This window comes from Massilia aurea (assembly GCF_024753205.1).
Classification (GTDB): Bacteria; Pseudomonadota; Gammaproteobacteria; order Burkholderiales; family Burkholderiaceae_D; genus Telluria; species Telluria aurea.
Map to the genome: position 1 here is coordinate 287,632 of NZ_JANUGZ010000003.1, position 57,253 is coordinate 344,884.

55 protein-coding genes (1 of these 55 cut by a window edge) are annotated in these 57,253 nt (G+C 64.4%); 23 read left to right on the forward strand and 32 right to left on the reverse strand.

The window, feature by feature from the left end:
* The 8 genes from NX775_RS11935 to rpsP form a co-directional block, all read right to left on the reverse strand.
* A protein-coding gene (locus NX775_RS11935; protein ID WP_258836213.1) for a M16 family metallopeptidase crosses the window boundary here: on the reverse strand, positions 1–15 show its beginning. The gene continues 2,778 nt to the left of window position 1, outside the view; only the first 15 of its 2,793 coding nucleotides appear in the window; it begins with the start codon at positions 13–15; its stop codon lies off the left edge, out of view.
* Between the two features lie 188 nt (positions 16–203).
* Positions 204–554, reverse strand: coding sequence for a DUF3579 domain-containing protein (locus tag NX775_RS11940; protein WP_258836214.1), 351 nt, complete (start codon positions 552–554; stop codon positions 204–206).
* A gap of 84 nt (positions 555–638) precedes the next feature.
* The gene (locus NX775_RS11945; RefSeq protein WP_258836215.1) at positions 639–1,598 is read right to left on the reverse strand and encodes a CobD/CbiB family protein; all 960 of its coding nucleotides are present in this window, start codon (positions 1,596–1,598) and stop codon (positions 639–641) included.
* Between the two features lie 91 nt (positions 1,599–1,689).
* Positions 1,690–2,355, reverse strand: a complete 666-nt coding sequence (locus tag NX775_RS11950) for a CoA pyrophosphatase (protein ID WP_258836216.1) — start codon at positions 2,353–2,355, stop codon at positions 1,690–1,692.
* Between the two features lie 91 nt (positions 2,356–2,446).
* Positions 2,447–2,839, reverse strand: a complete 393-nt coding sequence (gene rplS, locus NX775_RS11955) for a 50S ribosomal protein L19 (RefSeq protein ID WP_183553473.1) — start codon at positions 2,837–2,839, stop codon at positions 2,447–2,449.
* A gap of 135 nt (positions 2,840–2,974) precedes the next feature.
* A complete protein-coding gene (gene trmD / locus NX775_RS11960) occupies positions 2,975–3,736 on the reverse strand; it encodes a tRNA (guanosine(37)-N1)-methyltransferase TrmD (RefSeq protein WP_258836217.1) in 762 nt (253 codons plus the stop codon).
* 26 nt (positions 3,737–3,762) lie between these two features.
* Positions 3,763–4,329 (reverse strand): ribosome maturation factor RimM, encoded by a 567-nt coding sequence (gene rimM, locus NX775_RS11965; protein WP_183549942.1) that lies wholly within the window; start codon positions 4,327–4,329, stop codon positions 3,763–3,765.
* 25 nt (positions 4,330–4,354) lie between these two features.
* Positions 4,355–4,603 (reverse strand): 30S ribosomal protein S16, encoded by a 249-nt coding sequence (gene rpsP, locus NX775_RS11970; RefSeq protein WP_258836218.1) that lies wholly within the window; start codon positions 4,601–4,603, stop codon positions 4,355–4,357.
* Positions 4,604–4,851: 248 nt separating this feature from the next.
* Here rpsP and NX775_RS11975 point away from each other — a divergent pair, with 248 nt between their 5' ends.
* Positions 4,852–5,265: an NINE protein gene (locus tag NX775_RS11975; RefSeq protein ID WP_258836219.1), complete on the forward strand. Its 414-nt coding sequence runs from the start codon at positions 4,852–4,854 to the stop codon at positions 5,263–5,265.
* Between the two features lie 55 nt (positions 5,266–5,320).
* Here the strand turns inward: NX775_RS11975 and NX775_RS11980 are convergent, their stop codons facing one another.
* The 5 genes from NX775_RS11980 to NX775_RS12000 all read right to left on the reverse strand — a co-directional run bounded on the left by NX775_RS11980 (position 5,321) and on the right by NX775_RS12000 (position 10,074).
* Positions 5,321–7,111: an acyl-CoA dehydrogenase gene (locus NX775_RS11980; RefSeq protein ID WP_258836746.1), complete on the reverse strand. Its 1,791-nt coding sequence runs from the start codon at positions 7,109–7,111 to the stop codon at positions 5,321–5,323.
* A gap of 110 nt (positions 7,112–7,221) precedes the next feature.
* Positions 7,222–8,151, reverse strand: a complete 930-nt coding sequence (locus NX775_RS11985; RefSeq protein WP_258836220.1) for an electron transfer flavoprotein subunit alpha/FixB family protein — start codon at positions 8,149–8,151, stop codon at positions 7,222–7,224.
* Positions 8,152–8,185: 34 nt separating this feature from the next.
* Positions 8,186–8,935, reverse strand: coding sequence for an electron transfer flavoprotein subunit beta/FixA family protein (locus NX775_RS11990; protein ID WP_258836221.1), 750 nt, complete (start codon positions 8,933–8,935; stop codon positions 8,186–8,188).
* A 221-nt stretch (positions 8,936–9,156) separates the two neighbouring features.
* Positions 9,157–9,384, reverse strand: coding sequence for a sulfurtransferase TusA family protein (locus NX775_RS11995; protein ID WP_183553472.1), 228 nt, complete (start codon positions 9,382–9,384; stop codon positions 9,157–9,159).
* 363 nt (positions 9,385–9,747) lie between these two features.
* Positions 9,748–10,074 (reverse strand): putative quinol monooxygenase, encoded by a 327-nt coding sequence (locus NX775_RS12000; protein WP_258836222.1) that lies wholly within the window; start codon positions 10,072–10,074, stop codon positions 9,748–9,750.
* Between the two features lie 151 nt (positions 10,075–10,225).
* Here NX775_RS12000 and NX775_RS12005 point away from each other — a divergent pair, with 151 nt between their 5' ends.
* On the forward strand, positions 10,226–11,152 hold the full coding sequence (locus NX775_RS12005; protein ID WP_258836223.1) for a LysR family transcriptional regulator: 927 nt from the start codon (positions 10,226–10,228) through the stop codon (positions 11,150–11,152).
* Between the two features lie 42 nt (positions 11,153–11,194).
* Here NX775_RS12005 and alaS read toward each other — a convergent pair whose 3' ends face one another.
* The 4 genes from alaS to NX775_RS12025 all read right to left on the reverse strand — a co-directional run bounded on the left by alaS (position 11,195) and on the right by NX775_RS12025 (position 16,744).
* On the reverse strand, positions 11,195–13,804 hold the full coding sequence (alaS, locus tag NX775_RS12010) for an alanine--tRNA ligase (RefSeq protein WP_258836224.1): 2,610 nt from the start codon (positions 13,802–13,804) through the stop codon (positions 11,195–11,197).
* A gap of 72 nt (positions 13,805–13,876) precedes the next feature.
* Positions 13,877–15,532, reverse strand: a complete 1,656-nt coding sequence (locus NX775_RS12015; protein ID WP_258836225.1) for a flagellinolysin — start codon at positions 15,530–15,532, stop codon at positions 13,877–13,879.
* A 94-nt stretch (positions 15,533–15,626) separates the two neighbouring features.
* A complete protein-coding gene (ugpQ, locus tag NX775_RS12020; RefSeq protein ID WP_258836747.1) occupies positions 15,627–16,379 on the reverse strand; it encodes a glycerophosphodiester phosphodiesterase in 753 nt (250 codons plus the stop codon).
* 14 nt (positions 16,380–16,393) lie between these two features.
* Positions 16,394–16,744, reverse strand: a complete 351-nt coding sequence (locus tag NX775_RS12025) for a DUF1294 domain-containing protein (RefSeq protein WP_258836226.1) — start codon at positions 16,742–16,744, stop codon at positions 16,394–16,396.
* Positions 16,745–17,518: 774 nt separating this feature from the next.
* On the opposite strand from NX775_RS12025, the gene NX775_RS12030 reads away from it, so the two are divergent.
* The gene (locus NX775_RS12030) at positions 17,519–17,941 is read left to right on the forward strand and encodes a DUF3597 domain-containing protein (RefSeq protein WP_258836748.1); all 423 of its coding nucleotides are present in this window, start codon (positions 17,519–17,521) and stop codon (positions 17,939–17,941) included.
* Between the two features lie 60 nt (positions 17,942–18,001).
* Here NX775_RS12030 and NX775_RS12035 read toward each other — a convergent pair whose 3' ends face one another.
* Together NX775_RS12035 and trpS are read right to left on the reverse strand one after the other, a co-directional pair.
* Complete coding sequence (locus tag NX775_RS12035; protein ID WP_258836227.1) at positions 18,002–19,051, reverse strand: serine endopeptidase; 1,050 nt, start codon at positions 19,049–19,051, stop codon at positions 18,002–18,004.
* A 128-nt stretch (positions 19,052–19,179) separates the two neighbouring features.
* The gene (trpS, locus tag NX775_RS12040; RefSeq protein WP_258836228.1) at positions 19,180–20,241 is read right to left on the reverse strand and encodes a tryptophan--tRNA ligase; all 1,062 of its coding nucleotides are present in this window, start codon (positions 20,239–20,241) and stop codon (positions 19,180–19,182) included.
* 299 nt (positions 20,242–20,540) lie between these two features.
* Between trpS and NX775_RS12045 the strand changes: the two genes are divergently transcribed.
* From NX775_RS12045 to NX775_RS12055, 3 genes are read left to right on the forward strand one after another with little or no spacing between them, the layout of a single operon-like run.
* Entirely contained in the window at positions 20,541–22,868 is a 2,328-nt protein-coding gene (locus tag NX775_RS12045) for a family 1 glycosylhydrolase (RefSeq protein WP_258836229.1), read from the forward strand.
* A gap of 56 nt (positions 22,869–22,924) precedes the next feature.
* Positions 22,925–24,694, forward strand: coding sequence for a cation:proton antiporter domain-containing protein (locus NX775_RS12050; RefSeq protein WP_258836230.1), 1,770 nt, complete (start codon positions 22,925–22,927; stop codon positions 24,692–24,694).
* A gap of 33 nt (positions 24,695–24,727) precedes the next feature.
* Positions 24,728–25,984 carry a CaiB/BaiF CoA transferase family protein gene (locus tag NX775_RS12055; protein WP_258836231.1) on the forward strand — a complete coding sequence of 419 codons (1,257 nt, stop codon included), beginning with the start codon at positions 24,728–24,730 and terminating at the stop codon, positions 25,982–25,984.
* A gap of 46 nt (positions 25,985–26,030) precedes the next feature.
* Here NX775_RS12055 and NX775_RS12060 read toward each other — a convergent pair whose 3' ends face one another.
* Positions 26,031–26,234, reverse strand: coding sequence for a hypothetical protein (locus NX775_RS12060; protein WP_258836232.1), 204 nt, complete (start codon positions 26,232–26,234; stop codon positions 26,031–26,033).
* A gap of 270 nt (positions 26,235–26,504) precedes the next feature.
* Between NX775_RS12060 and NX775_RS12065 the strand changes: the two genes are divergently transcribed.
* Entirely contained in the window at positions 26,505–28,154 is a 1,650-nt protein-coding gene (locus tag NX775_RS12065; RefSeq protein WP_258836233.1) for a DUF4394 domain-containing protein, read from the forward strand.
* 72 nt (positions 28,155–28,226) lie between these two features.
* On the opposite strand, the gene NX775_RS12070 is transcribed toward NX775_RS12065, so the two are convergent.
* The 4 genes from NX775_RS12070 to NX775_RS12085 form a co-directional block, all read right to left on the reverse strand.
* Positions 28,227–28,922 carry an anti-sigma factor gene (locus NX775_RS12070; RefSeq protein WP_258836234.1) on the reverse strand — a complete coding sequence of 232 codons (696 nt, stop codon included), beginning with the start codon at positions 28,920–28,922 and terminating at the stop codon, positions 28,227–28,229.
* A complete protein-coding gene (locus NX775_RS12075; RefSeq protein ID WP_258836235.1) occupies positions 28,919–29,476 on the reverse strand; it encodes a sigma-70 family RNA polymerase sigma factor in 558 nt (185 codons plus the stop codon). The genes NX775_RS12070 and NX775_RS12075 overlap by 4 nt, the downstream gene beginning before the upstream one ends.
* Before the next feature lie 74 nt (positions 29,477–29,550).
* Positions 29,551–31,287 carry a response regulator gene (locus NX775_RS12080; RefSeq protein WP_258836236.1) on the reverse strand — a complete coding sequence of 579 codons (1,737 nt, stop codon included), beginning with the start codon at positions 31,285–31,287 and terminating at the stop codon, positions 29,551–29,553.
* Entirely contained in the window at positions 31,274–32,776 is a 1,503-nt protein-coding gene (locus NX775_RS12085) for an ATPase domain-containing protein (protein WP_258836237.1), read from the reverse strand. Before NX775_RS12085 ends, NX775_RS12080 begins: the two co-directional genes overlap by 14 nt.
* A gap of 452 nt (positions 32,777–33,228) precedes the next feature.
* Between NX775_RS12085 and infA the strand changes: the two genes are divergently transcribed.
* A complete protein-coding gene (gene infA, locus NX775_RS12090) occupies positions 33,229–33,495 on the forward strand; it encodes a translation initiation factor IF-1 (RefSeq protein ID WP_183549881.1) in 267 nt (88 codons plus the stop codon).
* A gap of 110 nt (positions 33,496–33,605) precedes the next feature.
* On the opposite strand, the gene NX775_RS12095 is transcribed toward infA, so the two are convergent.
* Genes NX775_RS12095 through NX775_RS12115 form a run of 5 tightly spaced genes read right to left on the reverse strand, consistent with a single transcriptional unit; the run spans position 33,606 to position 37,350 of the window.
* On the reverse strand, positions 33,606–34,814 hold the full coding sequence (locus NX775_RS12095) for an MFS transporter (protein WP_258836238.1): 1,209 nt from the start codon (positions 34,812–34,814) through the stop codon (positions 33,606–33,608).
* A 10-nt stretch (positions 34,815–34,824) separates the two neighbouring features.
* Positions 34,825–35,703 (reverse strand): hypothetical protein, encoded by an 879-nt coding sequence (locus NX775_RS12100; RefSeq protein WP_183549875.1) that lies wholly within the window; start codon positions 35,701–35,703, stop codon positions 34,825–34,827.
* A 14-nt stretch (positions 35,704–35,717) separates the two neighbouring features.
* Positions 35,718–36,509 (reverse strand): hypothetical protein, encoded by a 792-nt coding sequence (locus NX775_RS12105; RefSeq protein ID WP_183549872.1) that lies wholly within the window; start codon positions 36,507–36,509, stop codon positions 35,718–35,720.
* The gene (locus NX775_RS12110) at positions 36,499–37,008 is read right to left on the reverse strand and encodes a hypothetical protein (protein WP_258836239.1); all 510 of its coding nucleotides are present in this window, start codon (positions 37,006–37,008) and stop codon (positions 36,499–36,501) included. Before NX775_RS12110 ends, NX775_RS12105 begins: the two co-directional genes overlap by 11 nt.
* Positions 37,009–37,056: 48 nt before the next feature.
* A complete protein-coding gene (locus NX775_RS12115; protein WP_258836240.1) occupies positions 37,057–37,350 on the reverse strand; it encodes a DnaJ domain-containing protein in 294 nt (97 codons plus the stop codon).
* A gap of 199 nt (positions 37,351–37,549) precedes the next feature.
* On the opposite strand from NX775_RS12115, the gene NX775_RS12120 reads away from it, so the two are divergent.
* From NX775_RS12120 to NX775_RS12135, 4 genes are all read left to right on the forward strand, one after another.
* Positions 37,550–39,304 carry a glutamine--tRNA ligase/YqeY domain fusion protein gene (locus tag NX775_RS12120; protein ID WP_258836241.1) on the forward strand — a complete coding sequence of 585 codons (1,755 nt, stop codon included), beginning with the start codon at positions 37,550–37,552 and terminating at the stop codon, positions 39,302–39,304.
* A gap of 85 nt (positions 39,305–39,389) precedes the next feature.
* Entirely contained in the window at positions 39,390–41,576 is a 2,187-nt protein-coding gene (locus tag NX775_RS12125) for a metallophosphoesterase family protein (protein WP_258836242.1), read from the forward strand.
* Between the two features lie 194 nt (positions 41,577–41,770).
* Complete coding sequence (locus tag NX775_RS12130) at positions 41,771–43,669, forward strand: sensor histidine kinase (RefSeq protein ID WP_258836243.1); 1,899 nt, start codon at positions 41,771–41,773, stop codon at positions 43,667–43,669.
* 234 nt (positions 43,670–43,903) lie between these two features.
* Positions 43,904–44,500: a glycine-rich domain-containing protein gene (locus NX775_RS12135; RefSeq protein ID WP_258836244.1), complete on the forward strand. Its 597-nt coding sequence runs from the start codon at positions 43,904–43,906 to the stop codon at positions 44,498–44,500.
* 7 nt (positions 44,501–44,507) lie between these two features.
* Here NX775_RS12135 and NX775_RS12140 read toward each other — a convergent pair whose 3' ends face one another.
* Complete coding sequence (locus tag NX775_RS12140) at positions 44,508–45,389, reverse strand: NAD(P)H-binding protein (protein WP_258836749.1); 882 nt, start codon at positions 45,387–45,389, stop codon at positions 44,508–44,510.
* A 151-nt stretch (positions 45,390–45,540) separates the two neighbouring features.
* On the opposite strand from NX775_RS12140, the gene NX775_RS12145 reads away from it, so the two are divergent.
* The 3 genes from NX775_RS12145 (at position 45,541) to NX775_RS12155 (ending at position 48,320) form a co-directional block, all read left to right on the forward strand.
* Entirely contained in the window at positions 45,541–46,569 is a 1,029-nt protein-coding gene (locus tag NX775_RS12145) for a CDP-6-deoxy-delta-3,4-glucoseen reductase (protein WP_258836750.1), read from the forward strand.
* Positions 46,570–46,575: 6 nt separating this feature from the next.
* The gene (locus tag NX775_RS12150; RefSeq protein ID WP_258836245.1) at positions 46,576–47,832 is read left to right on the forward strand and encodes an MFS transporter; all 1,257 of its coding nucleotides are present in this window, start codon (positions 46,576–46,578) and stop codon (positions 47,830–47,832) included.
* Between the two features lie 95 nt (positions 47,833–47,927).
* Positions 47,928–48,320 (forward strand): HPF/RaiA family ribosome-associated protein, encoded by a 393-nt coding sequence (locus NX775_RS12155; protein ID WP_183549853.1) that lies wholly within the window; start codon positions 47,928–47,930, stop codon positions 48,318–48,320.
* A gap of 86 nt (positions 48,321–48,406) precedes the next feature.
* On the opposite strand, the gene NX775_RS12160 is transcribed toward NX775_RS12155, so the two are convergent.
* Complete coding sequence (locus NX775_RS12160; protein WP_258836246.1) at positions 48,407–49,219, reverse strand: helical backbone metal receptor; 813 nt, start codon at positions 49,217–49,219, stop codon at positions 48,407–48,409.
* Between the two features lie 126 nt (positions 49,220–49,345).
* On the opposite strand from NX775_RS12160, the gene NX775_RS12165 reads away from it, so the two are divergent.
* Positions 49,346–50,308, forward strand: a complete 963-nt coding sequence (locus NX775_RS12165; RefSeq protein WP_258836751.1) for a GGDEF domain-containing protein — start codon at positions 49,346–49,348, stop codon at positions 50,306–50,308.
* 107 nt (positions 50,309–50,415) lie between these two features.
* A complete protein-coding gene (gene sbcB, locus NX775_RS12170) occupies positions 50,416–51,864 on the forward strand; it encodes an exodeoxyribonuclease I (RefSeq protein WP_258836247.1) in 1,449 nt (482 codons plus the stop codon).
* 96 nt (positions 51,865–51,960) lie between these two features.
* Here sbcB and pyrF read toward each other — a convergent pair whose 3' ends face one another.
* On the reverse strand, positions 51,961–52,788 hold the full coding sequence (gene pyrF, locus NX775_RS12175; RefSeq protein ID WP_258836248.1) for an orotidine-5'-phosphate decarboxylase: 828 nt from the start codon (positions 52,786–52,788) through the stop codon (positions 51,961–51,963).
* 149 nt (positions 52,789–52,937) lie between these two features.
* Between pyrF and NX775_RS12180 the strand changes: the two genes are divergently transcribed.
* The 6 genes from NX775_RS12180 (at position 52,938) to NX775_RS12205 (ending at position 57,135) form a co-directional block, all read left to right on the forward strand.
* Positions 52,938–53,549: a LemA family protein gene (locus tag NX775_RS12180; RefSeq protein WP_258836249.1), complete on the forward strand. Its 612-nt coding sequence runs from the start codon at positions 52,938–52,940 to the stop codon at positions 53,547–53,549.
* A gap of 9 nt (positions 53,550–53,558) precedes the next feature.
* Positions 53,559–54,404, forward strand: a complete 846-nt coding sequence (locus NX775_RS12185; RefSeq protein ID WP_258836250.1) for a TPM domain-containing protein — start codon at positions 53,559–53,561, stop codon at positions 54,402–54,404.
* Positions 54,404–54,916: a TPM domain-containing protein gene (locus NX775_RS12190; protein WP_258836251.1), complete on the forward strand. Its 513-nt coding sequence runs from the start codon at positions 54,404–54,406 to the stop codon at positions 54,914–54,916. The genes NX775_RS12185 and NX775_RS12190 overlap by 1 nt, the downstream gene beginning before the upstream one ends.
* A 44-nt stretch (positions 54,917–54,960) precedes the next feature.
* Complete coding sequence (locus tag NX775_RS12195) at positions 54,961–55,728, forward strand: SDR family NAD(P)-dependent oxidoreductase (protein WP_258836252.1); 768 nt, start codon at positions 54,961–54,963, stop codon at positions 55,726–55,728.
* Positions 55,729–56,285: 557 nt separating this feature from the next.
* Entirely contained in the window at positions 56,286–56,591 is a 306-nt protein-coding gene (locus NX775_RS12200) for a hypothetical protein (RefSeq protein ID WP_258836253.1), read from the forward strand.
* 118 nt (positions 56,592–56,709) lie between these two features.
* On the forward strand, positions 56,710–57,135 hold the full coding sequence (locus NX775_RS12205; protein WP_258836254.1) for a VanZ family protein: 426 nt from the start codon (positions 56,710–56,712) through the stop codon (positions 57,133–57,135).
* Positions 57,136–57,253: the final 118 nt, after the last annotated feature.

The following is a 57,253-nucleotide window of genomic DNA, read 5'->3' on the forward strand; positions in this document are numbered from 1 at the left end:
GTTCTTTGAATCCATGATGTCCGATCATTGGGGCAGGACGCCAACCGTCCCGCCTGCGGCCGAAATAGTAGCAGATGGGCAAGCCCAGCATGCCCCTTCGGTTGACTGGTTGACAGGGAGCATCCGATGCGTGCTGAAGCGCGGCCCCAAACGAACACTGGCGCCTTGATGTGATCAAGGCGCCAGTGGCGTGGTGAAGCGGCTCAGGCCCCGGGCTGCTTCTCGCCGGGCAGTGGCACGAAGCACGCCTCGACGATCTGCATGTCGTTATCGGTGGCAAAGCTGCGCACGAAGTGGTAAGCCAGTGGTTCGATCTTCTGCAGCTTGCGGTTGACCACGACGGCCTTGATCCCGTTGACGAGGGTCGGGTAGACGTAAGGAGAAAACTTCAGGTGGGCATTCGGGCCGCCGGTGCCGGGACAATAGGCTGCCAGGACGCCGCACAGCCGCTCCGCCCAGTCGCTCGGGCGGAATTGCTTGCCGTTGTTCGTGATGCCCAGAACAAAAAATTCTCCGGAGAGATCCTCGTCCTTGGTCTGCGCTAAGTCGGTCATAGTCCTGAGGGGCTAAGTGAAGCCACTATTATATCTTATAGAAGACCTGAGGACGAGGAAGCGGGCGGCGCCCCCTCCTCTGCCCTAGCGCAGCCAGGCCACGCTCGAGGTCAGCAACAGCAAAATCATCCACAGAATCAGCGCACGCCACACGAGGCCGACCGTGCTTTGCAGCGCGCGGATCGTCGGTTCTTCGCCCGGCAGGATGTCCGTTTCGCTGTCGCTCAGGTCGACCATGGCGGCGTCCGCCGGCAACAATTGTGGGGCATTTTCGTTGGGCGTGCCAAGCCGCACGCCCATCGCACCGCCGCCCGCCGACAGGATGATGCCGCGCGCTTCGTCGACCCACCGGTTGGCGAAATTGCGCCACGCATAGACGGCGTCTTCGAAATTGCCCACCACGGCGAATGCCACCGCCGTCAGGCGCACGGGCATCCAGTCGATCCAGTAGAACGCTTTGGCGGCAAACTCGCCGAACGCTTCGTTGCGCATATGATCGGGCTCGTTCCATGCACGCGACAGGTATTCCGAGACGCGGTACATCACGGCGCCGGCCGGGCCCAGCGGCATCAGAAACCAGAAGAATACGCCGAACACATTGCGGTGCGTCGTGATCAGGGCTTTCTCGACGGCGATTCGGGTAATCTCCGTGCTGTCCATGCCAACCGTGTCGAGCCGCGTCCATTCGGCGAGCAGCGCGCGCGCACGCGGCTCGTCGCCGGCGTTGAGCGCGAACTGGATCGACGTAAAGAAGTGGCTGTAATGACGAAACCCCATCGTCAGGTAAATGATCAGTACATTCCAGGCGAAAGCCAGGAAGATCAGGTTGTAGTGCATGAACACCCAGTAGACCAGCCAGGTGGGCAGCATCAGCGCACCCATCATCAGCAACCATCCCATGCGGCCATTGGTCTGCTCGCCGGCATTGAACCAGGTTTCGATGCGAATCGTCAGAACCTTGATGGCGCCGTACACCTGGTTGTCCGCGCGCAGTGGTTTCAGTTGCTCGAAAAGCAGCGCGCACAGGATGGAAAAGAATGTCATTCAGGAACCCTTTTTTGTTATGGCAATACGACTGCCCCGTTACGATAGCGGAGAAGCACGCCAGAATCAAATTTCGGGCAATAACATTCCCTTAAGCCCGCAGAAAGTGGAACAGGTTGCGCAGCATGGCAGCCGTTGCGCCCCAGACAAAATACTGCTCGTAGGGCATCGTGTAGAAGGCCCGGCTGCCGCCCTGTGGCAGGTTGATTTCGCGCCGCTGGTGATGCTGGCCGTCCATCAGCCAGGCCAGTGGCACTTCGAATGCTTCCGCTACTTCGCCAGGATCCACTTGCAAGGTGAACGGTGGCGCAACCATGGCCACGACTGGCGTGACGCGGTAGGCGCTGATGGTGGCGTAGTCGGGCAGCACGCCGATGATCTCGATGCGGTGGCGCGACAGGCCGATTTCTTCTTCGGTTTCGCGCAGCGCGGTTTCGATGGGCGACGAATCGTAGTCTTCCGAGCGGCCACCGGGAAAACTGACCTGGCCGGCGTGGCTCGTCAGGTGGTCGGTGCGGCGCGTGAGCAGGACCGTCACGCCCTCAGGCCGCTCGACCAGCGGGATCAGCACGGCGGCGCGGCGAAACGGCGCGGCCAGGCGGTCGTCGGTCTCGGTCGAGATTTCCGGCTCCCAGGCCAGGGTTTGCGCAAAGCGCTGGCGCAGCGCCGTGGGACTGAGCCGTGCGGGCGCGAGCGCGGCCTCGCCGGCCAGACTGATCACGGGCAACTGGGTGGGGTCGAACACGAGCTTGGCCAAAATAACGTTCTTTCAATAACGCTGCGGATAGTAAAAAAGGCATCCTTGCGGATGCCTTTTTATTAGCAAAGGTGCTTGCGCACGAAAGCTATTACTCAGCTGCAGCTGCTGGCGCTGCTTTGACGCGACGCTGTGGCAGTTTTTCTTTGATACGCGCCGATTTGCCCGAACGCTCACGCAGGTAGTACAGCTTCGCACGACGCACATCGCCACGACGCTTGACTTCGATCGAAGCGATCAGCGGCGAGTAGAGTTGGAACGTACGCTCGACGCCTTCGCCGGAAGAGATCTTGCGAACGATGAAGTTCGAGTTCAGGCCACGGTTACGACGGGAAATCACGACGCCTTCGTATGCCTGGGCACGCTTGCGGGTGCCTTCGACGACGTTGACGCTGACGATAACGGTATCGCCAGGTGCGAAATCAGGGATCTTGCGGCCGAGGCGCGCAATTTCTTCTTGCTCGAGTTGTTGAATCAGATTCATTTTTATGACTCCATAAACCATCTTGCCGGCGCTACCTTCGCCCAGTAGAGGATGGGGTTGAACAACGGGCGACGTGCCCGCTTTTGCATGCGTCTTGCAACGCATATTCGTTACGCGTCTTGCGACGCCACATTCTTATTCGGCAGGTTTGACCAACCCTGCCAGAAACTGTTCGTCCTTCTTGGTCAGCTGGCCGGCAGCGCGCGCCGCGTCCAGCAGATCCGGCCGCTTCGATGCGGTGGCTTCCAGCATGCGCTGGCGGCGCCACTTGACGATCTCGGCGTGGTTGCCACCCATCAGGACAGGTGGCACCGGTATGTCTTCGTACACGTCAGGCCGCGTATAGTGCGGCGAGTCGAGCAAGCCGTTGACGAAACTGTCTTCGACAGCCGATGCATCGTCGCCGAGCACGCCGGGAATCAGGCGTACCACGGCGTCCATCAAGGCCATCGCCGGCAATTCACCGCCCGACAGCACGAAGTCGCCGAGAGAAATTTCCTCATCGACGCAGCGATCGAGCAGGCGCTGATCCACCGCTTCGTAGCGACCGCACAGGATAACGAGACCGGGCTCGTCCTTCAGTGCCATCGCGCGGGCATGGGTCAGTGGCTTGCCTTGCGGCGACATGAACACCACGCGCGGGCTGGGCAGACCGAGGTCTTGCTGGCGCGCCTTCGCAGCATCGATGGTCGCTTCAAGCGGCCGTGCCATCATCACCATGCCGGGACCACCGCCATACGGGCGGTCATCGACGGTGCGGTGACGGTCTTGCGTGAAATCGCGTGGATTCCAGAGATGCAAGCCCCAGCGTTGCTGCTCGAACGCACGGCGGGTGACCCCGGACTGCGTCAATGCGGCAAACATTTCCGGGAACAAGCTCACGACGTCAAATTGCATCGGATCTCAAGCCCACGTGGACGGGTTCAAAAATCGAGACCCCAGTCCAGGGTAATCAGTTTTTGGTCGAGGCTGACAGTCTTGACGAACTGGTCGACGAACGGCACGAGGCGCTCGGGGGCCTTCTCGTCTGACGACGGATCGGGCACCGGCACGATGCGCAAAATCGATTGCGCGCCATTGCTCATCATGTCGGCCACCTTGCCCAGGGCTTCACCCTGCAGGTTGACCACGTCAAGCCCGATCAGATCGGACCAGTAATACTCATCTTCTTCGAGCGCGGGAAACGCGCTGCGTGCGATCTGTACCGTGGCGCCCTTGAGCGCTTCGGCAGCATCGCGGCCCTGCAGGCCAACCAGCGTGGCGACGACATCGCCGCCATGCAGTTTTGCACTGCGCACCGTGACGGCGTGCAGAGTCGGCTTGCTGACCCACCAGGTTTTTACGTTCAGCAGCGCATCGGCGTCAGCGGAGTGCGGCGTGACACGAATGCCACCGACGATGCCATAAGCACCGGACACATACCCCACTTCAGCCAGATCGGCGGGAACCGAAGTTCCCGTACCTGCGTTGCTCGCTGCTGAATCGTTCAAACCTGCGTACCTTGCTTAATAAAAATTAAGCAGCTGGCTTTTGCTGGGCGACCAGGCGAGCGACGGTTGGCGACAGTTGCGCGCCAACGCCTTCCCAGTGAGCCAGACGGTCAGCAGCGATACGCAGGCTGACTTCAGCGCCCGATGCCATCGGGTTGTAGAAACCGATACGCTCGATGAAACGACCATCGCGACGATTGCGCGAATCAGTTGCAACGATGTTGAAGAACGGACGCTTTTTTGCGCCACCACGAGCCAAACGAATAACGACCATAATATTTCCGAAAAAGTTGTTCTGGACGGAGAAAGTCGACGATTATAGCGCGCGACACCGAACAGCAGCAAGCGTTAATGATACAGGGCGCGCAGTCCCAGGAGAATCAACCATTATCACCGATTTCGCGCCATACCGCTACCAGCCATCTGCCCTATTGGCCTGGAATACGCTGTCAGTCGCCGAAAGCGTGCCATTCGCGCCAATCTGGACGATACTTTGGCTTTCCTGAACGATTGACAACATCCATGGCTGCTGCGCACAAGAACAAGACTGTCGCTACCCTGCTCGCCCTGCTGCTGGGTGGCTTTGGTATCCACCGCTTTTACCTGAAGCCAGGCGCGGACCGCATCGGCCTGCTGCACCTGTGCTGCCTGCCGGTTACGGGGATCCTGTACGGCGCGGTCAAGCCGCATCCGTTCTATATCGTGCTGCCGTTATTGGTGTCGTACATCGCCGGCTTTGTCGAGGCGCTCGTGATCGGGCTGACGCCGGATGAGAAGTGGGATGCCCAATACAACGCGCACAGCGGGCAGCAGACGCACTCGAACTGGGTGCTGGTGTTGCTGCTGGTGGTGACGATGCTGGTGGCGACGACCGTGTTGATCGGGACGATCGCACGGTTGTCGGATGTGGTGTACACGGGTGGCGCGTACGGGTAACAAAAAAGGCAGCCTGCAGGCTGCCTTTTTGTTACGGCCAATGCGAACTGTTCCGTTAGAACTGCTCGATCTCCAGCGCCAGCACGCCTGCCGCGCCATTGACGATCGACGTGCGCAGCCCCGGTGCCTGCGACAGGATGTGGTCGGCAAAGAAGCGCGCCGTGCCAATCTTGGCGCGGTAGAAGGCGGCATCGCCCTCGCCTGCGTCGAGCCGCTTCTGCGCAGCCAGTGCGGCGCGCGCCATCTGCCAGCCGCCCAGCACGATGCCAGCCAGCTTCAGATACGTGACGCTGCCGGCAAACACCGCCTTCACGTCCGTCCTGATATTGGCCACCACATACTCGACCACTTGCTCGAGCGCCGCGCTGCCTTCTTGCAGGCGCTGCGCGATGGCCGTGAAATCGGCGTTCTGCGCCTCGCCCAGCTGGCGCTCGACATCGCGGATCTGCGCGATCAGCGCCCTGGCCACGGCGCCGCCATCGCGCACCGTCTTGCGGCCCACCAGATCATTGGCCTGGATCGCCGTCGTGCCTTCGTAGATGGTCAGGATCTTGGCGTCGCGGTAGTGCTGCGCTGCGCCCGTTTCTTCGATGAAGCCCATGCCGCCATGCACCTGCACGCCGTCGCGCGCGACCTGCTCGCTCATCTCGGTCGCCCAGCCCTTGATGACCGGGACCAGGTATTCATAGATGGCCAGGTTGGCCGTGCGCGTGGCTTCGTCCGGATGGTGATGGGCCAGGTCGGACAGCGCCGCGCCGACGTACGCCAGCGCGCGCGCCGCTTCCGTCTGCGAACGCATCGACATCAGCATGCGGCGCACGTCCGGGTGGTGGATGATCGTCACCGGACCGCTTGAGCCCGCCACGTCGCGCGACTGGACGCGGTCCTTGGCAAAGGCCACGGCACCCTGGTACGCATGCTCGGCCAGGCCGACGCCCTGGATGCCCACGCCGAAGCGCGCTGCATTCATCATGATGAACATGTACTCGAGGCCACGGTTTTCTTCGCCGACCAGCGTGCCGACGGCCCCGCCGTTGTCGCCGAACTGCAGTACGGCCGTTGGACTGGCCTTGATGCCCAGCTTGTGTTCGATCGAGACGCAGGCGACGTCGTTGCGCGCGCCCAGCGAGCCATCGTCGTTGATCATGAACTTGGGCACGATGAACAGCGAGATCCCCTTCACGCCCGGCGGCGCGTCAGGCGTGCGCGCCAGCACCAGGTGCACGATGTTCTCGGTCATGTCGTGATCGCCATACGTGATGTAGATCTTGGTGCCGAACAATTTGTAGGTGCCGTCGCCCTGCGGCTCGGCGCGGGTGCGCACGGCGGCCAGGTCGGAGCCGGCCTGCGGCTCGGTCAGGTTCATGGTGCCGGTCCAGCGGCCCGACACCAGCGGCTCGAGGAAGCGCGCCTTTTGCGCGTCCGAACCGGCGGTGAGCAAGGCCTCGATGGCGCCGTCAGACAACAGCGCTACCAGTGCGAACGACAGGTTGGCGCCGTGCAGCATCTCCATGCACGGCGTGGCCACGAGCTTGGGCAAGCCCTGCCCGCCGAAGTCCTGCGGATGCTGCACGCCCTGCCAGCCGGCCTCGGCGTATGCTTTGAACGCCTCGCGGAAACCCTTGGTCGTGGTAACGACGCCGTCTTTCCAGTAGCTCGGGTCCTTATCACCCACGCGGTTGAGCGGCGCGATCACGTCGCGGCAAAATTTCGCGTTTTCTTCCAGGACCGCTTCCACGGTGTCGGGCGTCGCATCTTCACAGCCGGGCAGCGCATTGATCTCGGCCAGGTTGGCCAGTTCGGTCAGCACGAACTGCATGTCTTTCAGCGGGGCGTTGTAGCTCACCATTGTCTCCTGAATAAATTCTTATGCAAAAAAAACGCCGTTCCTGCAGAGGCGGGAACGGCGTCATTGGCGGCTGTCGGCGCGGCGTACAACGACGCCGCGCCTGGCGATCAGCCCAGTTCCTTGACCAGTTCCGGCACTGCCTCGAACAGGTCGCCCACCAGGCCGTAGTCGGCGACCGAGAAGATCGGCGCTTCCGGATCCTTGTTGATGGCGACGATGACTTTCGAGTCCTTCATGCCGGCCAGGTGCTGGATCGCGCCGGAGATACCGACGGCGATGTACAGCGTTGGCGCGACGATCTTGCCCGTCTGGCCAACTTGCCAGTCGTTCGGCACGAAGCCGGCGTCGACGGCGGCGCGCGATGCACCCATCGCCGCGCCCAGCTTGTCGGCCAGCGGCTCGAGGATCTTGAAGTTGTCGGCCGAACCGATGCCACGGCCACCCGAGACGATCACCTTGGCGGCGGTCAGTTCCGGACGGTCCGATTTGGCCAGCTCGCGGCCCACGAAGCTCGACGTGCCCGCGTCTGCCACGGCAGCGATGGCTTCGATGGCGGCCGAGCCGCCAGCGGCTGCGGAGTCGAACGCCGTGCCGCGCACGGTGATGACTTTCACGCTGTCGCTCGACTGCACGGTGGCAATCGCGTTACCGGCGTAGATCGGGCGCTCGAACGTGTCGGGCGCATCGACCTTGGTGATCTCGGAGATCTGCGCGACGTCGAGCTTGGCGGCCACGCGCGGCAGGATGTTCTTGCCGTAGGCGGTGGCTGGCGCGAGGATGTGCGAGTAGCTGCCGGCGATCGCCAGGATCTGCTCGGCCACGTTCTCGGCCAGGCCGTCGGCGAAGTGCGGCGCGTCGGCGACCAGCACTTTCGAGACGCCCGCGATCTGCGCAGCAGCTTCGGCAGCGGCGCCGCAACCCGAACCGGCGACCAGGATGTGCACATCGCCGCCGCACTGGACAGCTGCGGTGACGGTGTGGTGGGTAGCGCCCTTCAGGGAGCCGTTGTCGTGTTCAGCAATGACTAATGCGACCATGTTGATTCCTATCTTGTAAGTAACGACAAACGGCTCAGATGACTTTGGCTTCAGTGCGCAGTTTCTGCACCAAGGTGCCCACGTCCGGAACCTTCACGCCAGCCGAGCGCTTGGCTGGCTCGACGACTTTCAACGTCTTCAGGCGCGGTGCCACGTCCACGCCCAGGTCTTCCGGCTTGATCGTCTCGAGCGGCTTTTTCTTGGCCTTCATGATGTTCGGCAGCGTCACGTAGCGCGGCTCGTTCAGGCGCAGGTCGGTGGTGATGACCGCAGGCAGCTTGAGCGCCACGGTTTCCAGGCCGCCGTCGACTTCGCGCGTCACGGTGACCTTGTCGTCCTCGAGCACCACTTTCGACGCGAACGTCGCTTGTGGCCAGCCCAGCAGTGCGGCAAGCATCTGGCCAGTCTGGTTCGAGTCGTCGTCGATTGCCTGCTTGCCCAGGATGATCAGCTGTGGCTGCTCCTTGTCGGCCAGCGCCTTCATGATCTTGGCCACGCCCAGCGGCTCGGTGTCGCCCGCGGTCTCGACCAGGATGGCGCGGTCGGCGCCGATGGCCAGGCCGGTGCGCAGAGTTTCCTGGCACTGCGGCACGCCGATCGACACTGCCACCACTTCGGTAACCTTGCCGCCTTCTTTCAGGCGGGTCGCCTCTTCCAGCGCGATTTCGTCGAACGGGTTCATCGACATCTTGACGTTGGCGATATCCACACCACTGTTGTCGGACTTGACGCGAACCTTGACGTTGTAGTCGACCACGCGTTTGACGGGTACCAGGACTTTCATAGGGTGCCTTTTAAAATGAGATGGAGACAGACTAAAGTGGCTCAGATTATATGAGAAATCGGGGCAACGGGCCAAATTAAAGCACGAGCGTGCGATTTTTTAGTAGAGGAAAACACCTAAAGTACTCGGTCTGTCATGAATTCGGGGAAAACAAACGGGGCACGGACCCCGGCACAGCAACGGTGCGCGCCGTGTCGACAGGCGCGACACGGCGGTTTCTTTTACTTGCGGCGCATCAGAAACGTGAACTCGCCGTGTTCAAAGGTGTGAGCCAGCAGTGCATTGCCGGTCTGTTTGGCAAACGCCTGAAAGTCGCGCACGGAGCCGGTGTCGGTGGCCACGATACGCAACACCTGGCCACTCTCCATTTCGGCGAGCGCCTTCTTCGCTTTGAGGATGGGCAGTGGGCAATTGAGCCCCCGCGCATCCAGATCTCTCTGGAATTCCATGGTGTCGGTGTCAGTGTCGAAAATGATGTCGCTCATCGCATTCCTGATCAGTAAGGAGGGTGCTGGAACTCGAATACTACTCCAATTCCCACAGTATGACGCAGCGCACCAAAATAGTCATAGATTGTTGCGAGCCTGCAACCCAGTGTTAAAAGCTTGACGAACTGCTACCGAGTCTGTACTGGATGCTCACGAAAAAGCACTATGGTGGTGCATCATGCGAACAAGATGCGACCCAAATCGGCGCGCGCAATAGACGGTCAGACAATCCGGCGCAATAAACTGGGAGGCTGCTCCGATTGATGCGTCGATGTGCGGGTCAATGGATGTCCGACAGTCGGATTCGGGCCTGGATTGCACCCGTCAACCCAACAACGTCCGCCCTGCCGACTCCGACAGGTAAATTTCACGGCGCACAATGCGCAGTGTGAACGCTTGCTCCAGCATGGCCAGAAAATCAGGACTGCCGAGGTGACTATCCAGATCGGCTTGCGTCGCCCACCCTTCGGTCAGATGAAACACGTTGGCCTGCTTCAGGTCTTGCGAAGCGCTGTAATACAAGCAGCCTGGTTTGCCAGCGATCTGGTCGACCGACGCCGTCGCGATGCGTGCAAACGCCGCAGCGTCCAGTGGATCGATTTCATAGGTGCCGACCAGGCTGACAAAGCGTTCAGTCGTCGAGGTGTTCATAGTGGTTCCTGTCATGGTAAAACCCGGGGCACGAACGTGTGCGCTTGGGGTCGACCCGTGCAGTCTGATCGCTGACTGCCTGCACGAGAACCCATGCTGCGCTCATATCATTTATGCTCCTGCTGCATAAAGTGAATTCACGCGGGCAGGAATGGATAAATTGTTGTGGATGCGCTGCTTCGTGCGCGCCGTCGAAACCGGTAGTTTTTCAGCCGTCGCGCGGGAGCTCGGGATCGGGCAACCGAACGTCAGCCGGCATGTGGCGGCACTGGAAAAGTCGCTGGGTACGCGGCTATTGCACCGTTCGACGCGGCAGATGGTTGCCACCGCCGAGGGTCAGCGCTACTACGCGCAAGCGCGCCAGGCACTCGACATCATCGGAGAAGCCGAAGCGCAGGTGCATGGCCAGACAGATCCGCATGGACTGCTGCGCATTGCTTGTCCGGAGAGTATCGGCACTGAACTCCTGATACCCGCCCTGCCGGATTTTCTGCAGCGCTATCCGCATGTCGATGTGGAGTTTCGGCTTGGAGACGCGTACATCGATCTGGTGGCCGAAGGCATCGATATCGCCATACGAGGTGGCAAGTTACGTGACAGCACCCTGCGTGCGCGGTGCGTCGGTCAATCCGCGCGCATCTGCGTGGCAAGCAGGACGTATCTGAAACAACGTGGCACACCGCTGGAACCCGGCGACCTGGCTGCGCATGACTGCCTTGTGTATACCTTGCTGGCAGCCGGCAATGACAGCTGGCCGTTCAGGGACGGCGATCGTAAGGTCAGCGGGCGCGTGCGGCTCAATAGCCTGGACGGCATCCGGCGCGCCGTCCTGAACGACCTGGGGATCGCCTACCTGCCTGCCTGGATGGTGACCAAGGAACTGCAGAGCGGCGAACTGGTAGCGTTGTTGACCGGGCATGGGGCGCCGCCGGTGCCCGTCAATGTGCTGTATTCCGCAGAACGACGCCTGCCCCGGCGTGCAGCGGTTTTCATTGATTTTATTGCGCAGGTGCTTGCCAAGGTTCCGGGACTCAACAGCAATAAGGTCGTTCCCACGCGTTTAACCTGCCCCAAATAAAAACGCCGCCCGAAGGCGGCGTCGATATTGCAGGCGGCGTGCTTACGCGCGCTCGCCCACCCAGCCCGCCACGCCGGCCAGCGCTGCCGGCAAGCCCGATGGGTCGGTACCGCCGGCCTGCGCCATGTCCGGACGCCCGCCGCCCTTGCCGCCCACCTGCTGGGCCACAAAGTTGACCAGCTCGCCGGCCTTGACCTTGCCGGTGGCATCCTTGGTCACGCCTGCGATCAGGCTGACCTTGCCTTCGAGGACGCTTGCCAGCACGATCGCGGCCGTGCCCAGCTTGTCCTTGAGCTTGTCCATGGCTTCGCGCAGCGTCGCCACGTCGGCGCCTTCCATCGTGGCTGCCAGCACCTTGATGCCGTTGACGTCGATGGCTTGCGCGATCAGCTCGTCGCCCTGCCCCGAGGCCAGCTTCGACTTCAGTGCAGCGACTTCTTTTTCGAGCAGCTTCACCTGGTCCTGCACCTGGCCAATGCGGCCCGTCAGTTCGTCAGGATTGGTCTTCAGCGCGCCGGCCGCTTCGATCAGCTTGCGGTTGATCGATTGCACCAGGGCCAGTGCGCCTTCGCCCGTGACGGCTTCGATGCGGCGGATGCCGGCAGCGACGCCGCCTTCCGACACGATCTTGAACAGGCCGATGTCGCCGGTGCGGGTCACGTGGACGCCACCACACAGCTCTTTCGAGGTACCGATGTCGAGCACGCGCACGGTGTCGCCGTATTTTTCGCCAAACAGCGCCATGGCGCCGTGCTTGACCGCATCGTCAAACGACATATTGTGCGATTGCGTCGCGTGGTTTTCGAGGATCTCGCGGTTGACGATGGTCTCGACCTGCGTGATCTCGTCCAGCGTCAGCGCCTGCGGGTGGCTGAAGTCAAAGCGCGTCTTGTCAGGATCGACCAGCGAACCTTTTTGTGCCACGTGCGTGCCCAGCACTTCGCGCAGCGCCTTGTGCATCAGGTGCGTTGCCGAGTGGTTGCGGATGGTGCGCGCGCGCTTGGCCGTGTCGACCTGTGCGTCGACCGTTGCGCCGACCTTCAGCGTGCCTTCGCGCAACACGCCGTGGTGACCGAAGACGTCGGCCTGGATCTTGAGCGTGTCTTCGACTTCGAAGCGGATGGCGCCGTCGCCAATCACGCCCTGGTCGCCCACCTGGCCGCCCGACTCAGCGTAGAACGGCGTCGTGTCGAGCACGACGATGCCAGCCTGGCCAGCGGTCAGTTGCTCGACCTTCACGCCGTCGGCATACAGCGCCAGCACGTGCGTGTTGTGGGCCAGCGAATCGTAGCCGACGAACTTGGTTTTTTCGCCCGCGTACTCGACGTTGGCGGCCATCTTGAACTTGCCAGCGGCGCGCGCCGTCTTCTTTTGCTGCTCCATCGCGGCGGTAAAGCCCGCTTCGTCGAGCGTGATGCCACGTTCGCGGCAGATGTCGGCAGTCAGATCCAGCGGGAAGCCGTAGGTGTCGTACAGCGTGAAGGCGGTGCCGCCGTCGAGGTTCTTCGGATCCTTGGCCAGCTGGGCTTCGAGGATCTTCATGCCGTTTTCCAGCGTCTCGCCGAAGCGTTCTTCTTCGGCCTTGAGCACTTGCGCCACGCGGTCCTTGGCCGTGCGCAGTTCGGGATAGGCTTCGCCCATCTCGATGTCGAGGTCAGCCACCAGCTTGTAGAAGAATGGCTTGGTCTGGCCCAGCTTGTGGCCATGACGCAGCGCGCGGCGCACGATGCGGCGCAGCACGTAGCCGTGCCCTTCGCTGCTCGGGATGATGCCGTCGACGATCATGAACGATGCAGCGCGGATGTGGTCGGCGATGACCTTCAGCGAATTGTTGTCGAGGTCAGGTGCCGCGGTTTCGCGGGCAGCGGCCTTGATCAGGTTCTGGAACAGGTCGATTTCGTAGTTGCTGTGCACGTTCTGCAACACGGCGGCCAGGCGCTCCATGCCCATGCCGGTGTCGATCGACGGCTTCGGCAGCGGGGTCAGCGAGCCGGATTCGTCGCGGTAGAACTGCATGAACACGAGGTTCCAGATTTCGATGAAGCGGTCGCCGTCTTCTTCGGCCGAGCCCGGTGGGCCGCCCCAGATGTCGGCGCCGTGGTCGTAGAAGATCTCGGTGCACGGACCGCATGGGCCGGTATCGGCCATCTGCCAGAAATTGTCGGATGCGTAGCGCGCGCCCTTGTTGTCGCCGATGCGGATGATGCGCTCTTTCGGCACGCCGATCTCGTTGGCCCAGATGTCGTACGCTTCGTCATCCTCGAAGTACACGGTGATGGTCAGCTTTTCGGCTGGCAGCAGGTAGACCTTGGTCAACAGCTCCCAGGCCAGCTGGATCGCATCGCGCTTGAAATAATCGCCGAAGCTGAAGTTGCCCAGCATCTCGAAGAACGTGTGGTGACGCGCCGTGTAGCCGACGTTTTCCAGGTCGTTGTGCTTGCCGCCGGCGCGCACGCAGCGCTGCACGGACGTCGCGCGCGAGTACGGGCGCGAATCCAGGCCCAGGAAGACATCCTTGAACTGCACCATGCCACTGTTGGTCAGCAACATGGTCGGATCGTTGCCCGGCACCAGCGGGCTGGAACGCACGATGGAATGGCCTTTGGATTCAAAGAACTTGAGGAACTTTTCGCGGATGTCGGAGGATTTCATGTCTGATCGTTGGGCGGAGTGAGGCAGCGTGCCTATAAAGGAGCGATTATAGCCTAGCTCCCCGATCCATTCTCAGCGCAGCAGGCTCAGGATGGAGCGTGGTTGCCCATTGGCCTGCGCCAGCATCGCCGACGCCGCCTGTTGCAGGATCTGCGTGCGGGTCAGCCGCGCTGTGTCACTGGCGTAATCGGTATCCTGGATGCGCGAGCGGGCCGCCTGCATGTTCTGCGAACTCGTCTCAAGGGCGCCGGCGGCCAGGTCCAGCCGGTTGCTCGAAGCGCCGGTGCGTACGCGCTGCTCGTTAACAAACTCCAGCGCCCGGTCGATGGTCAGCAGCGCCACGTTTGATCGTGTCATGTCGAGATTGGCCAGGCCCAGGGCGCGCGCATTCATCGACGAGAATTGCAGGTCGATCAGGTCGCCGGCACTGTCGCCGGCCTGCACCTGCACGCGCCTCACGCCGCTGGCGCCGCCTTCGTCCGGGTAGACGACATTGAAACCGGCCAGGCCGTCCGCGGCATTGCTCGTCCCGCTGGCGGGCACGACTGCGCGGGCATCGCGCGCGGGGCCGCCATCGGCATCCAGGCCCCCGATCGCGCCCGTATCGGCATTGGTCAGATTCATTTTTGTATTGATAAATTGTTCGCCATTGGCGCCGAAGTCAGCCAGGAACGCGGCGTTGCTGGTGTACACGCCGTTCGACACGGCATTGAGCGCCGCGTCGAGGTTGGCGGACTGGTTGTTGTTCAGGTATTGCATGATGCCCTTGATGCCACCCTCCACGCCCAGGCCCTTCATGCGGTCGTGCAGGTAGCGGCTGGCGGCATACCCGCCTTCGTACGTAAATCCGCCGCCAGCAACCGTGGCGACGACGCCCGCGATGCTGCCGGCGCCAGCCAGCCGTTCGTCGGCGCCGTTGATCAGTTCAGCCGTGCCTTCGACGAACCACTGCGGCAGTGCGCCCATGTTCATCGTGCGGCCCATCACGGCGTGCACCATTTCGTGGGCGACAATACGGTCACTGTAGAGCGGCGCGCTGCCACCGTCGGGGGTGGGCGCGGTGCCGAAGTCGGCCATGTCGATATTCAGGTGCAGATTGTTCAGCTTGCCGCCGGACGACGTGCCGGACACCGAGGCGAGCACGTTATAGCCACCATCCGTGGTGTCGAGGTTGACAGTCAGTCTGGCGCCATCGCCCATGAGTCCGTAATGCTGCTTGATCAGGTCTTCGGCCGAACTGAGCCAGCCGGACTGCAGGCCATCGAGCACGGCGCGCCGCCGTTCGTCGCCGCCGATGCTGACAGTGTCCTGCGAAAACACCGCTTCCCCGTTGAAGCTGGTGTCGGTACCCACTTGCGTGATGTGTTGCAGCAGCGCCTGCGTCTCTTTCTGCAGCGCCCCGCGATCACCATCCGTGTAGCTGCCGTTGCCGGCGGCCACCGCCATCTCGCGCAGGCGTTGCAAGGTATCGGTGACGCTGGCCATGGCGCCGTCGGCCACCTGCAGCATCGACGTCGCGTCGCTCAGGCTGCGCAGCGCCTGGCTGGTGCCGCGCAGGTTCGACGTCAGTCGCGACGTGATTGCCTGCCCGGCCGCATCGTCGGATGCGCGGTTGATGCGCATGCCGGAGCTCAGGCGCTCGACGAGCTTTGCCTGCCCGGTGTCATGCGTGCGCATGCTCCGCTGCGTACTGAGCGACAGGGTATTCGTCGAAATGGAAAGCGCCATGGTGGCAACACCGTCAGGGTGATCGTTCCTTCTTAACGTCACCCCTCCCCTGTTACTTGAGGTCGCAGTGTAAATATAGTGCCTGGCCTTGTTATCAGGCGAAATCGGGCGTGATCAGGTCGATGCGGTCGGTGCAGAAAGCGTCCACACCCCACGCCAGCAGTTCGCGCGCGCGGCCGGCATCGTTGACGGTGTAGCAGAACAGGCCGTAGCCGGCGTCCTTGACGGCGCGTGCCTGCTGCCGGCTCAGGTGCAAGTGGTTGGTATGGATGGCGCGCGCGCCGAGCGCCTGCGCCCGCGCCTGCCAATCGGCGCCGAGCGCGCTGATGAGACAGGCGCGCGGCAGGGTCGGGGCCGCCGCCTGGGCCGCGGCCAGTGCGACGTCGCTGAATGACGACAATAACGGCAACGCGGCCGGGTCGCCGGACGCGAGCGCGTCAGCGAACAGCGCGGCTGCCATCTGCGCCACGACGCAGCCCGTCTCCGGTTCGTAGCCGGGCGCCGGCTTGATCTCGATATTCATCCAGATGCCGTGGGCCATGCACAGGCGCGCAAAGGCGTCGAACAGTGGCACCGGCTCGCCCGCGAACGCCGGGCCGAACCAGCTGCCGGCATCCATCGCGGCCAGATCCAGCGCATCGTGCTCGAACACGCTGCCGCTGCCCCGGACCGTGCGGCCCAGGCCGGGGTCGTGCAGCACCACCGCGACGCCGTCGCGTGCCAGCATGACGTCGAACTCGATCGCGCGAAAGCCCGCCGCCATGCCGCAGCGCAAGCCGGCCACCGTGTTTTCGGGCGCGAGCGTGCCGCCGCCACGGTGCGCGAGGATGCGGGGCCACGGCCACACGGGATCGTTTTTCATCATGCGGCGTTCGGTTGACCGAAACGGTAGGCAAGGAATGCGAATACGGCCAGGTTCAGCGCCACCGTTGCCTGAAACTTCCATTGGAACGATTGCTTGCTGGTCTTGTGGCGCAGCCACTGTTGCGCCAGCACGGCGCCGGGCCAGCCACCGATCAGACCCAGCAGCAGGAGCGTGGCTTCCGGCGTGCGCCAGGTGCTGGCGCGCGCAGCCGACTTGTCCATCGCGTAGGCCACGAAACAGGTCAGGCTGGTGACGAGATAGGCGGCGCCGACGACCTGGGACATGTTCCAGGCCAGGCTGGCAAACAGGTACAGGAGGAGGAACACGGCGAGCGGGACGTAGGGCATGCCGACAGCTTACCGGTCGCGGCACTGTCGTGTCCACTTGGCAAATAGATGCAGCGCTACCCTTTCCTGCGTAACACCCACGTAACGATCACAGAGCGCAGAGCGCAGAACGCAGATCACAGAGCGCAGATCGTTGATGATCGATGCACCGTGGGTTCGTCATCGTACAGAGCGGTACATATCAAAACGCCTACGCTGGTCATCCATCCCGGCAATCACCCAGCAGGAGAACACATGGCTTTTGATTTAGGTAATTTGTTGCAGCAATATCTTGGTGGCGCAGGCGCCGCCAGCACCAACGGCAATGCTGCCGCCGACTTCGACCAGGTAGCGCAGAACGCGCCCCGGGCCAGCGTCGCGCAAGGCATCGCGAGCGCACTGCGCTCCGACCAGACCCCACCGTTCCCGCAAATGGTCAGCCAGCTGTTTGGCCAGAGCGACCAGAACCAGCGCGCCGGCATGCTGAACAGCTTGCTGGGCGGCGCAGGCGGCGGCGTGCTGTCATCGGTCGCCGGTGGCGCACTGAGCAAGATCTTCGGCAACAATGTGCCAACGCAGGTCACGCCTGAACAGGCAGCGCAGGTCTCGCCAGAGCAAATACAGGAACTGGCTGAAAAAGCACAACAGCAGAATCCCGGCATCGTCGATCGCATGAGCGACTTCTACGCCGAGCATCCGACGCTGATCAAGGCAGCCGGGGGCGCCGCCCTGGCCGTCGCACTGGGCTACATGGCAAACAATATCCGTAATCAATCACCAGAAAAGGAGGGTCCCGTGGGTATCCTGAGCAACATCTTCCATAAAATTTTCCCAGGCAAAAAAGACGCAGCACCGGCGGCAACGCCAACGGCTGCACCTGCTGCCCCGACCGCAGCACCGGCAGCACCAACGGCCGCCGCACCAGCAGCAGCGCCAGCGCCAGCAGCAGCGCCAGCCCAGCCAGTCGACGTCGAGCAAGTCCTGAACGGCATGCTCGCCTCGTCGGGTCAGCAACTGAACTGGCGTTCGTCGATCGTCGACCTGCTCAAGCTGCTCGGTCTGGACAGCAGCCTGCAGTCGCGCAAGGAACTCGCCGCTGAGCTGAGCTACACGGGCGACATGAACGATTCGGCCAAGATGAACATCTGGCTGCACCGCCAGGTCATGAACAAGCTGGCGGCCAATGGCGGCAAGGTGCCAGCTGACCTGCGTGACTGATACCCCGTAGCGCGCACTCCACTAAACCGCAACCGGCCCCGCCGGCTGCGGTTTTTTCATTCAGTCTTCCAGTGTCGTGTTGGCCGCCGCGCCGCACGCGAAGCAGAAGCGCGCAAACGCATTCTTGCGCGTTGTGCAGGCAGTGCAGCGGTTGAACAGGCCGATGCCACAGTGCGGACAGAAATCGTTCTTGCCATCCTTCAGGTCGACCGCCCGCTCGCACCCGGGACACAGGCTTTTCGCCAGCCGGGTCTGGGCCACGTCATAGCGCATCCCCTGGCGCCGCTCGGCATCGGGCAAGGCTTCGGCCAGTTTCTGGCGCGCCAGGTATCCCTGCAACCACCGGATCGCATAGCGCCCCGCAACGACCGTCAGGATGATGCCGACGATGTAGCGCACGTACCCGCCATAGCTCGGCAGATACGGCACCAGCTCGAAAAAGAACGTGAATAGCGCAAACAGGATGAAGCCCCAGGCGAACGGCCAGTCGGGCGTCTTGCGCTTGTGCTTGAACAGCCAGCCGGCCACCAGCAACAGCGGCAGGGTCAGCGCGAGCCGATAGCCAAACACGCGAAGATCGCGCGCAGTCTGCGCTTCAAACAACGCCGTCTCGGCAGGCTCTTCCAGCGCACGCCAACGGTTGCCGGCGCGCTCCCCGGCCTGGGTTGCATCGAGCAGCGTCTGCTGTTCAGCCTCGACTGCTGCAAGCGCCGTGCGCTCGGCGCTTGCGAGCGCATCGAGTGCTTCGGTACGCTTGATTAATTCCGGATCCTGCTCGGGCCGCGCCGTTACCTGCCGCGTCGCCAGCCAGTTGCCGAACGTCTCGCGTGCCGAGGCAGTATTCGCGCTGGCCACCGTGTGCTTCTGGGTCGCCTGCTCCAGGCGCGACTGCGCCTGTTCCTGCGCTTTGTGCGCTGCTTCCCGCTCGGCTTGCACGCTGGCCAATTGGGCCGGGTCCATGAACTGCTCGAGCGTCAGTGGCTCTTCAACATCGCGCACGTTCTGCACGATCAGGCTGCCAAGCCCGATCAAAAAGCCGGCAAACACGAACGCAACGAGCCACAGGGCGCGCTGCATCCATTTTTCAGTCAGGCGCAAGCCTTTGCTCATGATGCACTCCCGGTTGATGGACAAGCACGCAGCTTGCCATCCCCGGGGGCTTTCTACTACTCACAGTTACGATAGCCTTGCGCTGCGCTACCACCGGCATCGCCGCGCGATACCGGTCAGACGCAAGATCAGAAGTACGACAGCCCCAGCGCCTTCTTGACCTCGTCGGTCGTCGCCGCCGCGACTTCACGCGCCTTCATCGTGCCTTCCTTCAGCATCTGCATGACGTAAGCCGGGTCTTTCGCGAACTCTTCACGGCGCGTGCGGATCGGCGCCAGCATGTCTTGCAGGATGCCTTCGAGGCGCTTCTTGACGATGCTGTCGCCCAGGCCGCCGCGCTGGTAATGCGCCTTCATCTCGGCCAGGCCATCCTTGTCGGTATCGAACGCGTCCAGGTAGGTGAAGGCGACGTTGCCTTCGATGTGGCCCGGATCGGAAACCTTCAGGTGCAGCGGGTCGGTGTAGACGTTCCTGACGGCGGCGCGGATCTCGTCAGGGCTGGCGCCCAGGTTGATCGTGTTGCCCAGCGACTTGCTCATCTTGGCCTTGCCATCGATGCCCGGCAGACGCCCCACTTCGGGCACAAAGGCCTTGGCTTCGACCAGGATGTCGCGCCCGACGATGCGGTTGAACTTGCGCACGATCTCGTTGCACTGCTCGATCATCGGAATCTGGTCTTCACCCACCGGCACCATGTTCGCCTTGAATGCGGTGATGTCGGCAGCCTGACTGGCCGGGTAGGTCAAAAAGCCCGCCGGGATGTCGCGCTCGAAGCCACGCAGGACGATTTCGGCCTTGACGGTCGGGTTGCGCTCGAGGCGCGCGACGGTCACGAGGTTCAGGTAATAGAACGTCAGCTCGGTCAGCTCGGGGATTTGCGACTGGATGAACACGGTCGTCTTGGCCGGATCGATCCCGACAGCAAGGTAATCGAGCGCCACTTCGACCACATTCCGGTGTACCTTACCCAAGTCATCCATATTGTCGGTCATGGCCTGCGAGTCGGCGAGCATGACGAACTGACGGTATTGATGCTGGTAAGCCACGCGATCGCGTAGGCTGCCAACGAAGTGGCCCAGGTGCAGCGGGCCCGTCGGCCGGTCACCGGTGAGGATGATCGAGTTGGCAGCCGGCGTTGCTACGGCAGCGGTGGCAGTATCGGTAGAAGTATTTGAAGTAGGCAGTGTCATCGAGGTTCCTGGTTCTATGCCCCGATCGCTGCGTATCAACAATGAACGCCGCCTGAATCGAGGCGGCTATGAAATGCACATCATTTCCCGTGGCCGCGCGCTGTCAGCGGCGCCACCAGGAAAGAAGAATTGGATGTGCTTTCGGAAAGATCATGGACCGCATGGTTGCAGGTTGCCGCCGCGCTGTCAACCGCCACCCGGTCCGTGACTCGGCAGCAGGGCTCTCCCAACACAGCATAGATCAGTCAGAGCACTTCAGGTCGACCAGCTAGTTGCAATAATATTAAGGAACCAACGCCATGAACAAGAGCACGAACAGCCAGAATCACCAAGACCACCAGGACCACCCCCTCGAACTGTGGGGCGGCCTCGAATGCACCGTCAACCGCGTGCAGGACGCCTATTTCAGCCAGCTCGACCGCAACGGCCACACCGACCGGCCGTGCGACATCGAGCGCTTCGCCGGCCTGGGCATTCGCGCTATCCGTTATCCGATCCTGTGGGAACGCACGGCGCCGGATGGCCTCGAGCACGCCAACTGGCACTGGCCCGACGAACGCCTGAACGCGCTGCGCGCCGCCGGCGTCACGCCGATCGCCGGACTGGTCCACCACGGCAGCGGGCCGCGCCACACGAGCCTGGTCGACCCCGGTTTTGCAGAGGCACTGGCCGACTACGCCGGCGCCGTCGCCGCGCGCTATCCCTGGCTCGAGTACTACACCCCCGTCAACGAGATCTGCACGACGGCGCGCTTTGCCGGCCTGTACGGCGTCTGGTATCCGCACGGGCGCGACGACCGCACGTTCATCCAGGCGCTGCTGAATCAGTGCCGTGCCACCGTGCTGTCGATGCGCGCGATCCGCGCCGTCAATCCGGCTGCCAAGCTGATCCAGACCGACGATCTCGGCAAGACCTACAGCACGCCCGAACTGAGCGACGTCGCCGAGTTCTACAACGAGCGCCGCTGGCTCGGCTGGGACCTGCTGTGCGGGATGGTCGTGCCCGACCACCCGTTGTGGAACTACCTGCTGCGCAATGGCGCCGATGCCGCCGAGATCCTCTGGTTCCGCGACAACCCGTGCCCGCCCGACATCATCGGCTGCAATTACTACGTCACGAGCGAGCGCTGGCTCGACCATCGCCCGGAGCGCTATCCGGCGCATCACCGCGGCATGGCCGACGACCTCCCGTGCGCCGACGTCGAAGCCTCGCGCGTGCTGGCCACGCCCACACCCGGCATCGCCCCGCTGCTGCAGGAGATCTGGGAACGCTACGGCATCCCGCTGGCGATCACCGAAGCGCACATCGACGCCAACCGCGAAGACCAGCTGCGCTGGCTGCTTGAAATCTGGGAAGCCGCGCAGGGGTCGCGCGCCAACGGCGTCGACGTGCGCGCCGTGACCGTCTGGGCGCTGCTCGGGTCATTCGACTGGAACTGTCTCGTTACCGCAGAGAACGGCTATTACGAACCGGGCCCGCTCGACGTGCGCTCGCCGCTGCCGCGCCGCACCGCGCTGGCCACGATGATGAATGAACTGGCTGCCGGCGAGCCGCTGTCGCACCCGGTGCTGCGCGCGCAGGGCTGGTGGCGCCGCCCGGGCCGCTTCGTCTGCCAACCCATTGCCACGCCAGACACGGTCACGTCCACCGCCACCGACGGGCACCGCGTGGTCGACACGAGCGCCCCGCCGATCCTGATCCTGGGCGCCACCGGCACGCTGGGCCGCGCCTTTGCCCGCATCTGCGAAAAGCGCAACCTGGCGCACCGCCTGCTGTCGCGCCAGGACATGGACATCGCCGATCAGGAATCGGTCGAGCGCGCACTGGCCCGCTACAAGCCATGGGCCGTGATCAATACCTGTGGCTACGTGCGCGTGGACGACGCCGAAAACGAACTCGAGCACTGCATGCGCGAAAACACCGTGGGCGCGGCGACGCTGGCCGCCGCCTGCGCGCAGCATGGCATCCACCTGACGACGTTCTCAAGCGACCTCGTGTTCGATGGCAGCAATGAGCGGCCGTATGTCGAATCCGATCCGGTCGCGCCGCTGGGCGTGTACGGGCGCAGCAAGGCCGAGGCCGAGCGCGTGGTCCTGCTGAATCACCCGGGCGCGCTGGTCGTGCGCACGAGCGCCTTCTTCGGACCGTGGGACGAGCACAACTTCGTCACCCAGGCGCTTGCTGCGCTGGAACGGGGTGACCCGTTCGTCGCGGCCGGCGACCTGACCGTGTCGCCGACCTTCGTGCCCGACCTGGTGCATGCGTGCCTGGACCTCGCGGTCGATGGCGAAGCGGGCATCTGGCACCTGGCCAACCAGGGCGAGCTGACCTGGGCCGAGCTGGCGCGCCGCGCGGCCGAACTGGCCGGCATCGATGCAGGCAGTCTGGAATCAAAACCGGCCGAGGAATTCGGCTTCACGGCGCCGCGCCCGCGCTATTGCGCGCTCGCCAGCGAACGGGGCGCGCTGCTGCCGACGCTCGACGATGCACTGCGCCGCTACATCGACCTGCGCAATGCCGACCGTGACGAACGGCGCGAGCTGGAGGCAGAAGCCGAACGGCGCCAGGACGTGGCGGGTGGCGAGCGCCAGGCCGAACTGGATGAGGCCATCCACTCGGGGACCTGACCGGTCCGTGTGGTAGGGTTGGCGCTCGCGCCAACCCTCCACGAACAGGTACTACCGTGAACGACCACCACGCTTTCCCCTTCCTGCGTGAAATCCTGCTGTTCCTGATCCTGGCCGGCATCCTCATCCCTACCCTGCAGCGCCTGCGCATCAACCAGGTGCTCGGCTTTCTCGCCGTCGGCGCCCTGCTCGGCCCCTTCGGCCTGGGCGCGCTGGCCCTGCACACGCCGTGGCTGTCGTTCCTCACCTTCCCCGCTGGCCCCGGCATCTCGATGCTCGCTGAAATCGGCGTGCTGTTCCTGATGTTCATGATTGGACTCGAGCTGTCGGCCGCGCGCCTGTGGTCGATGCGGCGCTGGGTGTTCGGCGCCGGCACCGCGCAGGTCGCGGCCAGCGCCACGCTGATCGGCGCGGCCCTGTATCTGTATGGCTTGCCGGGTCAGGCCGCTGTCATCCTCGGCCTCGTACTCTCGCTCTCGTCCACCGCCGTTGTCATGCAACTGATGAACCAGCAGCACAGCACCGGCACGCGCCTGGGCCAGGCCGCCTTCGCCGTATTGATGCTGCAGGATCTGGCCGTGGTGCCGATCCTGATCCTGATCGGCGCGCTGGCCAAGGGTGCCGGCGACGGCAACGACGCGCTGCTGCTGGCCGCCATCACGCTGGCCAAGGCCGCCGGCGCGATTGCCGTCATCTACCTGGTTGGCGGGCGCGTCGTGCATCCGCTGTTTCGCGCCTTTGCCCGCCAGCGCCAGCCCGACGTGTTCATGGCGCTGGTGCTGCTCGCGACCTTCGGCATCGCGGCATTGTCGGCCGCCGCCGGCCTGTCGATGGCGCTGGGCGCCCTGATTGCCGGCCTGCTGCTGGCCGAGACCGAATTCAAGCACGAGGTCGAGCTGATGGTCGAGCCGTTCAAGGGTCTGCTCATGGGGCTGTTCTTCATGACGGTCGGGATGACCATCGACACCGGGCAGATCCTCGATGCCCCGCTGTGGCTGGCCACTTTTGTTCTCGGGCTGGTGCTGATCAAGGGCATCGTCGTGGCGCTGCTGTTCCGGATTGGCGGCCTGCCGTGGGGCCGCGCCGTCGAAGGTGGCCTGCTGCTGGGCCAGGGCGGCGAGTTTGCCTTCATCGTCATCGGCTATGCGGCCACCAGCGGCGTGCTCGATCCGGCGCTGGGCGCGCGCGTGATGCTGGCGGTCGGCCTGTCGCTGTTCATCACGCCGCTGCTGGCGCGCCTGGGCACGGCCATTGGCGACCAGCTGGAAACGCGCGGGGATCAGCTCGCAGCGCAGCACGATCATGCCGCCCTGAGTGCGGTGCGCGGTCAGGTCATCATTGCCGGCTTCGGCCGCGTCGGCCAGCAACTGGGCAAGCTGCTTACTGCGCAAAAGATTCCATTCGTGGCATTCGAAACCGATGCGCGGCTGGTGGCGCAGCTGCGCGCCGACGGCTGGCCGGTCTGGTTCGGCAACGCGGCGCGGCCCGAGCTGCTGCGCCGCGTGCACGCCGACGAGGCGCCTGCGATCGTGCTGACGATGGACCAGCCGCTCGCGGCGCTGCAGGCCGTGCACGGCATCCGGCGCGAATTCCCGCACGTGGCGTTGTTTGCCCGCTCGCGCGACGAGAAGCACGCGCGCGACCTGCGCCTGGCCGGCGCCTCGGTCGTGGTGCCCGAAACGCTGGAAGCGAGCCTGCAGTTATCCAGCTTCGTGCTCGGGGCGATGGGCCTGGAAGAGCGCACGATCGACGCCATCGTCGACCGTGAACGCGCACTGTCCGCGGCCGCCCAGCTGGCCCCGCAGCCCATGGCCGGCCCGTTATAATCGGCGCTTCATGATTGCCCACCTGCCTGAACCATGACGCCATCTTCCGCTTCCGCTTCCACATCGCTGCCCAAGGCACTCGGCCACATTCGCGTGCTCGACCTGTCGCGCGTGCTGGCCGGCCCGTGGTGCGCACAAAACCTGGCCGACCTGGGCGCCGATGTGATCAAGATCGAGCGCCCCGGCAGCGGCGACGACACGCGCGCCTGGGGCCCGCCGTATGCGAAGGACGCCGAGGGCCGCGACACGCAGGAAGCGGCCTACTACCTGACCGCCAACCGTGGCAAGCGCTCGATGACGGTCGATATCGCCAGCAGCGAAGGCCAGGCGTTACTGCGCGAACTGGTGCTGTCATGCGACGTGGTGCTCGAGAACTTCAAGGTCGGGCACCTGGCGCGCTATGGCCTCGACTACGCGAGCCTCAAGGCGCTCAAACCCGACCTGGTCTACTGCTCGATCACGGGGTTTGGCCAGGACGGGCCGTACGCGCACCGCGCCGGCTACGACTTCCTGATCCAGGGCATGGGCGGCCTGATGTCGGTGACTGGCGAGCGCGATGACCTGCCCGGTGGCGGGCCGCAAAAGGCCGGTGTCGCACTGACCGACCTGATGACGGGCATGTATGCGACGGTGGCCGTGCTTGCCACGCTGACGCACCGCGACCGCACCGGTGAAGGCCAGCACATCGACATGGCGCTGCTCGACACGCAAGTGGCGATGCTGGCCAATGTCGGCAGCAATTACCTCAACAGCGGCAAAGCGCCCAAGCGCTGGGGCAATGCGCACGCCAATATCGTGCCGTACCAGACCTTTGCCTGCCTGGACGGCCACATCATCGTCGCCGCCGGCAACGATGGCCAGTACCAGAAGTTCGTCGAAGCGGGCGGCCGGCCCGAGCTGGCGTTGGATGCGCGCTTTGCCACCAATCCGCTGAGGGTGCAGCATCGCGATGTGCTCGTGCCGCTGCTGGCCGAGATGGTTGGCGAACGCACGCGCGCCGACTGGATCGCACTGCTGGAAGAACACGGCGTGCCGTGCGGGCCGATCAACAACGTCGGCGAGGTCTTTGCCAACGAACAGGTGCAGGCGCGCGCGATGGCGATCGCGCTGCCGCATCCGAGCGCCGGCGAAGTCACGCTGGTGCGCAATCCGATCCGCATGTCGGCCACGCCGGCCACCAGCAGCGTGGCGCCGCCCACGCTGGGCCAGCACACGCTGGACGTGCTGCGCGATGTGCTGGGCAAGAGCGACGCCGAGATCGCCGCCCTGCAGAACCGCGGCGTCGTCTAGCGCCGTCTTCCTTCACCCTGGCGGCCGCCCGGCGACCAGGGCTGCCTCAGCGCACCCGGGTCCAGGCCCGCACCGACGCGAACGCCAGCAAAAACAACGAACAGATCAGCAGGCTGAAGATCGCGCCGGCAAAGTAGAAGCCCGGCGTGAATGGGGTACCCGACAAGACCGACCAGGCCTTGAGGCATGAGACCGACCCGACCAGCGAAAAGGCGGCCACGGACACGACCTCACTCAGGGAAACACGCATGACGACACCGTTGAAACAGGGGTTGCTGGTGCAGGACAGCCGAACCAGAATTGCCCAAGAGTAACATGCGACATTACCATCAAAATGCGTGCATTCTCACAACTACGCGGGGTTCTGGAGACCGCTGGGCTACGCAAGAAAAATTTATTTTCATCGGACTGCATCCAATGCTGCATCTGGCGCGTAGTACCAGTGTCGACATGGCAGCCTGCCCGGCCGCCATGCACCCCGGTGTATTTTGACGACCTATTCTACTAATAAGGACATATCATGAAAAAACCACAATTCGCCAAGCTCGTCCTCGTTTCTTCGATCGCCCTTGCGCTGACTGCCTGCGGCAGCGACGACGACGACAATAACGTTGCCCCGGTACCGACCACCCCGCCGCCGGCGTCCGCGACTGTTGGCGATGTGGTTGCCCTGACTGTCAGCAACCGTCTGATCTCGTTCGACCGCGCTGCCCCGGCGACCATTCGCACCAATGTGCTGGTCACCGGCCTGCAGAGCGGCGAAAACCTGGTCGGCATCGACATGCGCCCGGTCGATGGCATGCTGTACGGCGTCGGTTCGACCGGCCGCCTGTACACGCTCGACCCGGTGACCGGCGCCGCCACCAACAAATCGCGCCTGGCCGCTGACGCTGCCGACACCACCGACGCATTCACCGCGCTGGCCGGCACCAACTTCGGCGTCGACTTCAACCCGATGGCCGACCGCCTGCGCATCGTCAGCAACACGGGTCAGAGCCTGCGCATCAACGTCGACACCGGCGCGACGACCACCGACGGCAGCATCAACGGCGGCGCAGCGAACACGGCGATTTCGGCCTCGGCCTATACCAACTCGTTTGCCGGCACCGGCTCGACGACGCTGTTCGGCATCGATGCCGTCAACAACACGCTGTACAACCAGAACCCGCCAAACAACGGCACGCTGGCCAACCCGGTCCCGCTGGGCATCGTCGCCGGCGCCGTCAACGGCTTCGACATCGATGCACGCACCAACATGGGCTATATGGTGGCCACCGTCGGCGGCGCACGCAATCTGTATGGCGTGAACCTGGCCGCCACCACCGCACCGGCGACGCTGGTGGGCGCGCTGGGCGTGACCGAAGACATCCGCGGCATCGCGCTGCGCGCGGCGCAGACGCCGGTCGTGCTGGGCCTGACCGACGATAACCGCCTGGTCGGCTTCAAGGTCGGCACGCCGAACACGCTCGACACCAATGTCACCATCAGTGGCCTGGCCCCGGGCGAACTCGTGCTGGGCATCGACGTGCGCCCACGTGACAATATGCTGTACGGCCTGACCTCGACCGCACGCCTGATCACGATCGATCCAGCCACCGGCGTGGCAACCGTGAAAGCCACGCTGGCCGCTGACAGCAGCGACACCACGCTTCCATATACCGCGATTGCCGGCACCGCGTTTGCCGTTGACTTCAACCCGGTGGCCGACCGCCTGCGCGTGATCAGCAACAGCGGCCAGAGCCTGCGCATCAACGTCGACACCGGCGCGACGACCACCGACGGCGCCATCAACCGCGCCGGTGCAGCCCCGATGGTGGCAGCAGCCGCCTACACGAACAGCGTCCCGAACGCGACCGCGACGCAACTGTTCGACGTCGACAGCACCAGCTCGGTGCTGGCCCTGCAGAACCCGCCAAACGACGGCACGCTGGTCAATGTCGGCCCGCTGGGCGTAACGGTCGCCGGCGACGGCGGCATGGACATCGCCGGCGGCGCGAACGGCCTGGTGCTGGCTGCCCTGCGCACCACCGCCGGTGGCCCGACGTCGCTGTACCGCGTCGACATCACCACCGGCGCCGGCACGCTGATCGGCGGCGCCGCCAACCCGGCCGCATCGCGCATCGGCAGCGGCATGCCGGGCGTGAAGGACATCGCGATCTGGCTGCGTTAATTTCACCGTAGCATGAAAAAAGGGCGTTCCCGCTGATGCGGGAACGCCCTTTTTCGTTGGTGTCGGCTAGTCTTAGATGACGACGGCGCGGCCGATGAACAGGATCGGACCGGTCGGCTTGCCGATCGGCGAGCCGGCCTGCGGCTCCAGCGTGATCTCGAACAGCTGGTTCGGCACGATCTTCGGCAGCTTGTCGAGCTTGACCTCGACGGTCTCGCCCGGCTTGACGAGGCCCAGCGACACGGGGCCGGACCAGTCGTCGGCCTTGGTCCACAACTGCAGCGCGCGCTGCGCCGGCACGGCGGTTGCTACCAGCGGTTCGAGGCGCAGCGTCGTCGCGCCTGTCATCTTGAGCACCCAGCCCGGCGCCGCGTTCTGCGGCGCAGCCAGCACGACCATGTAGTGCGGCTGCTGCAGGTCGTTGACACGCAGGCCGACCACCACCGCCATGGCGGCAGCGGCGGCAAAGCCGCCCGCGGCCAGGGCGCGCCACAGGCCCAGGCGCTCCCACCAGCCGGTGCGCGCAGTCTGTGCCGGTTTGGTGACGGGTCCCAGGCTGCGCTCGATGCGCGTCCACAGCGATGCCGGTGGCGTGCTCGGCTCCACCAGCGTCGTCAGGGGCAGCAGCCGCGTTTCCCAGAAGGCGACGGCGGCGCGCAGCGACGCATTGTCGACCAGTGCAGCGTCGACCTCGAGCCGCTTGGCGCGCGGCAGTGTGCCAAGCACGTATTGGCCGGCCAGCTCATCGTAATCGTGTGTTGCGTTCATACCATGCACTCCCGCAGCGCGCTCATGCCGCGCTTGATCCAGGCCTTGACCGTGCCCAGCGGCGACTTGAGCCGCTCGGCGATTTCACTGTGCGAGAAGCCGTCCACATAGGCATGCAGGATGCTGTTGCGCTTGGCCGGATCGAGCTGGGTCAGGCACTCGTGCAGCCGGCCCATGTCCTGGCGCAGCTCGAAGGCATCCTGCATATTGGGATCGAAGGCGTCGGCGTCGAGCGCATCGAGCGTGTCTTCGTCGACGCCGACTTCACGGGCGCCATCGCGCACGGCGTCGAGCGCCGCGTGGCGCACGATCGTGTACATCCAGCCGCGGCCCGAACCGCGCGTGGCATCAAACGTGCCGGCGCGGGTCCAGATGCTCACGAAGGCGTCGTGCACGACGTCTTCGGCGCTCTGGCGGTCGCGCACGATGCGCAGCGCCACGCCCAGGAGGCGTGGACTTTCCTGGTCATACAGCCGGCGCAGGGCGTGCCGGTCGCCGCGGGCGCAGGCGCCGATGGCGGCTTCGTAATCGAATGGGTCGGGTGCGGTTGTCACGGTGGTCCGTTGGCAAGTGGCGTCTGTCGGATTATATAGGCGCTGTCAAACGCGCAGAGCGCGCTGAACACGCCTCAGGCCATGGCGGCGCTGTCGCGCTGGCGCTGGCGATCCAGGGCCTGGCCGACGCTCACTGCCAGTTCGGCCAGCTGGAACGGTTTGCGCAGCACGATATCGTCGCCAATCACCTGCTCGATCGCCTTCATGTCGGCGTAACCGGTGGCGATGATCATCGGCAGGCCCGGGAACATCGCGCGAGTACGCACCATCAGGTCGGCGCCCGTCATGCCGGGCATCAGGTAATCGGTGATCAGGAGCTCCGGACGCGCCCGTTGCAGCGCCGCCAGGCCCGCTTCGCCGTCGGCCGCCTGCGTCACGTGGTGGCCAAGCGCTTCGAGTGATGACACCATCGAGGCGCGCACGAAGTCGTCGTCCTCGACGATCAGGATGCGCGCCGGCTCGCTTGCCACCGGCATCTGCGCCAGCGGCGCCGGCTCGGCCTCATCCAGCCCGGTGGCGGCGCGCAGCCAGATTTCCACCGTGGTGCCCACGCCCTGTTCGCTGAGGATGCGCGCCGCGCCGCCCGATTGCTGTGCCATGCCGTACACCTGGCTCAGGCCCAGTCCCGTGCCCTTCACGCCCTTGGTCGTGAAGAACGGCTCGAACACCTTGGCCACCAGTTCGGGCGCCATGCCTTCGCCGCTGTCGGTCACCGCGATGCGCACGTAGTCGCCCTCGGCCAGCAAGCCCGCCGGCGGGGCCGACAGACCCGCTGCGAACACCAGCTCGCCGCCGGTCGGCATCGCGTCGCGCGCATTGATGGCCAGGTTCAGTAACGCCATCTCCATCTGGTTGCCGTCGGCCAGCACCGCCGCGCAGTCGTCGTCGACGGCAAAGCGCAGCCGGATGGCCGAGCCGACCGAGCTGGCCACGAGCTCGCGCACGCCGTCGAACAGCAGGCCGATATGGGTCTCGCGCAGGTCGAGGCTCTGGTTGCGCGCGAACGCCAGCAACTGGCTCGTGAGCTTGCCGCCCCGCTGGCAGGCGCGGCGCGCGATCTCGGCGCGGCCCTTGGCCACATCGTCCTTCGACATCAACAGGATCAGGTCCATGCTGCCCTGGACCACATTGAGCAGGTTGTTGAAGTCATGCGCGATGCCGCCGGTCAGGCGTCCGACCGCTTCCATCTTCTGGTACTGCGCCATCGCCTGCTGCACGCGCTCGCGCTCGATGATCTCGTTCATCAGGCGGTCGTTGGCCTGGGCCAGCGCGCGGGTGCGCTCGTCGATGCGCGATTCGAGCGTTTCGTTCAGGGCGACGAGTTCCTGCCGGCTGTCGTGCAGGCTCTGCGCCGTGCGCTCGCGGTCGGCCAGCACGTCGCGCGCCTGGTACTGGCGGCGGCGCGCACGCAGGGCCGAGATGCTGGCGCTGCGCAGCGTCTGCGCATTGAGCGGGCGTTCGAGCAGGATCACGTTGCCGTAGTCGCCCAGGCGCTCGCGGGCCGCGCCCTGCTGCAGGCCGACGGTCTTGGCGAGCAACACGATGAACGGAAAGTCGGACCACGGCGCCTGCGCCTCGAGCCAGGCATGCAAGGCCCTGGGATCGATATTCTGCAGCGCTTCTTCGGCCAGGATGGCCGCGCCGGCGCCCTCTTCGATCGCCGCGCCGAGCTGGGCGAAGTCCAGGAAGGCCTTGCACTCGAGGCCATCGCGCTGCAGCACCGACGCCATGACGTCGGCGTCGCGCCCGCGCGGCGCGAAAATCAGGATGCGTTCCTCACGCGCGCTGCGCGGCTGACTATTGCCCGGCATCTGGAACCGGAACCATCATGGGCGTGGCGCCGCGGTAGTTCGGGATGCCGGTCAGCACGCCCTCGAAGCCCACGAGCGGCGCGCCGATACGCACGCCGCCGTGGCCCAGCTGCAGCTCGTGGATCGTCTGGGCATGCTGCGTCGTGCGGCTCTTGATCACGCTGATGGCGCGCCGCACATTGCCGCTCGTCTCGAAAAAGCGCATCAGCACCGTGCTGTCGCTCAGGTAGCTCAGGTCGACGTCGGTGCGGCCTTCGGCCATCAGGCCATGCTGGCCCAGGATCATCATCGTCGTCACGCTCTGCTGGTTCAGGTACGACAGCAGTTCGTGCATCTGCAGCGTCAGGAACTGTTCGCCCGGCATCGCCTGCAGATAGGCGTTCAGGCTGTCGATCACCATGAAGCGCATGCCCTGCTGCTCGACGGCGTCGCGCAGCAGCTGGGCAAATTCGCCGGGCGAGAGTTCGGCCGGATCGAAGTGGCACATCGCGAGCTGGCCGGTGGCCAGGTAGGGCCGCAAGTCCAGCCCCAGTTGCGTGCTGCGGGCAAAGAAGGTGCCCAGGCCTTCGTCGAACAGGTAATAGGCCGCCTTTTCGCCACGCTCGAGCGCCGCCAGCAGGCAGCGCGTGGACAGTGTGGTCTTGCCAATGCCGGACGGGCCCACGATCAGCGTGTTGGTGCCGCGAATCAGGCCGCCGCCCAGCAGCGCGTCGAAGCCGTCGGAACCGCTCGAGTCGACCAGCGGCACGAAATCGCGCACGTGTTCGGCGGCAACCAGGCGCGGGTACATCGTGATGCCGCCCGTGTCGAGCGCATAGTCATGGTAGCCGCCACGGAAGCGGATGCCACGCATCTTGAGGATATTGACCCGGCGCCGTTCCTTGCCATAGTCACGAGCGATCTGCTCCAGGCTGATGACGCCGTGGGCAATGCTGTGCAGCTGCTGGTCGGACTGGTTGGTTTTGTCGTCGAGCAGCAGCACGGTACAGCCGCGCGCGGAGAAGAATTGTTTGAGCGCAAGAATCTGGCGCCGGTAGCGCAGCGGATTCTGGGCCAGCAACCGCATTTCGGACAGGCTGTCGAACACCACCCGCACCGGCTGCAGTTCGTCGACCCGGTCCATGACCTTGCGCGTCGTTTCGCCCAGTTCGATTTCCGATGGATGGAACACGGACTGTTGCGCATCGAGGTCAAGGTCGTCTTCCCCTGCCAGCTCGTAGATCGACAGCGGGGTCAGGTCCCAGCCATGGCTTTGACCCACCGCAATCAGTTCGTCGGTGGTTTCGGACAGGGTGACATACAGACCGGCTTCACCCCGTGCCATGCCGTCGAGCAGGAATTGCAGGCCGAGCGTGGTCTTGCCGGCGCCGGGCGAACCTTCGACGAGATACACGCGCTGGGGTGTCAAGCCGCCACCCAGGATATCGTCGAGGCCGGCGATGCCAGTGGAAATGCGGCCAGTGATATTGGCGGAAGTGCGGTCGTTCATGAGAGCAGCCCAGGAAAGTCGGCCGATCGACACGTGGGGCAACTGCTGCACGCGAAAGACCTGGTGAAAAGCGTTGCTTTTTGCAACGGAAGTTAAGCAGATTATATCGTCATTATGCGTGCGCATGAGCCGCAGAGCGGCAACCGTGCTACACTATCGCTTGTATGGCATCGATCACTCCTCCACGATTACAAAGTTTCAGGAATGACAACACGAGATTGCCACTGGAAAATTCTACTACCGTCCCCATATCGTGTTCCTGTGGACAAATGATTCGCGCAAAGCGCGACGCCACGGCACGAGATGGCACACGGGCCGCAACACCCAGCGAAGTCAATATTATTCCCATCCTGACACTGCCTGCTTCACGCAGGCCGCATCATCCGCCAGCCCGTGCGCCGCGCGCCAGGCTGGTGTGATTACCCAATATTAAAATTTACAGGAGCTCCATCATGGCAAAAGAAGAACTCATCGAAATGAATGGCGTCGTGGCTGAAGTGCTGCCGGACTCGCGTTATCGTATCGACTGCGAAAACGGCCACAAGCTGATCGCTTACACCTCGGGCAAGATGCGCAAGAACCACATCCGCATCATCGCCGGCGACCAGGTCAGCCTCGAACTGTCGCCGTACGACCTGAGCAAGGGCCGGATCACTTTCCGTCACCTTGGCAAAACCGGCGGCGCACCGCGCCCGCAAAACCGCGCAGCTCGCCGCTGATCGGACAACGCCACGCTTCGCAGCGTGGCGTTTTTACTTGTGCGACCGGTTTTCGGCCGGCGCACGGCACTCGTATTGTCCTGTCAGTTGCCCCGCCCTAATTACTCCAGCTAGTAGTTCACTGGCAACGGCGCCAGCCGCCGCAGATGCAACGCGATTCCCAAGCCAACCCCCAGCAGCCCCGCCAGCAAGGTCACGACACCGGTCCAGCCCCAGTGCTCGTAGACATACCCGCCCGACCAGCCGACCACGCTCGATCCCAGGTAATAGAAGAACAGGTAGATGCCCGAGGCCAGCGCCTGCGGGGCCCGTGCACGCCGCCCTACCCAGCTGCTGGCCACCGAGTGCGACGCAAAAAAGCCAAACGTCGCCAGGCCCACGCCCAGCACGATCGCGACCAGCGAATCGGCCAGCGTGATCAGCAACCCGGTGATCATCAGTCCCATCATGAGCCACAGCACATTGCGCCGTCCGAGCCGGTCAGCCAGCTTGCCAGCCCACATCGAGCTGACGATGCCCAGCAGGTAAAGCAGCGACAGCAGCCCGACGGCGCTTGGCCGCAGGTTGAACGGCGCGCCCAGCAGGCGGTAGCCGATGTAGTTGTACAGCGTAATGAACGCGCCCATCAGCAGGAACGACAGCGCGAACAGCCACGGTAGTCCCGGATCGCGCAAGTGAATGCGTACACCGGCGAGAAAGCCGGGGCCGCGCGCTGGCAGCGTTGCGCCATGGCGCGAGGCTGGCAGGCTGCGCGAGAATTCCCACGCAGCGTACAGCCCGGCCGCACCCAGCACGCCGAGCGCGATACGCCAGGAGGCGAAATCGCTGATGAAGGCCGACAGCACCCGTCCCGTCATGCCGCCAAAGGCACTGCCGCTGATATACATGCCCATCGACAGGCCAAGGGATGTCGGTTCGATCTCGTCGCCCAGATACGCCATTGCCACGGCCGGCAAGCCGCCCAGCATCAGGCCCATGCAGGCGCGCAGCGCCACCAGGTGGATGTAATCGGAAGCAAAGGCGCAGCACAGCGTGAGCACAGCGCCGCTGAGCATCGAGCCGACCATGACCTTCTTGCGCCCGAAGCGCTCGGCGACGTTGCTCGAACCCAGCAGCGCGAGGGCCAGCGTGGCCGTCGCCACCGACAGCACCAGGCTGCTCTGCGCGGGCGACAACCCGAAGTCGCGGCCCAGTAGCGGCATCAAAGGCTGGACACAATACAGCAACGCGAAGGTGGAAAAGCCGCCAAACGCCATGGCGCGGTTGATACGCCGGAACGCCGCGCTGCCGGCGGCAATGCGGGCGCCCGGTGCGCTCACCTGGCAGCCTTCACGGATACTCGGGATCGAGCTCCGACCCGGCGTAGTTTTCCATTTCCGCGAACAGCTGCTTCATCGTCGCCGTCGTGCCAATCAGTTGCAGCACCGTGCAACTGGCGCGGTAGGTCGCGATGCGCGCGGCGATCACGGGTTGGTGCGCCGGCGGCACACGCGCCATCAGCTCGGCCCAGCCGGCCTCGAAATCGGGATTGTGCTTGCGCACCGCCTTGACGAAGCGTTCGAACTCGCGCTGGCCGGTGCGCGCCGTGATGCGCGCGCCGCCTTCGGCCGCAAAGATAATCGCCATCGCGATCACGCCTTCGGCATTCAGGTCCGGATCGACGACCGCGCCTTCGTAGTGGTGCTTGCGCAGCCACTCGGCCGCCTTGACGACCGCCTGGACTTCCTGGCGCTGGCGCACCTGGCCCAGATAGCGCTCATAGCCCGACCACGATTCGCCCGGATCGGCCGTGCAGATATCGACAAACAGTTCTTTCAAACGCCGCTGCGCGTAGATCGGGTCGAGATCGTACTCGCTCACCAGGCTGTCCTCGGGCAGCGCGGCCAGCTCGCGAATCAGGCGAAAGCCCGCCTGGAACGCGTGCTCGGCGCCCTCCCCGATCAGGATGTCGAGCGCATCGAGGTCGCCCTCTTCCTCGGTCTGGATCAGGTGTTCGAGGCCCAGCGAGATGCCGCCGACCGTCAACAGCAGCGCGCGCCCGATGCCTTCGGCGGTGCGGTCGTTGGTGAACTTTTCGGCCACCATGGCGGTGATCCCGGACAATTCATCGGCCAGGATCGCCGCTTCATCCGGCGTGGCGTCGACCGGCAGCAGCCGGATCGCGCGGATCAGCCGGGGCGGCTTTTCAATGACAATGGCAGGCAACATGCTGGGGCCTGCCGTCACGAAAAGATATCCGAGCCCAGGCTGCGGCGCGGGCTGCGGCGCGGCATGCTGCGCACCGATGGCACCTGCTTGCGCAGGCGGAGCAACAGGTCGCGGGTCGAACGCTGCATGAATTCGGACTCTTCGTCCGGATCGTCCGGTAGTTCGATCTCGGCCATCTCGGCGCTGTGGCGGAATTCAGGGAACAGCTCCAGCAGCGAACGCTCCCAGCCATCTTCGCTGGCCTTGGCCAGGTCGACCGCCAGCGGCACGATGTCGCTGTCGGCGCTCGTCTGGCCGCTCACGTAGCGGCCCTTGGACAGAATCTCGCCCGCCACTTCGAGGATTTCGCGCGGGGCCAGCGACCACATGATCGCGAAGATCGTCGCGCCATGGTCGGTGGCGGACGCCGCTTCGAGCAGCTCGTTGCGGCGCTCTTCATCGTCCTGCGCATACACCACGCCATGGACGTGGTTGAACAGGTTCTCGGCGATGCGCTCGGGATCGTCCTCGATCAGGTTGTCGGGCCAGGTCGCGGCGATATAGGCCAGGCTGTCGGCCCAGGCCTTGGGCGGGACCAGCATCGTGGCCAGCGACGTCTTGCCGCCGTCAAAGCCGGCCAAGTGCAGCGCCGTCACTTGCGGTGGCAGGTCGCTCAGCACCTGCGCCACGGCGTAGTCGCCATGCTCGTCGGCCGCTTTTGAAAACACCTCTTCGGCGTGGTCGAGCGAGCCGGCCAGGACCAGGTCGCCCACCTGCTGCGTCAAGGCTGGCAGGTGTTCGTTCTTGCTGCCAGTGTCATCGCTCATCACGGTCTCCTTCATCGAACAGGCCGCTGAAGTCGTCGGTTGCACCGTCGTCTTCATCGACATCGTCGCCATCGTCGTTGCGGCCCAGCTGCTCGAGCGACTGGTCTTCATCGTCCCAGCGATTCTGGTTCTTGAACAGGAATGCGGTGATGATCGCCTGGCGCGCCAGCTCGGGGAAGTTGCTCGTCATCGCTTCGTACATCTTGGCGCCCTCGTCGCCCGTGCATTCGGCCATCGCGAACACCTTGGAAGGGTCGCCATCGGCGTAGTCGAGCGCTTCGCGCATCAGGCCCTTGGCGTCCAGAAAGCGGATCTTGTCGACCAGCGCGAAGGCCATCATGTTGACGTCGTCGATGCCGCCGCCGTCGGCGTATTCGGACACCAGCGCGTTCACCATCATGTCGTAGTTCTTGCGGTTGGGCGGGTCGCCCAGGGTGCCCTCGATCTGGCCTTCCAGTTCACGCGACTGGAAAGAAAATTCGGGATGTACGTTTTTCATAATGTGTCCTGTAGATGTATTTGGCGGGCCGCAGCGGCGGCCGAAGCGTCAGTGCGCAGGCAGGTTGACGCCGTTCAGGGCGAACAGCGAACGCCACAGCTCGAAGGCTTCGGCTTCGGCGTCGAGCACGATGCGGTGGTTCACGCTCTGGTTGTATTCGTCGCGCTTGGCGCGGTCAGACAGGATCTCGTAAGCCTTGCTCACGGCCTTGAAGCGCGCCTCGGCGCCCGGCGCCTGGTTGCGGTCCGGGTGATAGCGCATGGCCAGCGAGCGGTAGACCTTCTTGATCTCGTCATCCGTGGCATTCGGGGCCACGCCGAGGATCGCATATAAATTTTCCAACAGAAACTCTCCCGGCGTCAGCCGTCTGGCATTGAATCACGGTTTAAAGAGAGATTATCCTATAGAAAAGGTTCGACGGGGCGCGAGTGCCCGCTTTCACCGGCTGGCGGCCACGGCAGGCGGGGTAACGACAAGGGCATGCTACAGGGCCGCCGTCTACGGTAAAATGCCCGACAACTTACCCTCCCAGAACTATCTCATGAGCAACGACAAGAATTCCCCGGCGCCGGGCAACGCACCGTCGTCGAACTTTGTGCGTGCCATCGTCGAATCCGACCTGGCCGCCGGCACGCATGCCCGCGAGGGCCTGCCGCCCGTGATCACGCGCTTCCCGCCCGAGCCGAACGGCTACCTGCACATCGGCCACGCCAAATCGATCTGCCTGAACTTCGGCCTGGCGCGTGACTACGGCGGCCTGTGCCACCTGCGTTTCGACGACACCAATCCCGAGAAGGAAGACCAGGAATACGTCGACACGATCATCGACAGCGTCAAGTGGCTCGGTTTCTCGTGGCAGCAAGAGGGCCAGGAGCACCTGTACTACGCCAGCGACTACTTCGACCAGCTATACGCGATGGCGGAGTACCTGATCCAGAATGGCAAGGCGTATGTCGACAGCCAGAGCGCCGAAGAGATGGCGAAGAACCGCGGCAATTTCGGCACGCTGGGCACCAACTCGCGCTTCCGCGACCGCCCGGCCGAAGAATCGCTGCAACTGTTTCGCGACATGAAAGCCGGCAAGTACAAGGATGGCGAGCACATCCTGCGCGCCAAGATGAGCGAAGACGCGATGTCCTCGCCGATCATGACGAACCGCGATCCGGCCCTGTACCGCATCCGCCATGCGCACCACCACCGCACGGGCGACGCCTGGTGCATCTACCCGATGTACGATTACACGCACCCGATCTCGGATGCGATCGAAAACATCACGCACTCGCTGTGCACGCTGGAATTCCAGGATCATCGCCCGTTCTACGACTGGCTGGTCGAGACGCTGGCCGAAGGCGGCTTCTTCAGGAAGCCCGTGCCGCGCCAGTACGAATTCGCGCGCCTGAACCTGACCTATGTCGTGACCTCCAAGCGCAAACTACGCGCGCTGGTCGACGATGGCACCGTCACCGGCTGGGACGATCCGCGCATGCCGACCATCGTTGGCCTGCGCCGCCGCGGCTACACGCCCGAATCGCTGCAGCTGTTCTGTGAGCGCATCGGCGTGTCGAAGGCCGACGGCTGGATCGACATGAGCACGCTCGAAGGCGCGCTGCGTGATGATCTGGACCCGAAAGCGCCGCGCGCCATTGCCGTGCTGCGCCCGTTGAAGCTCATCGTCGACAACTTCCCCGAAGGCGAGTCGCACGAATGCAGCTCGCCCGTGCACCCGCACCATCCCGAGATGGGCAAGCGCACCTTCCCGTTCACCCGCGAACTGTGGATCGAGCAGGAAGACTTCATGGAAACGCCGGTCAAGGGTTACTTCAGGTTCACGCCGCCGCAAGGCGACCTGCCGGGCAGCCGCGTGCGCCTGAAGTATGGCTACGTGGTTGAGTGCACGGGCTTTGACAAGGATGCCGACGGTAACGTCACCGCCGTCCACGTCAAGTATTTCGAAGATTCGAAGTCGGGCACGCCGGGCGCGGACAACTACAAGGTCAAGGGCAATATCACGTGGGTCAGCGCCGCCAGCGCGCTGGAAGCCGAAGTGCGCCTGTACGACCGCCTGTTCCTGGACCCGCAGCCGGATGCCGGCGGCAAGGACTTCAAGACGGTGCTCAATCCGAATGCGCTCGAGACCATCACGGCGTATCTGGAACCGGGCCTGAAGGATGCCGTGGGCGACCAGCGCTTCCAGTTCGAGCGTCACGGCTACTTCGTGGCCGACCGCGTCGATTCGACGCCGGGCAAGCCGGTCTTCAACCGGGTGACGACGCTCAAGGACAGCTGGGGCAAGTAAGCAGCAGGCCATGCAGCCGGTGATGTAACAATCCGGTCATGCAACAATGTCATCCTCCGGGCATCTTGATGACCGGAGTAATTGCATGACCCGTCCAATGCCTCACCGCGCTGCCACCTGCGCGGCGCTTTCCCTGCTGGCCGTGCTGGCAGGTTGCAGTCCCGGCGACAGCGACGCCCCTGTCGCCGCCACGCCGCCGCCAGTGCAAAGCCCGGCGCCAGCACCGGCTCCGGTCAGCACCGCCGTCGCCTTCATGAGCGACGTGCACTTCCAGGATGTCTACGGCGACTTCAAGAGCAGCCAGTTCGCGGGCATTCCGACCAAGGACGGCAGGAATGCAACCATCCGCACGATGTACGCGCAGCTGACCTCCACGCGTCTGTTCAACGAAAATTACTTCGCCTTCTACGCGGCGCTCGACGACGCCTATGCCAAGGGCATTCGCGTCGTTGCGCTGCCGGGAGACTATACCGACGACGCCCAGCCAATGAACGTCGACGGCATCGCCGCGATCATGAAGCAGTACCAGGCCAAGGGCATGCGCTTCTTCATCGCGCCCGGCAACCACGACCCCGTCGAGCCGTTCGATGACAACGAAGCGGGCAAGAACGACTTTCTGACCAAGGACGGCAAGGAGCAGAAAATCTACGCCACCGGCAATCCGGCGTGCCTGGCCAAGGATCCGACGGTGATCTGCACCGATCAGGTGATGGAGCAAGGCACCGAACGCCTGATGGTCAAGATGGGCGAATTCGGCTTCATGCCAAACAAGGCCGACCTGCTCTGGGAAACCCCGTTCAGCAAGTACGACGCTGGCAAATACACGTATGACGCGGCGCTGGCGCAGTCGAGCGGCAAGAACCGTGAATTCGAGATCTGCGCCGAAGGCTCGGGCGGCGCCTACAAGGCTGCCGGCGAGGCCAAACTGGGCAAAGCCTTCACCAGATGCACGAAGCTGATCGACACCACCTACCTGGTCGAGCCGGTCAAGGGCCTGTGGCTGCTGTCGATCGACGCCAATGTGTTCGTGCCGAACGCGAAGTTCGATCCGGCCAACCCGACCAGCTTCAAGGGCTTCGACGGCGCCGGTAACGCCGGCTGGAACAAGGTGATCACCCACAAGATGTTCCTGATGGACTACATCAAGTCGGTTGCCGCGCGTGCCAAGGCTGAAGGCAAGCAGCTGATGGCGTTCTCGCACTACCCGACCATGGACTTCTACGCCAACCAGACGCAGGCCATGAAGGACGTGTTCAAGTCGGGCGCGTTCCAGACGGCGCGCGTGCCGGACGCGAGCGTGGCCAATGCCGTGGCGGCCACGGGCCTGCGCCTGCACGTGGGCGGGCACATGCACTTCAACGGCACCAACGACCACACCGACGGCAGCGGTAACTACCTCGTCAACGTGCAGTCGCCGTCGCTGGCCGTGTATGGCGCCGCCTACAAGGTCGTCACCTACAAGGATGCCGAGACGATCGACGTCCAGACCATGCCGCTGTCGACGGTGCCGCGCTTTGCCGAACTGTTCCCCCATTACGTGGTCGAGAACGATTACCTCAAGGGCAGCTCGGTTACGGCCGATGTCGCCAAGCGCTGGGACCGCAGCATCCTCGACACCCGTTCGTACGGCGAATTCACGCACCAGTACTTCGGCGAGCTGTCGCGCCTGCGCTTCATGGACGAATATTGGCCGTGCGAAATGAAAGAAGCGGCGATGGCCCTGAACGGCAAGCAGATGCTGATCCTGTCGCAATTGCAGACGAAGGTCACGCTGGCGCAACTGAAGGACGCGCCCGGCATCCTGCCCTTGAGCGCCGCGTGCGCCGCTGCCGGCACACCGGCGAGCACGACGGTTGCCGCGTCGACGCTGGCCACCGACTGGCAGGACGCCACCGTGCGCGCCGACCGCCTGGCCACGGCCGCCGGCCTGCGCCTGGACGACTTCGCGAACCTCACCCCGTACGCGTTCTACGGCGACTTCCACCGCACCGTGTATGCGGGCGAACTGGCCCTGCGCGACATGGGCCAGGCGCGCGTGAACCAGTACAAGGTCTTGATGGCGGCATTCCCGGCGACGCCAGCGCCGATCGTGCGCATCGGGGACAAGCCGTCCGACCAGAACCCGGTGCACGTGCCGTTCCAGCAGCAGTTCAAGGGTGTCTTCGCAATCCTCAAGGGCCTCGGTTCGGCCAAGCCGAGCGACCATTTCACGGTCGACCTGAAAGGCAAGAAAGTCAGTAACGCCAGCAACAACGGGTTGAGCTTCAACTAGCCCGGTCGCAGCCAGGTCGTGGCCATGTCACGGCGCCCCGCTTGCAACGAGCCGGGCGCCGTGATGTCATTAGCGAAGCGGCATTCTTCGGAACCTAGTAAACCTGCTAGCTACGGTGGACGCCGACAATGCTTAGCGTAGAAACATCATCCGCACGTACGACCACAACCAGCCTCACGTTCGTGAGATCCGCCATGCATCCAGACCGCCAAGCCGGGACGTTCATACCCGCCGCCATGATCGTCGGCGTGGTGCTGTCGCTGGCGTTCGGGGCTGGCGCCTATTTTGCGACATCCGGCGCGATCGAAAGCGACGCACAGACACGCTTTCGCGCCATGGCGCGCGCCGCCCAGAACAATATTGATGCCCGGATCAAGAGCTACAGCGACGTGCTGCGCGGAGTCGCCGGCCTGTTTCGCTCCGCACCCGATACCAGTGCGGCCCAGTTCCACCAGTATGTCGGTGAACTCGACATCAAGCGCCACTTCCCCGGGATCGTCAACATCAACTACGCGCGCGCCGTGCGCGCCGACGGCCTGCCGGCGCTGAACGACGAGTTGCAAAAGCGGCTGGCGCGGCGCGGCGTCGTGCATACCCCGTTGCTGACGGCGCCGGATCGCGATACCTACACGGTGCTGGTGTACATGGAACCGTTGCCGCCGAACCTGCTCGACCGGTTGGGACTCGACCTGGAAGCGCGTGGCACGACCCGGCGCTCGCTGGCCGTGGCGCGCGATAACGGCAGTTCGAGCGCCTCGGGCACCCGCATCGCCCTGCGGCCCGGTCCCAACCAGAGCGCGCTGGCGCTGCGCCTGCCGGTCTACCGCAGCGACCTGCCCAACGACAGCGTGCAGGCGCGGCGCCTGGCGTATATCGGTTCGGCCGGCCTCGGCTTCGGCCTTGCGCCGCTGGTGGCCGGTGTGCTCGATGAATTCCCGGTCAAGGGCGTGCGCCTGGTGTTGACCGAAGTGACCGCGCTGGCGCCCGAACCGGGCGAGGCGCCGCCGCGCGCCGTGCTGTACGACAGCCTGGCCACGAGCGCGCGGCCCAACCCGGGCCCGCCGCTTATCAGCGATGCGAGCTTCGCGGCCAGCCTGCCCATTGCATTCAACCAGCGCGTCTGGCGCGCCGACTTCAGCATTCCCAAGTCGGACATGTACACGCGCTTCGACATGTATTACCCATGGCTGGCAGCGCTTGCCGCCGGCATGAGCACCGCCCTGCTCTACGCGCTGTTCCAGACGCTGGCCTCGTCGCGCCGCAACGCACTGCGCATGGCCGAGGAAATGACGCGCGAACTGCGCGCCTCGCAGACCAAGCTGCAGGCCAGCCATGAAAAACTGCGCCTGCTGGCCGCCCACGCCGAACAGATCAAGGAAGGCGAGCGCAAGCGCATTGCGCGCGAAATCCACGACGACCTGGCGCAGAACCTGCTGGCGCTGAAGATCGAGGCCGAACTGCTGGCCAACCGTACCCGTGGCGCGCAGCAGCGTCTGCACGCACGCGCCGTGGCCACGGTGCGCCAGATCGACGTCACGATCCGCAGCGTGCGCCAGATCATCAACGACCTGCGCCCGAACGTGCTTGACCTGGGCCTGTCGGCCGCCGTCGACTGGCAGGTGGCCGACTTCGCGCGCCGCACCGGCATCACCTGCGAGCTGGTGGACGACGATGACGAGCACCGCATCGACGACAACAGCGCCACCGCGTTCTTCCGCATCCTGCAGGAGTCGCTCAACAACGTGGCGCGCCACGCGCGCGCTACCCACGTGGGCATCACGCTGCACCAGCATGCCGGCATGCTCACCATGACGATCCGCGACAACGGGGTCGGGCTGCAGCCAGGCAGCCGCAACCGCCACGGCTCCTTCGGTCTGGTGGGTATCGAAGAACGCATCGCCATCCTGGGCGGCTCGTTCTCGATCAACAGCAACGGCATGGGCAGCGGCACCACGATCGTGGTCAGCATTCCAGTGGATGGGGTGCCGGCGGCCGGCGCTCCGGCGGCCGGCGCTCCGGCGGCCGGCGCTCCGGCGGCGACTGGCCCCGGCCTGCGCGCGGACAGTACCCCGATCTCGCCCGTCGCCGCCTGAGGCGTCCCCCTTTCCTGCCAATGGTGACGACGTCGCCCGTCACCGAGCTCGTCCATGCTCCCAAGTTTGATCTAGCGCAACTGCTGAGCTGAGCCAGCGCATGACAATTGCTGTGTCTGTCACAGGTCAATACCACCGGAATTTTCCGGTAATGCGCTACGGAAATACCCCACTCAGGCACTGTGACAGCCGCCTGCACTGTCCAATTCATTCACACAACCACATGAGGTGATCATGATGTCGACCCATACCGAGTACGCTCCCTTCAAGGCGCTTGACCTGAACCCGATCAAGACGAAGCTGATGCACGAAGCGTCCGGCGAAGGCTGGTCCGAAGCGCGCACCAATGCCGTGGAGACCGAGTACCGGCGCTTCCTGTTCCTCATGAAAAAGTACCCGGATGCCGGCGCCTCGCCGACGGCCGATGTCGATACCTTCTGGCACTACCACATCCTCGACACCATGAAATACGCACGCGACTGCGAAGCCGTCTTCGGCTTCTTCCTGCACCACTATCCGTACGTCGGCATCGCCGCCGGCACCGAAGGCGAGCACGTCCAAGCGGGCGAGCGCATGCGCGCGCTGTATGAAGCCGAGTTCGGCGTCGTGGTCAGGGGCGACGCTGCGTTCTGCGCGTCGCCAGGCAAGCCGGCCGGTGCAACCGCGTTCTGTGCGTCCCCGGGCAAACCGGCCGGTGCCACCGCGTTCTGTGCATCCCCGGGCAAACCGGCAGCCGGAGCGAACGGCACCGCCTTCTGCGCCTCGCCGGGCCTGCCAACCATCATGACGAGCAAGATCGCATTCTGCGCGTCGCCCGGCAAGCGGGCATAAGCGAGGATCAGCGCCGCAGGCGCGCCAGCGCCGTGGCGACGTCCGGGTATTGCAGACGCACGCGCAGCTCGCGCCGCAGGCGCGTGTTGTCGAGCTGGCGCGACTCGGACATGTACGACAGCAGCACGGGCGAGACCAGCTGCGCCAGTTCGGCGCGCGGCAGGCGCGGTGAGCGCGGCATGCCGAAGGCGTCGGCCACGGCGTCGAAGTAATCGGCCATCTTCATGCGCGTGTCGTCGACCGCGTGATATACCCGCCCGGACCGGCCACGTGTCAACGCCTGCAGCACGATGCGGGCCAGGTCGTCGGCGTGGATATGGTTGGTGTACACATCGTCCTCAAACCGCAAAGCCGGCGTGCCTTGCTCCAGCCGGCGCAGCGGCAGGCGGTCGGCGGCGTAGATGCCCGGCACGCGCAGGATCGACAGCGTCGCGCCGGCCACCAGCGCCCACGCGCGCAGGATGCGCTCGGCATCCACGCGGCGCCGGGCGCGCCCGTTCTTCGGCGCCACCGGTCGGTACTCTTTCACCAGCGCCCCGCCGCAATCGCCATACACCCCGCTGGTGCTCACATACACGATACGGCGCACCGCCCCCAGCGCCGCCACCAGGTGGCGCGTGCGGCGGTCGGTATCGCCGTCCGGCTGGGGCGGGGCCAGGTGCAGCACCCACGGCGCCAGATTATGCAGGCGCGCCAGCGTGGCGGGCTGGTCGAGGTCGGCAACGACCGGCACCGCGCCGGCGGCGCGCAGCTCAGAGCAGCGCTCGGGCTGGCTGGTCAGCGCAAACACGCGAAAACGCCCGGCCAGCAGCGGCAACAGGCGCATGCCGACGTCGCCGCAGCCGATGATCAACAGGCGCGGACGGACAAAAGCGGAGCGGGATGGCATGGTCATGAAAGAATCGCGGGGTCGTGGAGGCGGCAACTGTAGCACAGGGCGCGCCCGGTAAAACAAGGGCGGGTGTAGAATGGCGGCCTCTCGCCGCACGCCGGCGCACCCCACCAACCACCCGCGTTCGCGCCCCAACTTCTCCATTCGCATGACCTTCCAGATCACCGTCCAGCCCAGCGGCAGCCAGTTCGGCTGCGAAGCCGATGAAACCGTCTTAGCCGCCGCGATCCGCGCCGGCGTCGGCCTGCCATATGGTTGCAAGAACGGCGCCTGCGGCTCGTGCAAGGGCAAGGTGCTCGATGGCGCCATCGAGCACAAGCCGTACCAGCAGCGCGCCTTGAGTGACATCGAAAAGACCGCCGGCATGGCGCTGTTCTGCTGCGCGATGCCGTCGGCCGACCTGGTGATCGAGGCGCGCGAAGTGGGCGGCAGCTCGGATTACCCGCTGCGCAAGATGCCCACCCGCGTCGCCGGCATCCGCAAGGCCGCGCCGGACGTCGCCATCGTCAACCTGCAATTGCCGGCCAATGAATTGCTGGCCTACCGCGCCGGCCAGTACATCGAATTCTTGCTCAAGGATGGCAAACGCCGCGCGTATTCGATTGCGAATGCGCCGTCGTTCGAAGGGCCGCTTGAGCTGCACATCCGCCACTTGCCCGGCGGCCTGTTCACCGATCACGTGTTCGGCGCCATGAAAGAGCGCGACATCCTGCGCTTCGAAGGCCCGCTCGGCACGTTCTTCCTGCGCGAAGATTCCGACAAGCCGATCGTGCTGTTGGCCTCCGGCACCGGCTTCGCACCGGTCAAGGCCCTGGTCGAGCACCTGATGCACCTGAAGTCCACGCGCAAGGTCACGTTGTACTGGGGCGGCCGCCGCCCACAAGACCTGTACATGGACGAATTGTGCCGGGCCTGGGAAACCACCCTGCCCGACTTCACCTACGTGCCCGTGATTTCGGATGCGCTGCCAGAAGATGCCTGGACGGGCCGCACCGGCTACGTGCACGCCGCCGTCGTGCAGGACATCATCGACCTCTCCGGCCACCAGGTGTATGCCTGCGGCGCACCGGTCATGGTCGATTCGGCACGCCGCGACTACGTGGCGCTGTGCGGCCTGCCCGAGGACGAATTCTTCGCCGACGCGTTCACGACCGCCGCCGATCTGGCCAACCAGTAAGGGCCCATGCCGCTGATCTCACCGACCGGGCGCCTGGGTGTCCTGCGCAACCGTAACCTGGCGTTCTACCTGTCGGCGCGCTTTCTCGCCACCTTCGCCGTGCAGATGCAGAGCGTGGCGATCGGCTGGCAGGTGTACCAGATCACGGGCAGCCTGTTTGACCTGGGGCTGATCGGCCTGGCGCAGTTTGCGCCGTTCCTGGTACTGATCCTGTGGGCCGGCCACGTGGCCGACCGCTACAACCGGCGCCTGATCGTGCTCATTTGCATGGCCGTGCAGCTGCTGTGCAGCGCGATGCTGATTGCGTTCACGGCCAGCGGCAGCACGACCGTGTGGCCCGTGTTCGCGATCCTGGTGCTGTTCGGCAGCGCGCGCGCCTTCATGATGCCGGCCTCGCAGGCGGTGCTCAAGAACCTGGTGCCGGACCGCGACTTCAGTCAGGCCGTGGCGCTGGGCTCCTCGACGATGCACGTGGCGATGATCCTCGGCCCGATTGTCGGCGGCCTGCTCTATGTGCTGGGGCCGCAGACGGTGCACATGACAGCCGCCTCGCTGCTCGCGCTGGCGGTGCTGCTCATGACGAACACGCGCACCATCGCGCAGGTGATCAACAAGGCGCCGGTCAGCTGGCACACGCTGCTCGAAGGCTTGCGCTTCGTGCGCTCGCGCCCGATCGTGCTGGGCGCGATCTCACTCGACCTGTTCGCGGTGCTGTTCGGTGGGGCGACTGCCCTGCTGCCGGCCTACGCACACGACATCCTGGGCGCCGGACCGTCCGGCCTGGGCTTTTTGCGCACCGCGCCGGGCATGGGCGCGGCGCTGTGTTCGGTGGCGCTGGTGATGTTCCCGATCACGCGCCGCGTCGGCGCCTGGATGTTCGGTGGCGTCGCCCTGTTTGGCCTGTGCGTGATCGTGCTGGGCCTGACCGACCACTTCGCCGTTGCCTTCGGCGCGCTGTTCCTGCTGGGCGTGGGCGACATGGTCAGCGTGTATATCCGCCATCTGCTGGTGCAGTACGAAACGCCCGACGATATCCGCGGGCGTGTGAGCGCCGTGAACTCGGTGTTCATCGGCGCCTCGAATGAGCTCGGTGAATTCGAGTCGGGCGTTACGGCCGGCTGGCTGGGATTGACGCGCGCGATTTTGCTCGGCGGCGTGGCGACGCTGGTCGTGACGGGCGTGTGGGCGATGCTGTTCCCGGTGCTGTCGCGGATGGACCGTTTTCCGCACCACGAGGCAGCGCGCGAAAAAGACGTGGTCTGATGGCGGCATGCCGGGTCGAGCACGGTTGGCGGAGCGGACGCGGTAAAAATCGCTGGGCGTGTAAGATAAAGCCATAACGATTACAGGAGCCATCCATGCAGATCAATGTCAATACCGATAACACCATCACCAAGCACCAAGGCCTGGACGAGCACGTGGATACCGTCTTGCGCGCTTCCATCGGTCGTTTCAGCGAGCAGGTTACCCGCGTCGACGTTCACCTGAGCGACGAGAACAAGGAAAAGAAAGCGGACGGCGGCAACCACTGCATGCTCGAAGCGCGCCTGGCCGGCGTGGCCCCGATCGTCGTGCACGATCACGCGAATGACCTGCACCAGGCGATCAACAACGCCAGCGGCAAACTGGCCCGCGCACTCGACAGCACCATCGGTCGCCTGCACGACAAGCATCGCCATACCGCCGTCCCGGTGGTTAGCGTTGACGGCGACATCGACCCGACTGCCGACAAGCACCTGACCGATAACTGATCGGTGCCCGCAGGACCCTGCGCCCGCCATGGGCGCAGGAGCAATACCAACGCCGCACTCAGCGTGACACACCTCGCCGGCCGCACCTAGCCGGCCGCACCTTCCAGCATCTCCCGCAACGTCTCCAGATAATTCACACCCGCCAGTGCGCGGCTGCCGTACCACGACAGCATTTCGCCATCGACCAGCAGCACGGGAATACCGATCTGTTTTTCCAGCGCGTCCACGTGCGCCTGCGTGAAGCGGTAGGGTTCGGTCGACAGCAGCACGGCGTCCAGGCCATCGACCAAGCTGTCCGACCACGTGAAGCGCGGATAGCGGTCTTCACCCAACTGCGGCACGCGCCAACCCAGTTCGGCCAGCATCGCCGCGATATAGGTATCGGCCGAGATGCTCATCCACGGATCCTGCCAGATGCAGTACAGCACCGTGCGTGATGGACCGGCGGGCCGGGCACGCAGCGCGGCCAATGCCTGTGTGAAGGCGGTGCACCAGGATTCGGCCGCCTCCTGCACGCCAAAGATGCCACCCAGCAGGCGGGCCAGCGCCAGGTTATCCTGCGGCGTTACCGGATGCGTGACGATCACGTGCGGCACGAATTGCACCAGCGCGTCGTAGGTTGGTCGCGTGTTTTCATCGAGATTGACGACGACGTGGGTCGGTGCCAATGCACGGATCTTGTCGAGATTGACGTCCTTGGTGCCGCCGACCTTGGGAATGGCGGCCACAATGTCCCTGGGATGGATGCAGAAACCCGTGCGGCCTATGAGCTGTGGTGCCAGGCCCAGGTCGCACAATAATTCGGTGATCGACGGCACGAGGGAAACGATGCGCGCGTCAGGCGCGGGCACATGTGCGTGGCCCAGCGCGTCGGTCAGGTCAGTGGTGGAAAGTGTCATACAGGTTGGTCATGGTGGTTTAAGTTTCGCCAAACGCGCAGGAGTGGCACAATCGGCTATGATCCCGCTGATGTAATAACACATGCAATCACGCATGCCAACGCGGCGTACCGCTTGAGGACTCACTTGGAACAGATCGGCACTTTCGGCACCAGCCGTACCACTATCAACGACTTGCAACTGTTTCGCGACGAAACCGACCCTGACGTCGCCGCGATGCTGGCCGACTGCGCCATCGTGCGCTTACCCAAGGGCGAACGCATCGACGACAGCGGTCAGGCGCACCTGTATATCGTGCTCTCGGGCCAGCTCGAAATCGAATCGGACGCGCACGCAGGCGACGAAACCGGCACCACCCGCGTGTTACCGGGCGAAAGCGTGGGCGATCAGGCCGTGCTGGACGATGCCGCGAACCTGGCGGCCATGACGGCGCTGGAAGACAGCGAGCTCCTGGTGATCGAATCGAGCGTCGTCTGGTCGCTGATCGACCGCTCGAGCGTGCTGGCGCGCAATCTGCTGCGCCTGCTCTCGTTCCGCATCCGCACCACCAATGCGCTGCTGCGCCGGCGCCAGAAGCTGGGCGAATTCTACCGCCAGCTGTCGCTCAACGACCCGCTCACGGGCCTGTACAACCGCGCCTGGCTCAACGACATGCTGCCGAAGCTGGCGGCGCGCGCGGCCCGTACCGGCAGCGGCCTGTCGATCGTCATGATCGACCTCGACCACTTCAAGCAATTCAACGATACCCACGGCCACATCATCGGTGACGTGGCGCTGTCGGCCGCCGCCAGCCTGATCCGCGATGCGCTGCGCCCATCCGACTTCGCCGTGCGCTTCGGCGGCGAGGAAATGCTGGCCGTGCTGCCCGACACCGGCATCGAACTGGCCACGATGGTGGCCGAGCGCCTGTGCCAGCGCCTGCGCGACACTGTCGTGTTTACCGACATGCGCGTGGAGCTGCCACACCTGACTGCGTCGTTCGGCGTGGCCAGCCTGGGCGAGAACGGTGACGAATACGCGCTGATGGCAGCGGCCGACGCCGCCCTGTACCGGGCGAAAGAAGCCGGGCGCAACCGCGTCTGCAACTAGCGCCCAATGCCGTCCCGCACGGACCGTGACACCGGGCCGTGACGGGACGGCGCATCTGTGCCACCATGTCGCCGACGCTGTGATTGCAGCCAAGACAACAACAAGACATGAGCCCGCATACCTTCCTCTGGCACGACTACGAAACCTTTGGCGCGACCCCGCGCCGCGACCGCCCGGCCCAGTTCGCGGCGATCCGCACCGACGCTGAACTCAACGAGATCGGCGAACCGATCATGCTGTACTGCCAGCCGGCCAATGATTTTCTTCCCGATCCGGAATCGTGCCTGATCACCGGCATCCTGCCGCAGCACTGCCTCGAACACGGCGTGCCCGAGCACGAGTTCGCACGCCAGATCGAGGCCGCCTTTAGCCAGCCCGACACGATCGGCGTCGGCTATAACACGATCCGATTCGACGACGAAGTCACGCGCTATCTGTTCTGGCGCAACCTGATCGATCCGTACGCGCGCGAGTGGCAGCACAACTGCGGCCGCTGGGACTTGCTCGACGTCGTGCGCATGGTGCATGCGCTGCGCCCGGACGGCATCGTGTGGCCGACCCGCGACGATGGCAAGCCGAGCTTCAAGCTGGAACACCTGAGCGCAGCCAACGGCCTGGCGCACGAGGCCGCGCACGATGCGCTGTCGGACGTGCGCGCGACCATTGCGCTGGCGCGCCTGATCCGCAGCAAGCAGCCGCGCCTGTTCGACTTTTGCCTGGAGCTGCGCCGCAAGGACCGCGTCGCCGCCGAGATCGGCCTGCACCAGGCCCCTGAAGCGCGCCAGCCGTTCCTGCACGTGTCGGGCATGTTTCCGGTCGAGCACGGCTGCCTGGCCCTCGTTTATCCACTGGCGCAGCACCCGACCAACAAGAATGAAATCCTGGTCTGGGATTGCCGCTACGATCCGTCCGAACTGTTCGCCCTGGATGCGGAGACGATCCGCACGCGCATGTTCACGCGCACCGACGACTTGCCGGAGGGCGTCACGCGCCTGCCGATCAAGAGCGTGCACCTGAACAAGTCGCCGATGCTGGTGGCCAATCTCAAAACCCTGCAGCCCGAACTGGCCACGCGCTGGGATATCGATCTCGAACAGGGCCGCGCGCACGCCGCGCTGGCCGCTGCCGGCCCCGACCTGCGCGCCATCTGGACGCAGGTGCTGCAAAAGCCGGCATCCGGCACGCCGGTCGACGTGGATGAAGATCTGTATGGCGGGTTCGTCAGCAAGGATGACCGGCGCCAGCTGGAATCGATCCGCATGCAAAAGCCCGCGGCCTTGACCGGCAAGCGCGTCAGCTTCGACGACGAGCGCCTGAACGAACTGCTGCTGCGCTACCGGGCGCGCAACTTCCCCGAGACGTTGTCGGAAGAAGAAATGCAGACCTGGGAAGCGCACCGCGCAGCGCGCCTGTTCGAAGGCGCCGGCGGGGCCAGAACCATCGATCAATTGTTCCAGGAGATCGATGCATTGTCGGAGACGGCGGATGAGCGCGCGGAGGCGATTCTTGGCGCGCTGTACGACTACGCAGAAATGATCGCGCCCGAGTTGCATTGAACAATCGAACACCATCGCGCCGGCTGGCGCGATGTTCACATCATGCGCCGGCTGGCGCGATGTTCACACCATGAGCCGGCTGGCGCGACGTTCACATCATGCCGCGTTACGCGCCGCATTGATCGCGTCGCGCGTTTCCGTCGCCACGCGCCGCGCTGCCTGCGCAAAATCTTCACCATCCTGCGGCGTCGCATACAAAATTGCACGCGATGAATTGATCATCATGCCGGCGCCGCCTGCCGTGCGGCCCGCCTTGACGGTCGCCTCGACATCGCCACCTTGCGCGCCCACGCCCGGAATCAAGAGAGGCATATCTCCCACCAGTGCCCGCACCTGCGCGATCTCTTCCGGGAACGTCGCGCCCACCACCAGCGCGCACTGGCCATTGCGGTTCCACTTGTCGGCCACCAGTTGCGCCACGTGCTGGTACAGCGGGCGGCCGCCCACGTCCAAAAATTGCAGGTCGGAGCCGCCTGCGTTCGACGTCCGGCACAACACGATCACGCCGCGATCCGGCCAGGCCATGTACGGCTCGACCGAATCGAATCCCATGTATGGATTGACGGTCACCGCATCGGCGCCATAACGGTCGAACGCTTCGCGCGCGTACTGGTGCGCGGTGGCGCCGATGTCGCCGCGTTTGGCGTCGAGCACCAGCGGGATGTGCGGATACGTCTCGCGCAGATAGGTGCAGATTTCCTCGAGCTGGTCTTCGGCGCCCAGCGCAGCGAAATAGGCAATCTGCGGCTTGAAGGCGCAGGCCAGGTCGGCGGTGGCATCGATGATCGCCTTGCAGAACTGCACGATCGCATCCGGCTGGCCGGCCAGGTGCGCCGGGAAGCGCGCCAGGTCCGGGTCGAGGCCCACACACAGCAGCGAATCGTTGCGGGTCCATGCAGCCGCCAGTTTTTGAATGAAAGTCACTTCGAGCCCCTTGTATCCGAATAATTGCAAACCCATTATTGTACCCGCCGCCACGCAGCCCCCCGCCCCTCGGGGTTGCAGGAACACCAATTGCGGCCCGTTTCAGGTATATTTTGATTATTCGACAACTTGCACGGACCTTAACTGCCATGACTACGACCTTTATCTCCCGCTGGACCCGCCTGCTCGGCAGCGCCATCCTCGCCGGCGTCCTCCTCTCGGGCTGCGGCTACAACGATTTCCAGACCAAGGATGAAGCGACCAAGGCCGCCTGGAGCGAAGTGGTCAACCAGTACCAGCGCCGCGCCGACCTGATCCCGAATCTGGTCAACACCGTCAAGGGCTATGCCTCGCACGAACGTGAAACGCTCGAAGCCGTCACGCGCGCCCGCGCGTCGGCCACCAGCTTCCAGATCACCCCGGAAGTGCTGAACAACCCGGAAGCATTCCAGAAGTTCCAGCAGGTGCAGGGTGAACTGTCGAGCGCGCTGTCGCGTCTGATGGTGGTGTCCGAAAAATACCCGGACCTGAAAGCCGACACCAGCTTCCGTGACCTGGCCTCGCAGCTCGAAGGCACCGAGAACCGCATCACGGTGGCCCGCCAGCGCTACATCGCCTCGGTCCAGGATTACAACGTGACCGTGCGCCAGTTCCCGAAGAACCTGACGGCCATGGTGTTCGGCTACGAGACCAAGCCATCGTTCACGGTCGAAAATGAAAAAGCGATCTCGACCGCACCAGCCGTCGACTTCGGCAAGTAAGGTCCGGCGATGACGGCCTTCCTGCGCTTGTTCTCCACGCTCCTGTTCGCACTGGCGACCCTGCTCGCCGGTGCGGGGACGGCCCATGCCCAGCTCAAGGAGGTGCCGAAGCTCACGACCCGCGTGACCGACCAGGCCGGCATGCTCGACGCCACCCAGCGCCAGCGCCTCGAAGCCGTGCTGGCCGACTACGAAGCCAAGACGGGTAGCCAGATCGCCGTGCTGCTCGTCAAATCGACCGAGCCCGAAGCCATCGAGGCCTATAGCATCCGCGTCACCGATGCCTGGAAACTGGGCCGCAAGGGCGTCGACGACGGTGTGCTGCTGGTCGTCGCACCCGGCAACCCGTCGGCGCTGCGCCGCCTGCGGATCGAGGCTGGCCGTGGCGTACAGGGCGTGCTGACCGACGCCCAGTCCAAGCGCATCCTGCAGGACGTGATCGCGCCGCATTTCCGGCAGCAACATTATTACGAAGGCCTGGTAGCCGGCGTGGGCGCCATCGCCACGCTGCTGAACCAGGAAGCCTTCCCGGCGCCCCCGCAGCAAGCACCGCAACGACAGGAAGCTGCGGGCGGTGGCGGGATTCCGTTGATCGCCATCTTCGCGATCCTGATCGGTGCATTCCTGCTGCGCTCGGTCTTCGGCGGCAAGCGTGGCCGTACGGTCGCTAGCAGCCGCGGCCGCTCGAACTGGGGCGGCGCGACGACTGGCTTCATCCTCGGCAACATCATCGGCAATATGAGCAACGGTGGTGGTGGCGGCTTTGGCGGCGGCGGTGGCGGTGGCTTCGGCGGCGGTGGTTTTTCTGGTGGTGGTGGTGGCTTTGACGGCGGCGGCGCCTCAGGAGACTGGTAATGGGATCGATCGCACAAAAAATGACTCGCGCGTGGCGCCACGCCACCAGCAGCGCGGCCGAAGCGCGGCGCGCGTTTCCTGAAACAACGCTGACGGCCATTGCCGAGGCCATCGATGCCGGCGAGCGCACCCACCGCGGTGAGGTGCGCCTGATCGTCGAGAAGGCCCTGCCCTTCGACGCCGCTTGGGACGGCATCACCAACCGCCAGCGCGCGCTCGCCTTGTTCGCCGACTATGGCGTGTGGGACACCGAAGACAACTGCGGCGTGCTCATCTACGTGAACCTGGCCGAGCACAGGGTCGATATCGTGGCCGACCGGGGCATCGACCGCAAGATCGACGCCGCCACCTGGCAGGCGGTGTGCCGCACAATGACGGCAGGCTTCAAGGGCGGGCACTTCCATGACGCCACGCTGGCGGCAGTGGCACAGGTCAACGACCTGCTGCGCCAGCACTTCCCGGCCAACGGCGAGCGGGCCAACGAGTTGCCCGACCGGCCCATCATGCTCTAGCAGCAGTAGAATGGCGGCTTTTGCCACAGCGTCGAAAGCCCGCCATGAAACTACATCAGAAAATCGCCATCGTCACCGGGGCCAGTCAGGGCATTGGCCTGGCCTGCGCCGAGCGCCTCGTGCGCGAAGGCGCGCGCGTCATGCTCGTCGATATCCGGCCCGAAGTCGAGCTAGCCGCTGCCAGCCTGGGCGAAGCAGCCCGCGCCTACCGCGCCGATGTCGGCATCAAGGTCGAGGTCGATGCGATGATCGCGGCCACGCTGGCCGCATTCGGCCGCATCGATATCCTGATCAACAATGCCGGCGTGACCCACGCTGCCGAGTTCCTCGACCTGCACGAGGACGATTTCGACCGTGTGCTGCGCATCAACCTGAAATCGATGTTTCTGTGCAGCCAGGCAGCGGCGCGCGACATGGTGGCGCGCGGCGAAGGCGGCTGCATCATCAATATGTCGAGTGTGAACGCCGAGCTGACGATCCCGAACCAGGTGCCATACGTGATCTCGAAAGGCGGCGTCAACCAGCTCACACGCGTGGCGGCCATCGCCCTGGCCCAGTACGACATTCGCGTGAACGCCATCGGCCCCGGCACGATCCTGACCGAGCTGGCGAAAAAAGCGGTGCTGGGTAGCCCGGAAGCGCGTCACACGATCCTGTCGCGCACCCCACTGGGCCGCTGCGGCGAACCGGAAGAAGTCGCGTCGATCGCCGCATTCCTGGCCAGCGACGATGCGTCATACATGACCGGCCAGACCCTGTACGCCGACGGGGGCCGGATGGCGCTGAACTACACCGTGCCAGTGCGTGATTGATATGTGGCCGGCCACGGTGGAGAGATATTGACAGATCACATGTCTGGTATCCGAAAACGCAATTGGACGCCGGGTCAGCACATCCCTATAGTTACACCTGTCTCCACTATTCTCCTCCAAGAAAATAGTTTCAAGCCCGCACAGCGGGCTTTTTTTTTGCCTGAACGGTTTGCGCGGCCCACGTTATTTCGGTCGTATTGTCATAAACTCAATGGCCTTCACTATGCCTGCGGAACCTTGACGACGGTCACGGACCCGTCACAATCCCTGCCTATACTCGAATGCACCTGACACACACGTAACCGATATGCGTGGTGCCAGCAGGTGTGGAGCGCCCCGTGCGCTGCACACCAACCCGGTTTCCGCACTCTTGACCCGATCTCGGGTGATGCCCGCCCAGAGCGGGTATTTTTTTCGGCATTGTCGCAACTTGGGCCAGAAAAAATTGTCTATGTGCTTGAAGCCGTCTTCAATAGGGCTATCATGAAGCTGCGACGTCCCGCCTTGTCCAAGGGGTGGAGACCGCGTACAACGAAACGACCACGGGAGATTGTCCGATGAGTTTACGTGTACCAGAAACATCGCTTTCGCCAGACAGTTGCCGTCGCCATCAAAATCCAGGCGACCTCGTTCTCAGCGAACTCAATCCGCGCGCTGTAGTCGACGATATCGATCGCGACAGCGTCCCCCTCAATCTTCTCACGTTCGGCAGCGTCCGCGAAGTGTGTCCCAAGTGCCGGCAAGCGCACCTGAAACTTGTATTGCGCCAGGCGAGCGTGCGCGTAGCCCATCTGTTCTGCGCCGACTGCGCGAGCTGTTTCGACGCCCATTACGCCGACGGCGCGCCGGCACTGACCATTTGACGCACGTCGCGGTTGGCGGTCGGCGCACGGGCCGGCGGCAACGGGCACACAAGGTGCGCCCGGCATGGTAACGTTGACGTTTGCCCCGTCACCGTTACTGTACTGTCACCACGTCCCCATGCCTGCCCTGTCTCCCTTGTTGTACGCCGAACCACGCCACCGCCGTGCCATGCACGCTGCGGCACTGCTCATTTTTGCCGGCATCGTGATCGCCGGCTCGGTCCCCGGCGCGCGCGCCGACGTGGGTGAATACGCCTCGGGCATCGTGTTGCACAGTCTGGCCTATGCAACTCTCGCGACGCTGTGGTTCCTTGGCAGTACCGGGAGCGCATTGCAACGTGCGCTCAAGGCAGTATTGGCCATTGCGTTGATGGGCGCTTTCGACGAGAGCGTGCAGCACTTCCTGCCGTACCGTTCGGGCACGGTGCGCGACTGGCTGGTCGATGTCAGCGCCGCGACCGTCGCCGCCACTGCACTGGGTGTACTGCTTGCGCGCGTTCCGATGCCGCAGGCGCCAGGCCGCAACCCCATACCGCCGCGCTGACAGCGTTGTAACTTTCCGAAATAGATGCGCCGTTTTGGAAATCACTGGAACGACGGGCGTGAAGTAGCCAAGTCCGTCGTTCCTTGCTGAATTACACTGGTCGGGATGAAATTCCGCT

Coding starts and splice junctions, on each gene's coding strand:
- NX775_RS11990 (WP_258836221.1), bottom strand. CDS start 8,935: ATGAAAGTCCTGGTACCCGTCAAACGCGTGGTCGACTACAACGTCAAG.
- NX775_RS12085 (WP_258836237.1), bottom strand. CDS start 32,776: ATGAACGACCGCACTTCCGCCAATATCACTGGCCGCATTTCCACTGGC.
- NX775_RS11985 (WP_258836220.1), bottom strand. CDS start 8,151: ATGGTCGCATTAGTCATTGCTGAACACGACAACGGCTCCCTGAAGGGC.
- NX775_RS12045 (WP_258836229.1), top strand. CDS start 20,541: ATGAACAAGAGCACGAACAGCCAGAATCACCAAGACCACCAGGACCAC.
- NX775_RS11995 (WP_183553472.1), bottom strand. CDS start 9,384: ATGGAATTCCAGAGAGATCTGGATGCGCGGGGGCTCAATTGCCCACTG.
- NX775_RS12065 (WP_258836233.1), top strand. CDS start 26,505: ATGAAAAAACCACAATTCGCCAAGCTCGTCCTCGTTTCTTCGATCGCC.
- sbcB (WP_258836247.1), top strand. CDS start 50,416: ATGAGCCCGCATACCTTCCTCTGGCACGACTACGAAACCTTTGGCGCG.
- NX775_RS12055 (WP_258836231.1), top strand. CDS start 24,728: ATGACGCCATCTTCCGCTTCCGCTTCCACATCGCTGCCCAAGGCACTC.
- NX775_RS12205 (WP_258836254.1), top strand. CDS start 56,710: ATGCCTGCCCTGTCTCCCTTGTTGTACGCCGAACCACGCCACCGCCGT.
- NX775_RS12035 (WP_258836227.1), bottom strand. CDS start 19,051: ATGAGCAAAGGCTTGCGCCTGACTGAAAAATGGATGCAGCGCGCCCTG.
- NX775_RS11945 (WP_258836215.1), bottom strand. CDS start 1,598: ATGACATTCTTTTCCATCCTGTGCGCGCTGCTTTTCGAGCAACTGAAA.
- NX775_RS12135 (WP_258836244.1), top strand. CDS start 43,904: ATGATGTCGACCCATACCGAGTACGCTCCCTTCAAGGCGCTTGACCTG.
- rplS (WP_183553473.1), bottom strand. CDS start 2,839: ATGAATCTGATTCAACAACTCGAGCAAGAAGAAATTGCGCGCCTCGGC.
- NX775_RS12060 (WP_258836232.1), bottom strand. CDS start 26,234: ATGCGTGTTTCCCTGAGTGAGGTCGTGTCCGTGGCCGCCTTTTCGCTG.
- NX775_RS12140 (WP_258836749.1), bottom strand. CDS start 45,389: ATGCCATCCCGCTCCGCTTTTGTCCGTCCGCGCCTGTTGATCATCGGC.
- NX775_RS12070 (WP_258836234.1), bottom strand. CDS start 28,922: ATGAACGCAACACACGATTACGATGAGCTGGCCGGCCAATACGTGCTT.
- NX775_RS12125 (WP_258836242.1), top strand. CDS start 39,390: ATGACCCGTCCAATGCCTCACCGCGCTGCCACCTGCGCGGCGCTTTCC.
- NX775_RS12185 (WP_258836250.1), top strand. CDS start 53,559: ATGACGGCCTTCCTGCGCTTGTTCTCCACGCTCCTGTTCGCACTGGCG.
- NX775_RS12015 (WP_258836225.1), bottom strand. CDS start 15,532: ATGGCGCTTTCCATTTCGACGAATACCCTGTCGCTCAGTACGCAGCGG.
- infA (WP_183549881.1), top strand. CDS start 33,229: ATGGCAAAAGAAGAACTCATCGAAATGAATGGCGTCGTGGCTGAAGTG.
- trmD (WP_258836217.1), bottom strand. CDS start 3,736: ATGCAATTTGACGTCGTGAGCTTGTTCCCGGAAATGTTTGCCGCATTG.
- NX775_RS12110 (WP_258836239.1), bottom strand. CDS start 37,008: ATGAAAAACGTACATCCCGAATTTTCTTTCCAGTCGCGTGAACTGGAA.
- NX775_RS12200 (WP_258836253.1), top strand. CDS start 56,286: ATGAGTTTACGTGTACCAGAAACATCGCTTTCGCCAGACAGTTGCCGT.
- trpS (WP_258836228.1), bottom strand. CDS start 20,241: ATGACACTGCCTACTTCAAATACTTCTACCGATACTGCCACCGCTGCC.
- NX775_RS12080 (WP_258836236.1), bottom strand. CDS start 31,287: ATGCCGGGCAATAGTCAGCCGCGCAGCGCGCGTGAGGAACGCATCCTG.
- NX775_RS12190 (WP_258836251.1), top strand. CDS start 54,404: ATGGGATCGATCGCACAAAAAATGACTCGCGCGTGGCGCCACGCCACC.
- NX775_RS12120 (WP_258836241.1), top strand. CDS start 37,550: ATGAGCAACGACAAGAATTCCCCGGCGCCGGGCAACGCACCGTCGTCG.
- NX775_RS12130 (WP_258836243.1), top strand. CDS start 41,771: ATGCATCCAGACCGCCAAGCCGGGACGTTCATACCCGCCGCCATGATC.
- NX775_RS12195 (WP_258836252.1), top strand. CDS start 54,961: ATGAAACTACATCAGAAAATCGCCATCGTCACCGGGGCCAGTCAGGGC.
- NX775_RS12105 (WP_183549872.1), bottom strand. CDS start 36,509: ATGAGCGATGACACTGGCAGCAAGAACGAACACCTGCCAGCCTTGACG.
- NX775_RS12005 (WP_258836223.1), top strand. CDS start 10,226: ATGGATAAATTGTTGTGGATGCGCTGCTTCGTGCGCGCCGTCGAAACC.
- NX775_RS12000 (WP_258836222.1), bottom strand. CDS start 10,074: ATGAACACCTCGACGACTGAACGCTTTGTCAGCCTGGTCGGCACCTAT.
- NX775_RS12100 (WP_183549875.1), bottom strand. CDS start 35,703: ATGTTGCCTGCCATTGTCATTGAAAAGCCGCCCCGGCTGATCCGCGCG.
- NX775_RS12160 (WP_258836246.1), bottom strand. CDS start 49,219: ATGACACTTTCCACCACTGACCTGACCGACGCGCTGGGCCACGCACAT.
- NX775_RS12025 (WP_258836226.1), bottom strand. CDS start 16,744: ATGCCCTACGTCCCGCTCGCCGTGTTCCTCCTCCTGTACCTGTTTGCC.
- NX775_RS11940 (WP_258836214.1), bottom strand. CDS start 554: ATGACCGACTTAGCGCAGACCAAGGACGAGGATCTCTCCGGAGAATTT.
- NX775_RS12145 (WP_258836750.1), top strand. CDS start 45,541: ATGACCTTCCAGATCACCGTCCAGCCCAGCGGCAGCCAGTTCGGCTGC.
- NX775_RS12155 (WP_183549853.1), top strand. CDS start 47,928: ATGCAGATCAATGTCAATACCGATAACACCATCACCAAGCACCAAGGC.
- alaS (WP_258836224.1), bottom strand. CDS start 13,804: ATGAAATCCTCCGACATCCGCGAAAAGTTCCTCAAGTTCTTTGAATCC.
- NX775_RS11975 (WP_258836219.1), top strand. CDS start 4,852: ATGGCTGCTGCGCACAAGAACAAGACTGTCGCTACCCTGCTCGCCCTG.
- NX775_RS12150 (WP_258836245.1), top strand. CDS start 46,576: ATGCCGCTGATCTCACCGACCGGGCGCCTGGGTGTCCTGCGCAACCGT.
- rpsP (WP_258836218.1), bottom strand. CDS start 4,603: ATGGTCGTTATTCGTTTGGCTCGTGGTGGCGCAAAAAAGCGTCCGTTC.
- NX775_RS12180 (WP_258836249.1), top strand. CDS start 52,938: ATGACTACGACCTTTATCTCCCGCTGGACCCGCCTGCTCGGCAGCGCC.